At 52.3% G+C, this 57,671-nt stretch carries 35 protein-coding genes (2 of these 35 only partly in view); 31 read left to right on the forward strand and 4 right to left on the reverse strand.

Annotated elements, in window-relative coordinates; genetic code table 11:
- From B5D63_RS25645 to B5D63_RS25670, 6 genes are all read left to right on the forward strand, one after another.
- A protein-coding gene (locus tag B5D63_RS25645) for a non-ribosomal peptide synthetase (protein ID WP_078671710.1) crosses the window boundary here: on the forward strand, nt 1-5,684 show its 3' portion. Its footprint begins 10,009 nt before the window's first position; the window shows 5,684 of its 15,693 coding nt (coding positions 10,010-15,693); its start codon lies beyond the left edge, outside the window; the stop codon is at nt 5,682-5,684.
- Between the two features lie 45 nt (nt 5,685-5,729).
- Nucleotides 5,730-23,948, forward strand: a complete 18,219-nt coding sequence (locus tag B5D63_RS25650) for a non-ribosomal peptide synthetase (RefSeq protein WP_078671711.1) — start codon at nt 5,730-5,732, stop codon at nt 23,946-23,948.
- Between the two features lie 38 nt (nt 23,949-23,986).
- Complete coding sequence (locus B5D63_RS25655; protein ID WP_078671712.1) at nt 23,987-25,525, forward strand: S8 family serine peptidase; 1,539 nt, start codon at nt 23,987-23,989, stop codon at nt 25,523-25,525.
- Nucleotides 25,526-25,710: 185 nt separating this feature from the next.
- Nucleotides 25,711-26,538, forward strand: coding sequence for a universal stress protein (locus tag B5D63_RS25660; RefSeq protein ID WP_159456162.1), 828 nt, complete (start codon nt 25,711-25,713; stop codon nt 26,536-26,538).
- A gap of 165 nt (nt 26,539-26,703) precedes the next feature.
- Nucleotides 26,704-27,054 carry a helix-turn-helix domain-containing protein gene (locus B5D63_RS25665; protein WP_200817101.1) on the forward strand — a complete coding sequence of 117 codons (351 nt, stop codon included), beginning with the start codon at nt 26,704-26,706 and terminating at the stop codon, nt 27,052-27,054.
- Nucleotides 27,055-27,204: 150 nt separating this feature from the next.
- Nucleotides 27,205-27,960, forward strand: coding sequence for an SDR family oxidoreductase (locus B5D63_RS25670; RefSeq protein WP_078671715.1), 756 nt, complete (start codon nt 27,205-27,207; stop codon nt 27,958-27,960).
- 77 nt (nt 27,961-28,037) lie between these two features.
- On the opposite strand, the gene B5D63_RS25675 is transcribed toward B5D63_RS25670, so the two are convergent.
- Complete coding sequence (locus B5D63_RS25675; RefSeq protein WP_143313094.1) at nt 28,038-29,735, reverse strand: amidohydrolase; 1,698 nt, start codon at nt 29,733-29,735, stop codon at nt 28,038-28,040.
- Nucleotides 29,736-29,942: 207 nt separating this feature from the next.
- Here B5D63_RS25675 and B5D63_RS25680 point away from each other — a divergent pair, with 207 nt between their 5' ends.
- Both B5D63_RS25680 and B5D63_RS25685 read left to right on the forward strand, forming a co-directional pair.
- On the forward strand, nt 29,943-30,539 hold the full coding sequence (locus B5D63_RS25680; RefSeq protein ID WP_159456163.1) for a Crp/Fnr family transcriptional regulator: 597 nt from the start codon (nt 29,943-29,945) through the stop codon (nt 30,537-30,539).
- A 105-nt stretch (nt 30,540-30,644) separates the two neighbouring features.
- Nucleotides 30,645-31,463, forward strand: a complete 819-nt coding sequence (locus B5D63_RS25685) for a sterol desaturase family protein (RefSeq protein ID WP_078671718.1) — start codon at nt 30,645-30,647, stop codon at nt 31,461-31,463.
- On the opposite strand, the gene B5D63_RS25690 is transcribed toward B5D63_RS25685, so the two are convergent.
- Entirely contained in the window at nt 31,420-32,943 is a 1,524-nt protein-coding gene (locus B5D63_RS25690; protein ID WP_078671719.1) for a HEAT repeat domain-containing protein, read from the reverse strand. The two genes, B5D63_RS25685 and B5D63_RS25690, sit on opposite strands and share 44 nt — an antisense overlap.
- Nucleotides 32,944-32,976: 33 nt before the next feature.
- Nucleotides 32,977-33,834, reverse strand: a complete 858-nt coding sequence (locus B5D63_RS25695) for an MBL fold metallo-hydrolase (RefSeq protein WP_078671720.1) — start codon at nt 33,832-33,834, stop codon at nt 32,977-32,979.
- 144 nt (nt 33,835-33,978) lie between these two features.
- Between B5D63_RS25695 and B5D63_RS25700 the strand changes: the two genes are divergently transcribed.
- From B5D63_RS25700 to B5D63_RS25740, 10 genes are all read left to right on the forward strand, one after another.
- Complete coding sequence (locus tag B5D63_RS25700; RefSeq protein ID WP_078671721.1) at nt 33,979-34,350, forward strand: winged helix-turn-helix transcriptional regulator; 372 nt, start codon at nt 33,979-33,981, stop codon at nt 34,348-34,350.
- A gap of 177 nt (nt 34,351-34,527) precedes the next feature.
- A complete protein-coding gene (locus B5D63_RS25705; RefSeq protein WP_078671722.1) occupies nt 34,528-34,719 on the forward strand; it encodes a class I lanthipeptide in 192 nt (63 codons plus the stop codon).
- 48 nt (nt 34,720-34,767) lie between these two features.
- A complete protein-coding gene (locus B5D63_RS34765; RefSeq protein ID WP_143313095.1) occupies nt 34,768-34,965 on the forward strand; it encodes a class I lanthipeptide in 198 nt (65 codons plus the stop codon).
- Nucleotides 34,966-35,066: 101 nt separating this feature from the next.
- Nucleotides 35,067-35,258 (forward strand): class I lanthipeptide, encoded by a 192-nt coding sequence (locus B5D63_RS25710; RefSeq protein ID WP_143313096.1) that lies wholly within the window; start codon nt 35,067-35,069, stop codon nt 35,256-35,258.
- 32 nt (nt 35,259-35,290) lie between these two features.
- Complete coding sequence (locus tag B5D63_RS25715; RefSeq protein ID WP_078671724.1) at nt 35,291-35,488, forward strand: class I lanthipeptide; 198 nt, start codon at nt 35,291-35,293, stop codon at nt 35,486-35,488.
- Nucleotides 35,489-35,498: 10 nt separating this feature from the next.
- On the forward strand, nt 35,499-35,714 hold the full coding sequence (locus tag B5D63_RS25720; RefSeq protein ID WP_078671725.1) for a class I lanthipeptide: 216 nt from the start codon (nt 35,499-35,501) through the stop codon (nt 35,712-35,714).
- Nucleotides 35,715-35,728: 14 nt separating this feature from the next.
- Entirely contained in the window at nt 35,729-35,920 is a 192-nt protein-coding gene (locus B5D63_RS25725) for a class I lanthipeptide (RefSeq protein WP_078671726.1), read from the forward strand.
- A gap of 27 nt (nt 35,921-35,947) precedes the next feature.
- A complete protein-coding gene (locus tag B5D63_RS25730; protein WP_078671727.1) occupies nt 35,948-36,145 on the forward strand; it encodes a class I lanthipeptide in 198 nt (65 codons plus the stop codon).
- 176 nt (nt 36,146-36,321) lie between these two features.
- Nucleotides 36,322-36,501: a class I lanthipeptide gene (locus B5D63_RS35145; RefSeq protein ID WP_317044815.1), complete on the forward strand. Its 180-nt coding sequence runs from the start codon at nt 36,322-36,324 to the stop codon at nt 36,499-36,501.
- Between the two features lie 430 nt (nt 36,502-36,931).
- Entirely contained in the window at nt 36,932-38,497 is a 1,566-nt protein-coding gene (locus tag B5D63_RS25740; RefSeq protein ID WP_078671729.1) for a glycoside hydrolase family 43 protein, read from the forward strand.
- A 211-nt stretch (nt 38,498-38,708) separates the two neighbouring features.
- Here B5D63_RS25740 and B5D63_RS25745 read toward each other — a convergent pair whose 3' ends face one another.
- On the reverse strand, nt 38,709-39,842 hold the full coding sequence (locus B5D63_RS25745) for an alpha/beta fold hydrolase (protein ID WP_078671730.1): 1,134 nt from the start codon (nt 39,840-39,842) through the stop codon (nt 38,709-38,711).
- 188 nt (nt 39,843-40,030) lie between these two features.
- Between B5D63_RS25745 and B5D63_RS25750 the strand changes: the two genes are divergently transcribed.
- The 13 genes from B5D63_RS25750 to B5D63_RS25810 form a co-directional block, all read left to right on the forward strand.
- Entirely contained in the window at nt 40,031-40,609 is a 579-nt protein-coding gene (locus B5D63_RS25750) for an RNA polymerase sigma factor (protein ID WP_078671731.1), read from the forward strand.
- Nucleotides 40,610-40,672: 63 nt separating this feature from the next.
- On the forward strand, nt 40,673-41,848 hold the full coding sequence (locus tag B5D63_RS25755; protein ID WP_078671732.1) for a FecR domain-containing protein: 1,176 nt from the start codon (nt 40,673-40,675) through the stop codon (nt 41,846-41,848).
- 175 nt (nt 41,849-42,023) lie between these two features.
- Nucleotides 42,024-45,359: a SusC/RagA family TonB-linked outer membrane protein gene (locus B5D63_RS25760; RefSeq protein WP_078671733.1), complete on the forward strand. Its 3,336-nt coding sequence runs from the start codon at nt 42,024-42,026 to the stop codon at nt 45,357-45,359.
- A 10-nt stretch (nt 45,360-45,369) separates the two neighbouring features.
- A complete protein-coding gene (locus B5D63_RS25765; RefSeq protein ID WP_078671734.1) occupies nt 45,370-46,866 on the forward strand; it encodes a RagB/SusD family nutrient uptake outer membrane protein in 1,497 nt (498 codons plus the stop codon).
- A gap of 1 nt (nt 46,867) precedes the next feature.
- On the forward strand, nt 46,868-47,617 hold the full coding sequence (locus B5D63_RS25770; protein WP_078671735.1) for a DUF4397 domain-containing protein: 750 nt from the start codon (nt 46,868-46,870) through the stop codon (nt 47,615-47,617).
- A 40-nt stretch (nt 47,618-47,657) separates the two neighbouring features.
- A complete protein-coding gene (locus B5D63_RS25775) occupies nt 47,658-48,584 on the forward strand; it encodes an ABC transporter ATP-binding protein (RefSeq protein ID WP_078671736.1) in 927 nt (308 codons plus the stop codon).
- A gap of 9 nt (nt 48,585-48,593) precedes the next feature.
- The gene (locus tag B5D63_RS25780; RefSeq protein ID WP_078671737.1) at nt 48,594-50,921 is read left to right on the forward strand and encodes an ABC transporter permease subunit; all 2,328 of its coding nucleotides are present in this window, start codon (nt 48,594-48,596) and stop codon (nt 50,919-50,921) included.
- 11 nt (nt 50,922-50,932) lie between these two features.
- The gene (locus B5D63_RS25785; RefSeq protein WP_078671738.1) at nt 50,933-52,231 is read left to right on the forward strand and encodes a MutS-related protein; all 1,299 of its coding nucleotides are present in this window, start codon (nt 50,933-50,935) and stop codon (nt 52,229-52,231) included.
- Nucleotides 52,232-52,242: 11 nt separating this feature from the next.
- Entirely contained in the window at nt 52,243-53,568 is a 1,326-nt protein-coding gene (locus tag B5D63_RS25790; RefSeq protein ID WP_078671739.1) for a MutS-related protein, read from the forward strand.
- A 14-nt stretch (nt 53,569-53,582) separates the two neighbouring features.
- Nucleotides 53,583-55,064: a S41 family peptidase gene (locus tag B5D63_RS25795; protein ID WP_078671740.1), complete on the forward strand. Its 1,482-nt coding sequence runs from the start codon at nt 53,583-53,585 to the stop codon at nt 55,062-55,064.
- Between the two features lie 379 nt (nt 55,065-55,443).
- Nucleotides 55,444-55,767, forward strand: a complete 324-nt coding sequence (locus B5D63_RS25800) for a S24 family peptidase (protein WP_078671741.1) — start codon at nt 55,444-55,446, stop codon at nt 55,765-55,767.
- A gap of 241 nt (nt 55,768-56,008) precedes the next feature.
- On the forward strand, nt 56,009-57,538 hold the full coding sequence (locus B5D63_RS25805) for a hypothetical protein (protein ID WP_078671742.1): 1,530 nt from the start codon (nt 56,009-56,011) through the stop codon (nt 57,536-57,538).
- 1 nt (nt 57,539) lies between these two features.
- Nucleotides 57,540-57,671 carry the 5' portion of a hypothetical protein gene (locus B5D63_RS25810; protein ID WP_078671743.1) on the forward strand. Its footprint extends 66 nt past the window's final position, so 132 of the gene's 198 nt are visible here — the first part of the coding sequence; its start codon is at nt 57,540-57,542; its stop codon lies beyond the right edge, outside the window.

The following is a 57,671-nucleotide window of genomic DNA, read 5'->3' on the forward strand; positions in this document are numbered from 1 at the left end:
TTGAGCAACTGCTGGAGCAGGAACAGATTACACACCTGGACACAACACCCGGCTTCCTGGCGTCCATCACGCCGGGGAACTATGGCTCGTTACGCCGGGTCGTCTCCGGTGGTGAAGCATGCAGTCTGCCGCTGGCGGCAGCATGGGCGCCCCATGTTGATTTTTATAACGAATATGGCCCTACGGAAACAACAGTGGTAGCTACTGCCTGGCATTACCAGTCGCAGCAGCCGGCCGTCACAGACATGCTGCCTATCGGAAAACCACTGACTAACGTAACCGCCTATATCCTGGATAGCACCGGTAGCCCCGTACCTGTGGGCGTGCCCGGGGAGCTGTTTATCGGCGGGATACAGGTCGCTGAAGGATACCTGAACAACCCGGCGCTGACCGCTGAAAAATTTGTCGATGATCCGTTTGGTGGCGGTGGCGGAAGGTTATACCGTACCGGTGATCTGGCTTGCTGGCTGTCCGACGGTAACATCGCCTACCTCGGACGGATAGACGACCAGGTGAAACTACGTGGCTACCGGATAGAACTGGGGGAGATTGACAATGCCTTGTTACAGCATCCGTCCATCCGCGAGGCCGTAACAACCGTCAAAACCGATGGTGCTGGTCATAAAAGACTGGTGGCCTACCTCACCGGAGAGGAACTGCCGGCCCGTGAGCCATTATCCGCCTTCCTGCGGGAGCGGCTGCCGGAGTATATGGTGCCGGTACAGTTTATTCCACTGGAGGCCATCCCATTGACCCCTAATGGCAAGGTGGATAAAAAAGCACTGCCGGCGCCGGACACGGAAACACTGAGCGGCAGCGCTTTTGTGGCGCCCCGCAATGAAACCGAATCCCTGCTGGCCGGCATCTGGCAAAATTTGCTGAATCAGCAACAGGTAGGGATATACGATAACTTTTTTGAACTGGGCGGCGACTCGATCATTACCATACAAGCAGTGAGCCGCGCGAGAAAAGCAGGATTGAACCTGCATCCGGCGGACTTATTCAGGTATCAGACGATTGCCGGTCTTGCTGCAATGCTGGTTGCCAGGCAGGATACGCCGGACAATCAGGCAGAACAGGGTACGCTGGCCGGCGTCAGCGGGCTGCTACCCATACAGCATTGGTATTTTGCGCATACGGCGGAGGCAATGGGTGAGCATCATTTTAACCAGGCGCTCTTGCTGGAGGTAGATAAATCGGTGGCGTTCAACGTGCTGGAAGCGGCCATCGAAAAACTGATACAGCATCACGATGCGCTGCGCTTCAGCTATAGCAGGCAGCAACAATGGCAACAAACATACAGCGCCTATAAGGGGACGCTGGAGGTAATAGATCTGAGGGATAAAACAACGGACACCTTACCGGCGGAAATTACGGCGCAGGCGGAACATTATCAGCGCAGCCTGTATCCGGAGCAAGGTATTGTGGTCCGGACGGTGCTGATGATAACGCCGGACAATATTTCTCACCACCGCCTGTTGATCGTAGTACATCACCTGGCGATAGACGGCGTATCCTGGCGTATCCTGCTGGAAGACCTGGAGCAGTTGGTAAAACAACCAGCTTCCCCGCTTTCGCCGAAGAGTAATTCCTATCGGCAATGGCAGCAGACGCTGACTGCTTACGGTCAACGTAAAAAGGTACTGGGCCAGCTGGATTACTGGCAACAAGCCACAACCGGATTTAAACCGCTAAAAACGGATAAATCCTTTGACAGCGCCGTTACGATCAGGGACACCGCCAACCTGGTGGTACGGCTGAATGCCGGGCAAACGAAGCGGCTGCTGCAGGACGCCCCGAAAGCATATCATACAGAAATAAACGATCTGTTGTTATGTGCGCTGGCAATGACGTTGCAGGAGTGGAATGGTACAGACAGCGTGACTATCGGCCTGGAAGGCCATGGCCGCGAAACCATCGACAATGTAACGGATGTCAGCCATACCGTAGGATGGTTCACCAGCCTCTATCCCCTGAAGCTGGCGACGGGTAACGGCAGTATTGGATCGCAATTAAAAACAGTCAAAGAACAATTACGCAATGTGCCGGACAAAGGTCTTGGATACGGTGTGTTAAAATATTTGCAGCAGGAAGTGGCGCTTCAGGGTAGTGACCCCTGGGACGTGGTGTTCAACTACCTCGGTCAAACAGACAACATTGCGGCAGCAGACGGGTTGCTGCGGATGGCGGCGGAATCACCGGGAACTGCTATCGGAAAAGATTTTCCGTTGTCGGAGAAAATAGCGATAGATGGTATGGTGCAGGACGGTGAGCTGGTACTTCGCTGGAAATACAGTAGCCGGCATCTCAGTGCCGACGCCATGGAAAAAATGGCATCGATCTGTATGGCGCACCTGGAAGCACTGATTTCCCATTGCGTAGGTCGCAGGGAACCGGCGTTTACACCATCTGACTTTGGCTTGGGCAAAGAGATCTCCGTAGCGGAACTGGACACGTTCCTCGATGCCGCGCCCGACGGAATAACCCGCCGCGGCCGTATCAGCAGCCTTTATCGCTTAACCGGTCTGCAGGAGGCTATGTTATTCCATGCCTTGTTTGACGAACACGCTAACGCCTATATGGAACAGTTTACCTGCGATCTGTTTCACTTAAATGAGACGGCCTTTATCCAGAGCTGGAATCTGTTGCTGCAAAGGCATACAGCGTTGCGCAGCGGCTTCAGCGCCGATGAGTTCAGCATCCCGGTACAGTGGGTGTATCAGGATGTACAGCTGCCGGTGACTTTACTGGATGACCGCTCACTGACGCCGGAAGAACAACAGGAAAAGCTGGCGGACTACCTGGAAGCCGACCGTAACAAGGGTTTTGACTTCAGCCATGCACCGCTGATGCGGCTGGCGCTGATCCGTGTTGATGACAGTCGTCACCGTATGGTATGGACGTCCCACCATATTTTATTCGATGGATGGTCCCTGCCGCTGATACTGGAAAACCTGTTACGGATATACGAAGCTGTGGTGAAACAGTTGCCGTTGCCTGCATTTACAGAAGACCGGTATGAAGACTATGTACGGTACCTGGAACGCCAGGATAAAACGCAGGAGGAAACTTTCTGGCGTAGCTATCTGAAAAACGCTACAGACGCTACATTGTTGCCCTTCATTGGCGCTGCCGAGGCCCGTAATGCAGGAGTAGGCACCTACCGGCAGGAGTCACTGGAGCTGGATGAAGCAGCAACCAGGAATATTCAGCGTTTTGCACACCGTCATCGTATTACGCCTAACACAATTATACAGGGCGTATGGTCGTACCTGTTATATCGTTATACCGGGCGTAAGGAAGTGACTTATGGTATCACGGTGTCCGGCCGGCCGGAAGGACTGCCGGGAGTAGAACAGGCGGTGGGTATGTATATCAATACGCTGCCCTTGTGCGCAGTGATTGACCCTGCAAAGCCGGTAACAGTCTGGCTGCAGGAGTTACAGGCATCACAGCTGCAATGCCGGGAGTACCAGTATACACCGTTGGATGATATGCAGCGCTGGACCGGTATTACCGGCGATTGGTTCGATAGTTTGCTGGTATATGAAAACTATCCGGTGAGCAAGATGATGACGGCGCAACAAGGTATATTGACGGTGGAGAATGTGCATGTACATGAGCAGACCAACCTGCCACTGGAGATATTGGCTGCCGTATCGGATACCATCCGGGTGACGCTCCGCTATAACGCAGACCTCCTCGCTGATGCCTATATCGGCGCTATCCGCGGGCATTTCGAAGAGGTGCTGCTACAGATGACGGCGAACGATAACCTTCAACTGGCCGAACTCGATATATTAACGCCTGCTGAAAGAGTGATGCTGACGGAAAAGCTGAACAACCGAAAAGTCGCGTTTCCGCAAGATAAAACACTGGTGTCCCTTATCCGGGAAAAGGCGGCGGTGATGCCCGATGCCACCGCTATTATTTTTGGAGAGACGGCGCTGACATACCGTAACCTGGAAGAACGTTCCAACCAGGTAGCGCATTACCTGCAGGGCCTGGGCATAAAAAAAGACATGCCGGTGCCCATCTGCATTGAAAGGTCAACAGAAATGGTCATCGGTATATTGGGTGTCCTGAAGGCCGGCGGCGCCTACGTGCCGGTAGATACAGCCTACCCGCCGGAAAGGATCGCTTTCCTGCTGGAAGACGTGGCGGCATCCGTGGTACTGAGCAGCCGGTTATTGCAAGACAAGTTGACGGCCGTTACGACGGCGCGCGTAATTGCCCTGGATGATCGCCAGGAGGAAGTGTTCCGTCAGCCGGTATCAGGTTCTTTATTGGTACCGTCTCCCGGTGATCTGGCGTACATTATCTATACTTCCGGTTCCACCGGTAAGCCCAAAGGCGTGCTGATAGAACACCGGGGGATGCTGAACCATCTCTACGCAAAGGTCAACGATCTGAGACTTGACCACCGTACTATTGTTGCCTTTACAGCTTCCTATACTTTTGATATCTCCGTATGGCAGATGTTCGCCGCGCTGCTCTGTGGCGGCACGACGATCATCTATTCCGAAGAAACCATCCTGCAGCCGGAACAACTGATGCGCGCGGCAGACCGCCAGCAGGTGACCATCCTGGAACTGGTGCCCTCTTACCTGGCCACGGTATTACAGGAGGATATTCCGGTGAAACTGGAACATCTGGAGTTCCTGCTTGTCACCGGCGAGGCCGTCAGCCAGCAGGTACTGGTACAATGGTTCCGTCATCCGCATTACGGCCGTATCCCGGTGGTAAACGCTTACGGGCCTACGGAGGCATCTGATGACATCTGTCATTATACAATGTATGAGGCGCCGGTACAGTCTAATATTCCCCTGGGATATCCTGTTCAAAACCTCAACATCTACGTGGTGAACGAAGCGATGCAGCTGTGTCCGCCCGGTGTGCCCGGAGAGATCTGTGTTTCCGGCGTAGGAGTGGGCAGAGGATACCTCAACCGCCCGGAGCTGACAGCGGAAAAATTCATCACCGATCCGTTTATAACGGGAATGACTGTACGCATGTACCGTACCGGCGATCTCGGTCGCTGGCTCCCGGATGGTACCGTGGAATACCTTGGCCGCCTGGATGACCAGGTGAAGGTCCGTGGCTTCCGTGTGGAGCTGGGCGAGATTGAACACGCACTGCAACTGCATGAACAGGTACAGCAGGCAGTGGTGGTGGCCCGCGCTGACCGCAGAGGCAACAAGCAGCTGGCGGCATATGTGGTTACTACCGATGCCTATGATCGAGATGACGTATATGCGTTTCTGAAAGGCCGCCTGCCGGAATACATGATACCTTCCTGGCTGGTGCCGCTGGAGAAGCTGCCGCTCACGGCTAATGGTAAAATAGATCGTAAAGCGCTGCCGGCACCGGACGAGGTGGCGGGATGGTCATCACAGACATATGTAGCCCCCCGCAACGAAACAGAAGCGCTGTTGTCCGCCGTGTGGGAAGACCTGTTGGGTGTGACAGGCGTCGGTGTACAGGATAATTTCTTTGAACTGGGTGGCCACTCGCTGCAGGTGATCCGGCTGACTTCCACGGTCCGTAAGCAATTTGGCATAGAGGTCAATGTGCGGACCTTTTTCCAGCTGGCTACCATCGAACAGTTGGCGAGATATATCCATCTGAATCTAGACCAGCCTGCGGCAGATGATGATGACGATCTGGAGACCATTACCCTGTAAAAAGCAACCCCATTTAATTCTCTTCATTCATTCAAACAACTGTATATGTCAGATTTTAATTTAATTGACATCGTTGACTTACTGGGAAGGGCCCAGGATTCGGGAATAAAGATATCCTATGACGAAAACGACCTGGTGGTAAAGGTTAACAAAGAACAAAAAATCGACAGCAGCCTGCTGAAAGTGCTGAAGGACAACAAACAACATCTCATTACTTATTTCAGGCAATATCATCAGCGCACGGCGGCAGTTACGGGATCGGCTATAACGGCTGCTTCCGGCCGTTCGGCCGATACCGCGACACCACTGTCTTTCAGCCAGGAAAGACTCTGGATCATTGATCAGCTGGAAGGCAGTGTACAATATCACCTGTCTGCTGCACTCCGTATGGAGGGACCGCTGGACCGCGGAGCACTGGAAAATGCCCTGCGCGAAATCGTTAACCGGCATGAAGTCCTCCGCACGGTGATCCGCACCAGCGAAGATGGTGGCCGGCCGTCACAGTATGTGATGGAAAAAGACCAATGGCGGCTCCGTATCCGTGAAGATGCCGAAGTGTTCCACGATACTGCTGCTTTACAGGAAGTGCTGAGACAGGATATTGCCATTCCTTTTGATCTCGCCAATGACCATCTGCTGCGGGCGCAACTGATCGTGCTGGGGAAAGAGGAGCACATCCTGGTGTTAACACTGCATCATATCGTTTCCGATGGCTGGTCCACCGGTATCCTGGTAAGTGAATTGCAGGCGTTGTATGATGCTTACGCTAACGGTTATACGCCGGATCTGGCGCCGCTGGAAATACAATACGCCGACTATGCCCTTTGGCAACGCCGGCAGCTCGGTGACAACGGGCTGCAACAGCAGCTGGAATACTGGAAACAGCAGCTGGCTGGTGTGGCGCCCCTGGAATTGCCCCTGGATTATCCGCGGCCTGCCGTTCAGAGCACCCGTGGCGCTACCATTGATTTTGTCGTGGATGACAACATCGCTCACAAACTGAAACAGCTGTCCCGCCAGGAAGACGTGACGCTCTTTATGACATTGCTGGCCGCTTTTAAGGTGCTGTTATACCGTTACAGCGGCCAGGAGGATATCTGCGTAGGAAGTCCTGTCTCCGGCAGAACGAGGGCTGAGATGGAAACATTGATCGGCCTCTTTGTGAATACGCTGGCGTTACGTAGCGATCTGGGTGGTCATCCCTCTTTCCGGGCATTGCTTCAGCAGATTAAACAGACAACCCTGAGTGCCTACGATCACCAGGAAATACCGTTGGAGAAAGTGATCGAAACCGTGGTAAAGGGCCGTAACCCCGGCCGTAGCCCGCTGTTTCAGGTAGTCTTCGCCTTGCAGAATACACCGGTATCAAAAGCAGAGGCGCCCGGCAAACTGCGGTTATCAGAAGAAAAAATCATTACAGAAAGCGCTAAGTTCGATCTTACCCTGATCATGCAGGAGATAGACGGAGGATTAAAAGGGAGCGTGGAATATGGTGCTGATTTGTTCAGCGCTGCCACTATAGAGGCTTTGATCGGGCATTTCAAAGAGTTGCTGCAGTCCGTGACCACTACCCCGGATGCACGTATAGATGATCTCCTGCTGCTGAACAAAGCGGAAGAGCAACAATTACAGCTGACATTTAACGATACCTATACTGATTTTCCGACGGATAAAACGGTGCTGGACCTGTTTCGTGAACAGGTGATTACCAGGCCTGATACCGTGGCAGTGAAGAGCGCAGACGGAGCATTGTCATATCAGGCACTGGAAGAACGTTCCAACCGGCTGGCGCATTACCTGCAGCAACAAGGTGTTACCGCAGGCAGCCTGGTACCAATTTGCCTTGAGCGCTCCCATGATCTTGTGGTGGCCATGCTGGCGGTGATTAAGACCGGCGCTGCCTATGTGCCGGTAGATCCTTCTTATCCGGCAGCGCGCATAGGCTTTATGCTGGAAGATACCGGAGCAGCGATAGTTATTTGTAATGAAGTGATCACCGTCGGCATCGGGGAGAAAATACGGCCGGTTGTTCCGGAACGGGAGCAGGCATCTATCGATCGTTGCCCGGCTACCGCGCTGTCAGTGACGCCTGCAGCCGATCAGCTGGTATATGTTATTTATACTTCCGGCTCCACTGGTCAACCCAAAGGTGTAATGATTGAACACCGGGGGCTGGCCAACCTGGTACATTGGCACCAGCGGGCTTTCGGCGTAACCGCTGATAGCCGCGCTACTGCCGTTTCCGGCATCGGTTTCGATGCATTCGGATGGGAGCTTTGGCCATACCTTACCGCCGGCGCTTCTGTTTTCCTGGTAGACGATGATACCCGCATCTTCATCCCGGCACTGGTGGGCCTGCACGTAAAACAACAGATCACACACGCTTTTATATCCACCGCCCTGGTACCGGCATTTATCCAGGCTGGTGCAGGAAAGATACAAGATCTGCAGTACCTGCTCACCGGCGGCGATAAACTGCCCGCCACGCAGGTATCACAGCTGCCTTATCAATTGGTCAATAACTACGGGCCAACGGAAAATAGTGTAGTCACTACCAGTTATACGCTGTCATCTGTTAACGCGGTGATGACGCCTCCCATCGGTAGCCCTGTGAGCAATACCAGGATATACATACTCAGCCCGGCGGGCGCACTCAGTCCTGTCGGTGTAGCCGGAGAAATATGCATCGCGGGCACTGGTCTGGCTAAAGGGTATTTAAATCTGCCGGTACTGACAACAGAGAAATTCACCATCCATACAAACGGAGAAAGGATATATCATACCGGCGACCTGGGTCGCTGGCGTGCTGACGGAACTATCGAATACCTGGGACGTATAGATGAGCAGGTGAAGATACGTGGCTACCGTATTGAGCCCGGGGAAATTGAAAATGTGCTCGCTGCTGTGAAAGGTGCTAAACAGGCGCTGGTATTGGCTAAAGCTGACAGCGCCGGGCACAAACGGCTGGTAGCCTACGTGGCTGGTGATGAAAGTTTTGATAAGGCCGCTGCCCTGGCCGCGGTGAAAAGCCGCTTGCCGGAATACATGGTGCCGGCGGCTATTATCGTCATGGACCGTTTGCCACTAACGGCCAACGGCAAGATCGATAAAAATGCCCTGCCGGAACCTGCCCAGGAAAGCACGGCTACAGCTATTTACACGGCTCCGCGTAATACTACGGAAGAAGTCCTGGCTGCTATCTGGCAGGAGCTGCTGGGTGTGCAACAGGTAGGCATATACGACAATTTCTTTGAGCTGGGCGGCGATTCTATTATCACCATTCAGGCCGTAGGCCGCATAAGACGGGCGGGGTATGAGTTGCAGCCGAGAGACCTGTTCGTACATCAGCATATCGCAGCACTGGCAGCACATATACATGCACAGGCGGGCCGCAGCGTGACCGGCGAACAGGGAACGCTTACCGGGACCAGCGGACTATTACCTATCCAGCAATGGTTCCTTCAGCTGGATACCGCTGCTGTAAACCATTTTAATCAAAGTGTATTACTGGGGATCGATAAAAAAATAACAGCTGAGCGCTTGATGCCGGCTATTCAACAGCTGGTTAACTATCACGATGCTTTACGTTTTGTATATCACCAACAGGAAAACAAATGGCAGCAGGTGTATGGCGCTGGTGGGGGTGAGCTGGAAATAGCGGACCTGCGGAGCGTGCCGACGGAAGCACTGTCGGATGCTATTACCGCTACTGCTGACCGTTATCAGGCCAGCCTGGACATTCGCACGGGAACGGTAGCAAAAGTGGTGCTGATACAGACCCCAGATGCAGAAGAGGCCAACCGCCTCTTTATCGTGGTGCACCACCTCGCTGTAGATGCCGTTTCCTGGCGTATTCTCCTGGAAGACCTGCAGCAACTGTTGCAGGGTCAATCATTGCCGGAGCGGAAAGGTTCTTCTTACCGGCAATGGCAGCAAGCATTGGTCAATTACGGGGAGTCACAACGCGGACTGTCCCAGGCGCCTTACTGGGAAAGGGTGGTGCAACAACCGCTGCCCCTGAAGACCGACAAAAAATTTGAAGGGCAGGTAACGGTAGCGGATACCGGAAATTATACTTCGCAGCTGGATGCACAGCGCACCCGCCAGTTGTTGAAAGATGCTTCGCAGGCTTATCACACGGAGATTAATGATATCCTGCTGACGGCATTAGCCCTGACTTTGTCCGCATGGAATGGACATGCAGCCGTGATTGTAGGATTGGAAGGGCATGGCAGGGAAGACATCAATAAAAACATCGATACCAGTCGCACGGTGGGTTGGTTTACCAATCTGTTCCCGGTACTGCTGGAAACCGGCGGTAATAATGTGGGAGAGACGTTGAAGGCCGTCAAAGAACAGCTGCGGCGTACGCCGGATAAAGGGTTGGGATATGGCGTCCTGAAGTATCTGAACAAAATACCGACGTTGCAGGGTGTCAATCCCTGGAATGTGGTATTTAACTACCTGGGCCAGTCCGATAACCTGAAAGACGAGGCTGGCCTGTTCAGCGGGGCTCCGGAATCCTCCGGTGCTGACATCGCTGCCGGCTTTCCGTTGCAGGAACTGCTGAGCGTGACAGGCCTGGTGAAAGCCGGACAATTGCAGCTGGATTGGAATTATAGTTCACAACACTTTGAACCGGCTACCATTGCGCAACTGGCGCAGCACTATCTCTCTCACCTGGAAGCGCTGATTGCGCACTGTGTGGCGGTGCAAACTCCGGTGTTTACCCCCTCAGATTACGGGCTGGGCGCCTGGGTTTCGAACGAAGACCTGGACAGCTTCCTCGATGCGCCGTACAATGGCACACCGCGGCGGGAGCAAATAGACAGCCTTTACCGGTTGAGCGGTTTGCAGGAGGGCATGCTCTTTCATAGCCTGTACGCCGCAGAGGGAGGCACATACACGGAGCAGATGACCGTAGTGCTGGAAGACCTGCATGTAGACGCTTTTGTAAAAAGCTGGAACCTGCTGGTGGAAAAACACAGCATTCTGCGTACCGCTTTTTATTATGACCGCTTCAGCATCCCGGTGCAATGTGTTTACAAGAAGGTAGTGTTACCGGTAGAGATAATGGATTACACCTCCTTTAGCCCGGATGAACAGAACAGGTTATATAAAACCCTGGAAGAGGCGGACCTGCGCCGGGGATTTAATTTTACAGAAGCGCCGTTAATGCGTTTGACACTGGTACGGCTACACGATAATAACTTCCGGATGTTATGGACATCCCATCATATCCTGCTGGATGGCTGGTCATTGCCTATTCTCGTGGAAGGACTGCTGTCGGGATACGATGCTTTCCTGACCGGTGGTGCTCCGCCATCCCTGGGAGACGACCGTTTCGGGGAATACATTCAGTACCTGGACCGCCTCGACAAAGAGGCAGCAGAGCATTACTGGAAACAATATCTGCATAACCTGAATGAAGCGACCCTGTTGCCTTTCATTGGCAATACCACTGCACGCACCAAAGGGGTGGGGGCATACAGTAACCGGAAGGTGGTGCTGGACGCCGCTTTTACGCAGCAGCTGTCGCGTTTTGCACAAAGACATCATATTACCGTTAATACGCTGATGCAGGGCGTTTGGGCATACCTGTTGCACGCCTACACCGGTCACAGCAACGTAGCCTACGGTATCACGGTGTCTGGTCGACCGGACAACCTGCAGAGCGCAGAAAGGGGAGTAGGATTGTACATTAATACGTTGCCGCTGCATACGGCTGTAGACGAAAGCGACAATATCGTCAGCTGGTTGCAGCAACTGCAATCGGAGCAGCAGCAAAGCCGGGAACACCAGTATAATAATCTGCAGCAGGTGCAGCAATGGGCAGGCATCAATGGTGATCTGTTTGACAGCTCCATTACTTTCCAGAACTATCCTGTAGATGAAGTGGTGAACGCAAAGGAATGGCAACTGAAAGTGACAGGCGTGGAAACACATCCGCACACCAACTATCCGCTGACCATCATTATCAGCATTTCTGCTGAAACCAGCCTGATGTTTGCCTATAACACCGCTTTGCTGGAAGATCATTATCTCGAAGCGATCACCGGGCATTTTAAACAGGTGTTGCAGCAAATCACGGCCGGTACCGCAGAGATAGTCGGAGATATTGAGCTGTTGACGCCAACGGAAAAACAGCGGCTGCTGAATACCGCTACCGTAGCGTATCCCGCGCATACCACGCTCCTGGATATATTTGAAGAACAGGCGGACCGCGTGCCGGAACAGACAGCTGTACGGTGTGAAGACCGTGTGTTGACCTACCACCAGTTGGACAAACAGGCCACTCAGCTGGCGCATTATCTGCGCAGCAAAGGTGTAACAACCGGTTCACTCGTGCCCTTGTATTTCGAACGTTCTGCTGATATACTGATCGCCCTGCTGGGCATCCTCAAGGCCGGCGGCGCCTACGTGCCCATCGACCCGGATTTTCCGGCGGAACGTGTGGGGTACATGCTGGCGGATACGGCGGCGAAGGTCATCGTCACCAATAAGGCCTGTGCCGGCAAATTGCCGCTGACGGACCAGCACATCATTGCCCTTGATGGAGATGCTGCGTTGCTGGATACCATGCCGGCTACACGTATAACACGGGAATGGCTACACGGACAACCGGCTTACGTTATTTATACTTCCGGCAGTACCGGTAATCCGAAAGGAGTGATCGTTACCCATCAGAACCTGATGGATTATGTATATGGATTAAAGCATGCGCTGCCACTGGAAGAGAGCCGTTCTTTCGGCCTGATGTCCAGCATCGCCACTGATCTTGGTAATACCGTTGTCTTTGGGGCGCTGGCCACAGGCGGAGCATTGCATGTGTTCACCAAAGAAGCGGTGAATGACGCAGAGCGGATCGCTGCCTATTTTGCGGCGCATCCGGTGGACTGTATTAAGATCGTGCCATCCCACTGGAAAGCATTGTCGTTGCCAGGCAACTTATTGTTGCCCCGGAAGCTGCTGATTTTTGGAGGAGAAGCGCTGGATGCCGGCGTCATAGCGGCTATCCGGGCATCGGGCAACAACGTTACAGTGGTCAACCACTACGGGCCAACGGAAACGACTATCGGAAAACTGGTCCACGTGGTACAACCCGATAGGCTGTATGAAGAACAGGTCCCCGTCGGCAAACCGTTCTCCAATACCCGGATATACGTGGTGTCGCCGACAGGAAAGTTAAGCCCTGTAGGCGTTCCCGGGGAGCTGTATATCGGTGGTGATGGCGTGGCTGCCCGCTATCTCCATCAGGAAGCACTGACCAGCGAGAAGTTTGTGGCCGATCGTTTTCTGCCAGGCGTCGCTTCCAGGTTGTACCGTACCGGCGACCTGGTGAAATACCTGCCGGACGGCAATATCCTGTTCCTGGGGCGCGCCGATGACCAGGTGAAAATCCGTGGTTACCGGGTGGAATTAGGAGAGATCGAAAATGTACTGGTGAAGAGTGGTCTTACCGAACAGGCCGTAGTACTGGCAAAACCTGATAGTAGCGGCGATAAGCGCCTGGTAGCTTATATCCTGCGTGGTAACGGCACAGACATAGAGGCATTGCAGGCATACGTTAAAAATGAATTGCCTGATCATATGCATCCGGCGTTGTGGTCTTTCATAGATAGCTTCCCGCTGATGGCCAACGGCAAGGTAGACCGTAAGGCGTTACCTGATCCGGAGGAGGCTTCCGGGGAACAAAAGGGATATGCGGCGCCCGAAACATCCGTAGAGCAAAAGCTCGCAGCTATCTGGTCTGTATTGCTGGAAGTTGAGGAAGTCGGCCGTCATGATGATTTTTTTGCTTTGGGTGGTCATTCCCTGCTGGCCATCCGCCTTATTTCTGCCATCCGTAAACAAATGGAGGCGGAAGTGACGATCGGCGACGTATTCGATTATCCGACGGTAGCCGCATTGGCAGCGCAACTGGAACAACGGAAACCGCAACCGCCTGCACCGGCGCTGGTGCCTAAGGAGCGACCGGCGCGCATTCCGCTGTCTTTCAGCCAGGAAAGGCTCTGGTTTATTGACCGTATGGAAGGCAGTATACATTATCATGTACCAGCAGTGTTAAGCTTGAAAGGCAAGTTGGATAGCACCGCTCTGGCAACTGCACTGAAAACGATCGTGGAACGCCATGAGGTGCTCCGCACAGTCATCGAACATGAAGAGGGGCTGGCCTGGCAACGGATACTGCCGGCCGATGACTGGCAGTTACAGATCATTGCGGGCACTTCTCTCATAACGGAACCAGCCTTGCAGGATTATATCTCCCGCCTCATCAATGCTCCGTTTGATCTCGGTAACGACTATATGTTGCGCGCACACCTGATCGTAAGACAACAGGATGAATATGTGCTGGTGGTCACCCTGCATCACATCGCTTCTGATGCCTGGTCTACCGGTATTATCGTGGAAGAGCTGGCAGCATTGTATGACGCTTATGCCACCGGCCGCACACCATCGTTGCCGGAACGAAATATCCAGTATGCCGACTTTGCTGTCTGGCAGCGGGAATACCTCGCCGGCAGCGTATTGGAGGACAAACTTGGTTACTGGAAGAATAAGTTATCCGGTACGGCTACTTTACAACTGCCGACCGATTTCCCAAGACCGGCAGTGCAAAGCACCCGGGGCAGCCTGTATTCGTTCAGGCTTGACCGTAACCTCTCGGCCGCTTTGCAGACGCTGTCACAGCAACAGGGAGCCACATTGTTTATGACACTGCTCGCCGCCTTTAAAGTATTGTTATACCGCTACAGCGGACAGGAAGACATCTGCGTAGGCGTACCCACTGCCGGCAGGACCCTTCAGGAAACAGAAGGACTGATCGGTTTCTTTATCAATACGCTGGCGCTGCGCAGCGACCTGGCCAACGAACCGTCGTTTATCACTTTACTGCAGCAGGTAAAACAAACTACGCTTGGCGCTTATCAGCAGCAGGATGTACCTTTTGAGCAGGTGGTGGACGCTGTGGTCAGGGAAAGGGATATCAGCCGCACGCCGCTGTTCCAGGTGATGTTCGTATTACAGAACGCGCCGCAGGAAGCAACGCTGACGCTGGGTGACCTGAGGTTGTCACAGCAGGAAAACGCTCATGCTACTTCCCGCTTCGATCTCAGCTGGTCGGTGATAGAAGGCGCCGAGGGGCTGATGGGCAGTGTCGAATATTGCACAGACCTGTTCCGTGAGGCTACCATACAGCGTATGGTGGGGCATTTCGAACAGTTACTACGTACCATCGTGCAGACGCCGGATGCTGTCATCGATGAACTGACGTTGATTACACCACAGGAAACCACGCAGCTGCTGCATACGTTTAATCAAACGACTGCCGCCTATCCGGCAGAAGATACCCTGTTGTCCCTGTTTGCCTCACAGGTAACCATGCGGCCCAATTCCATTGCGCTGGCTTCGGCAACGGCTTCCCTTACTTATAAAACACTCAATGAAAGAGCCGTTCAACTGGCGCATTATCTTCAGGGGCTGGGCGTAAAGGCAGGGGACCGGGTACCGGTATATCTCGAACGTACGCCGGAAATAGTGCTGGCCATGTTGGCTGTTATGAAAGCCGGTGCGGCTTACGTGCCGGTAGATACCGCCTATCCGTCGGACCGTGTCCGTTATATGCTCGCCGATTGCGGCGCCGCCGCGCTGATCACGGACAGCCATCATGTGAATAGTGTACCCGATATTGACCAGTTAACGGTTATCCGGTTGGATGAAGACAAAGGAGCGATCAACCACTACGTTCCGGTCGCTGACCTGCCCGAAGTCGCCCCCGGACAGGTAGCCTACCTGATCTATACCTCGGGATCTACCGGTCAGCCGAAAGGCGTGATGATACCGCATCGTGGGTTAATGAACCTGGTGCACTGGCATCAGGCTGCATTCCGGGTGAATGCGCACAGCAAGGCCACGGCCGTTTCCGGCGTGGGCTTCGATGCCTTCGGCTGGGAAGTGTGGCCTTACCTTACGGCAGGAGCGTATGTGTACCTGCCAGACAACGATACCCGTGTGCTGATGCCTTCCCTCATTGCGTTGCATCGGCAGCAGGGCTTTACGCATGCTTTTATCTCCACTGCGCAGGTGCAGGAATTCATCCGGGCGGCAGCGGACAAAATACTGCCGTTGCAATATCTGCTGACTGGCGGCGATCAGCTGCCGGCGACGGATGTCAGTGGTCTGTCCTATAAAATCATTAACAACTACGGCCCTACGGAGAATAGCGTAGTGGCTACCTGGTATGAGCTGTCGGCAACGGATAAAGACCGTGCTCCGGTAATCGGCCGTCCGGTCAGCAATACCCGGATATATATCCTTAACCGCCGTGAAAAATTATGTCCTGCCGGTATCGCCGGTGAAATATGCCTGGCTGGTGACAGTCTGGCGCTGGGATATTGGGGCCGTCCTGATCTCACACAGGAAAAATTTGTGTCAGATCCGTTCCATGCCGGTACGCTGATGTACAAAACCGGAGACCTTGGCCGGTGGCTGCCGGACGGCACCATCGAATACCTTGGGCGTCTCGACGAGCAGGTGAAGGTGCGCGGCTACCGTATCGAGTTGGGTGAAATAGAAAGCGCGCTCACAGCGAGCGGGCGGGTACAGCAGGCGGTGGTACTGGCGCAGAAAGATCATGAGGGTAACCGGCAGCTGGTGGCGTACGTGGTACCGGCTGGCGACTTCCAAAAAACGGATACGGTGGCTTTCCTGAAAAAAAGGCTGCCGGACTATATGCTCCCCGCGCTATGGGTAACACTGGACAAGCTGCCGTTGACCGCTAACGGTAAGATCGATAAAAGCGCACTACCAGCGCCTGATATGACTAATATACTGACCAATGTATATGTGGCGCCACGCAGCGCCACAGAGGAAACACTGGCTGGTATCTGGCAGGAGGTGCTGGGCAGGCAACAGATAGGGATACACGACAATTTCTTCGAATGCGGTGGTAACTCGTTACAGGTGGTACGCCTTATTGCGCTGGTACGCAGCCAGCTGCAGGTGGAAATGCCTATCCGGGCCGTTTTTGCCAACCCGACGGTGGCGCAACTGGCGGTATGGCTGGCCACAGCGGAAGGAAAACCTGCGGCGGCAATCAGCGTACAGGCAAGAGGACCGCGTATCCCGCTATCTTTCAGCCAGGAGCGGCTGTGGTTTATCCATCAGCTGGAGGGAAGCATACAGTATCATATTCCGCAGCTGCTGCAGCTGCACGGCGATCTGAATATTCCGGCGCTGGAGCGTAGTTTCCAAACGCTGGTAAACAGGCATGAAGTGCTGCGTTCCGTAATGAAAGAAGAAGATGGCGTGGTGTATCAGCAGGTACTGCCGGCAGACACATGGTCGCTGGAGGTTATTGATAACGTGGACGGATATATGGAAGGAGGCTCCCGGGAAACGTACCTGGGCGTGCTGGTGCGTACACCGTTCGACTTATCGCATGACCATCCCATAAGAGCCCACCTGTTGCGCTTAGGGCACCACCAACATCTGTTGGTGCTGGTCATTCATCACATTGCGGCCGACGGCTGGTCCATGGGTGTTGCTACCCGTGAGTTAATGGCGTTGTATAACGCCTATGCCGGCGGGGAAGCCCTGCAATTACCGGAGCTGCCGCTGCAATATGCGGACTTCGCCATCTGGCAGCGGGCACAACTTTCTGCTGATGCGCTGGACCGAAAGCTGGGCTGGTGGAAAAATAAGATGGACGGGGTGGCGCCGCTGGAGCTGCCGACGGACTTCACACCGTCGTCTACCATCAGTATGCGGGGCGCAAGGGTAGGTATGCAGTTGCCCGCCTCACTTGGCCGGCAGCTGCATCAACTGGCGCTGCAACAGGACGCTACCCTCTATATGGTGCTGCTGACAGCCTTTAAAGTACTCCTGCATCGCTACAGCGGACAGGACGACATCAGCGTAGGCACGTCTGCCGCAGGCAGAACACAGCAGGAAACCCAACATCTGATAGGTTTCTTCATCAATACACTGGCGTTGCGCAGTGATCTGGGCAACAATCCGGCCTTCACGGAATTGCTGCAACAGGTGAAACAAACAACTCTCGATGCGTTTGATCATCAGGACGTGCCTTTTGAGAAAATCGTGGAAGCAGTGGTGAAAGACCGTGATCCTAACAGAAGGCCGTTGTTCCAGGTGATGTTTGTAATGGACAATACGCCGGCTTCACCGGACTTTAAATTGCACGGCCTGGCGCTGATGCCGGAAGAAATTACGCATACGACGGCACGTTTTAATATCATCCTCTCAATAACAGAAGACAGCGACGGCGGCCTGCATGCCGCGGTGGAGTATGCCATGGACCTCTTCCGTGAGGAGACGATATTACGTATGCTGGGCCACTTTGAAACATTGTTGGAAGCCATTGTGGCCGCACCGCAGGAGAAAGTTGATCTGCTGCCGTTAATGACCGGCAAACAACAGCAGGAACAGCTGGCCATACTGGAACAGACTATCCACTACCCGCGGCAACAAACATTCCTTCACTGGTTTGAAGCGGTGGCCCGCCATAACCCGGACGGCACCGCGCTGGCTTTTGAAGGGCAATTGCTGTCCTGGAAAGCGCTGGAACAACGTTCCGCCTTGCTCGCGCATTACCTGCGTAGTAAAGGGGTAGGAGCGAATGTACTGGTGCCTGTATGCATAGACCGCTCGCTGGACATGCTGGTGGCCGTATTAGGCATCCTGCGTGCAGGTGGGGCCTATGTGCCGGTAGAACCGGATTTCCCGGCAGAAAGAATAAAATACATGCTGGAAGACACCAGGGCTACCGTGATGGTCAGCATAGGAAAGCACCGCGATATCCTGCCGGACATACAAGGACTGGAGATTATTTTCCAGGACGAGCAACAGCATATCTTCAACGCCTATACGACAACAGGCAGACTGGAATTGCCGGCGCCTTCGGCTACTGCTTATGTGATCTATACTTCCGGCAGTACAGGCAAACCCAAAGGCGTGAAAATTACGCATCACAACCTGGCAGACTACATCGCCGGTTTGCGGGCGCAGCTGCCGGTGGATGCGTGTCATTCATTCGGGCTGCTCTCCAGCATTGCCACTGACCTGGGCAATACGGTGTTGTTTGCCGCGCTGTCTATCGGTGCTACACTGCATCTGTTCTCCAAAGACACGATCAATGACGCACAGAAGGTATTGGCTTACTTTGAAAGACACGAGATAGATTGTATCAAGATAGTTCCCTCGCACTGGAAAGCCCTGTCGGAGCCCGGGCAACCACTGCTGCCGGAAAAGCTGCTGATCTTCGGCGGGGAAGCCCTGGAATATAGCGTGACGGAGACTATCCGCGCTGCCGGGGCCAGCTGCGTTGTAGTGAACCACTACGGGCCTACGGAAACGACCATCGGGAAATTACTGCATATCGTTAACGCACATACGGAGTATGGCGCGTTTATCCCGGTAGGTAAACCGTTTTCCAATACCCGTGCCTATGTGCTCAACCCGCAACGGCAGCTATGCCCGGTGGGGGTTCCGGGTGAACTCTATATCGGTGGAGAAGGTGTGGCCGCGGGGTATCTTCACAATGAAACGCTGACGGCGGAGCGTTTTGTAAGTGAGCCCCTGGCAGCGGGTCCTGCAGAGCGGTTGTACCGTACCGGCGACCGGGTGAAATTATTGCCCGATGGCAATATCCTCTTCCTTGGCCGTATAGATGATCAGGTGAAGATACGCGGTTACCGCGTGGAGCCCGGGGAAATAGGGCGTATACTGGAACAGTGTCCGGGCGTGGCGCAGGCGGTGGTCATCGCCCGCGAAGACAATACCGGGAACAAGCGCCTGCTGGGATATGTAGTGCCTGCGGACGACTTTGACGCAACGGAAGTGTTTACGCTGTTGCGGGAACGGCTGCCCGATTACATGGTGCCTGCGGCTATCATCCCGCTGGAAACCTTCCCGCTGCTGGCCAACGGGAAAATTGATAAACGCAGTTTGCCGGATACGGAAACAATAACAACAGATACCCATGATTTTGCGGCGCCGGTTACCGCTATTCAACAAGGATTAGCGACTATCTGGGAGCGGTTGCTGGAAGTGGAAAACGTAGGATTGCACGACGATTTCTTCGCTCTCGGCGGACATTCCCTGCTGGCCATCCGTGTGATCTCCGCTATCAGAAAACAATTACAGCTGGAGGTGACCATCGGGGACGTATTTGATTATCCTACCGTTGGTGGATTGGCCGCCCTGCTGGAATCGCGTGAAGGGCATTCACAGCCGCCAGACCTCCTGCGGAAAGAAAGGCCAGCCCGTATTCCGCTGTCTTTCAGCCAGGAAAGGCTGTGGTTCATCGATCAGGTAGAAGGTAGCCTGCATTATCACCTGCCTACCGTATTACGGTTGAGAGGACGGCTGGATGCTGAGGCGCTGGCCCGTTCAGCACAGGCGATCGTCAACCGCCATGAAGCGCTGCGTACCGTGATCGCCTCCGGCGACGGAGAATCCTGGCAACAGATACTTCCCGAAAACCAGTGGCGCATGGATACCTACGAAGATCCGTCATTCAGGAAAGATAAGAACGCCCTGCATGCCTTTGTGGAAGAGCTGATCACCAAACCGTTTGATCTGTCGGCAGATCATATGTTGCGGATGCAACTGATTGTACTGGGCAAAGAAGAACATGTACTGGTGGCAACGTTGCATCACATTGCCTCTGACGGTTGGTCTACCGGTGTGCTGGTGAAGGAACTGGCTGCGTTTTATGAAGCATATGCCGGGGGCCGTGAACCGGAACTGGCGCCGCTGGAGCTTCAATACGCCGACTATGCCATCTGGCAGCGGGAACATCTCTCCGGAGAAGTGCTGGCCGGGCAGTTGGGTTACTGGGAGCAGAAGTTGTCCGGCGTGGCTGCGTTGCAGTTACCCCTGGACCATCCCCGTACAGCGCTGCAGAGCAACCGTGGCGCCACTACTACGTTTATACTGGACCGTGAATTGTCCGACCAGCTGCATGTCCTGGCCAAACAGGAAGGTGCTACCATCTTTATGACCCTGCTGGCGGCTTTCCAGGTGCTACTGTACCGTTATAGCGGACAGGAAGACATCTGCGTAGGCAGCCCGGTTGCCGGCCGTACGCGCCAGGAACTGGAAGGCCTTATCGGCTTCTTTATCAATACCCTCTCGCTGCGCGCTGATCTGAGTGGCAACCCTTCGTTTACCAGCCTGCTGCAACAGGTAAAACAAACGACCCTGGATGCTTATGCGCACCAGGAGGTACCTTTTGAAAAGATCGTGGATGTGGTGGCCAAAGACAGGGACCTTAGCCGCAATCCTATCTTCCAGGTAGCGCTCGTGCTGCAAAACCTGCCTGACGTGCCGGAGCTGGAGCTGGGCGACCTGGTGATGACAGAAGAGGGAGGGGAGCACACTACCGCCAAACTGGACCTGACCGTGTTGTTCCGCGAAGGGCCGGAAGGACTGGGCGCCAGCGTGGAATATTGTGCAGACCTGTTTGATGCGGACACCATCGAACGGATGATGTCGCAGTTCAAACAATTATTACAGGCCATCGTGGACGCACCCGGGACGCCGGTAGGAATGTTGCCGCTGCTGACGGCTGCGGATGAAAAAATGCTGCTGGAAGATTTTAACCATACGGCTGTGCCTTATCCGGCGGATAAAACGATTGTACAGCTGTTTACCGAACAGGCTCGTCAACGGCCCAACGAAACCGCGGTATTATTTCGGGACCAGGTGCTAACTTACCGTCAACTGGATGAATGGTCCGACAGATTGGCGATTTACCTGAGATCGCAGGGCGTGAAAGAAGAAATGAGGGTGCCGGTTTGTATTCCGCGGTCCCTGGAAATGATGGCCGCCATCCTGGCCATCCTGAAGGCAGGCGGTGCGTATGTGCCGCTGGACCCGGATTATCCGGCAGAGAGGCTGGCCTTTATGCTGTCGGAGAGCAATAGTCATATAACCGTGACAGTGCATACATATGCTGCCATCCTGGCTAAAGAAAGGCCGGATATGTTGCATCTCTGCGTGGATGAACTATACGATAGTCTGCCAGCTTACACGGGAGCCGTTATCCCTGATACGCTTAAAGCCGGCAGCCTGGCTTATGTGATGTATACCTCCGGTTCTACCGGCAGGCCTAAAGGCGTACTGGTGACCCATCGGAACGTTACCAGCCTGGTGAAGGAGCCCAACTATGTATCGTTGCGGCCCACGGATGCGATCCTGTCTGCCGGCTCGCTCTCCTTCGACGCCACTACATTTGAATATTGGGGCGCGCTGCTTAATGGCGGCCGGCTGGTACTCAGTCCGGAGAACAGCCTGCTGGACACCGAAGTGCTGAAACAGGAGTTATACGAAAAACAGGTAACGGTATTGTTTATTACCACCGGATGGTTCAACCAGTTGGTAGACACGGATGTCAGCGTATTTGCCCATTTACAGGCTATTCTCACCGGTGGGGAGAAGATGTCCGAAAAACATGTAATACGCTTCAGAGATGCTTATCCTGATATAAAGATCAGTAACATCTACGGCCCTACGGAGAACACCACCTTCTCCCTGAGTTATCCTATCCATGAGCGGGGACTGACGGTAAACACTCCGATTGGTATACCGCTGAACAACCGTACCGCTTATATTCTCGATGCTGCCTTGCAGCTGGTGCCGGTAGGTGTGGCCGGGGAACTTTACGTGGGTGGTGATGGCGTGGCCCGCGGATATCTCAACCGGGATGAACTCACGGCGGAACGTTTTATTCCGCATCCGTATGGTAAAACACCGGGGGACCGTCTTTATAAAACCGGTGATATGGCCCGTTGGCGCGCCGATGGCACAGTGGAGTATCTCGGTCGCCGGGATGACCAGGTGAAGGTCCGTGGCTTCCGCATCGAGCTGGGTGAAGTAGAAAGCGTATTACTGCAGCATCCGCAGGTAAGTCAAACGGTGGTCATCGCAAAAGCGGGAGAGAATGGCAGCAAACGCCTGTTAGGGTACATCGTGCCCAAAGGCGGGTTGGAAAGAGAGCAACTGGCGACATGGCTGAAAGAACGCCTGCCGGACTATATGGTGCCTTCTTACCTGGTGCAACTGGAAAAACTGCCGATGACCGCCAATGGTAAGATAGACAAAAAGGCGCTGCCTGATCCGGATACCATGACGCAGCCCGGTGGTGGTTACGTTGCACCAGCTACGCCCACGGAAAGGGCGCTGGCAGCTATCTGGCAGGATCAACTGGAAATAGCGCGGATAGGTGTTCATGATAATTACTTCGAAGCCGGTGGTAATTCCCTGCTGGCTATCCACCTGATAGCGGTAGTGCGCAAGGAACTGGCAGGGGAGATCGCCATCAGTGATATCTTCGATTTTCCGACGATTGCAGCGCTGGCTGATGTGCTGGACCAGCGAGCCATGGCTAAAGTCAATACGGCCGGGCAGGTGAAGGGATATAATGGCAACAGGCATATCCTGCCGCTGAACAGCGGTCCACAGGCATCGCCGCTCTTTTTCCTGCCCGGAGGCAATGGTATCTGTGAAGGCTATACGACGCTGGGAGCTGCACTGGAAGACACCGGGGCACTCTATGGATTGCAGATGATGGGCATCTTCGAGGGGGAAAAGCCGCTGGACAGCGTGCCCGCCATTGCCACGCAAAACATCGTATGGATGAGATCCGTGCAACCGACAGGCCCATATCGGCTGATCGGCCACTCGCTCGGCGGCCAGATCGCCTTTGAGATGGCCCGGCAGCTGGAAGCGCAGGGAGACAAAGTGGAAGCTCTCTTCGTGCTGGATACACATGTGGCGCCTAAACGCACCGTACTGGATAATGACACCCTTTATCATTCGCTGCTGGAAGCGTTTGACGTGTATAAGATCGCTGTCAAACCATACCCAGAATGGGTAAAAGCCCTGAAGCCGGCTATTGAAGGCCTGGAGCCCAGGGAGGTCATCCCGTTTGTACTGGAATACCTGAAAGCACATGTGCCGGGAGAAAAAGAGCATCTGGGCTTTGTAATGCGCATGTTCGACATGGCCACCCATAGTTTGTTTATGGAGTATGTTGTCAGTGGCCAGGTGGACACCGCATTGACGGTGATCCGTGCGGAAGAGCGGAAGGTCACTAACGGAGATGACAGCCTGGGATGGGCGTCTTTTGCTACCCGCTCCGCATCACTGACAGCGCCAGGCGATCATATCTCCATGACGAAGGAAACCGGCGCCGCCACTGTAGCTGATCATATCAAAACACAATTGAATCATATCTTTTAACCCAAACCCGAATCCTCATCTTTAAAGCAAACCCTCACATGAAAATTGTTAATGTATTTGCAGCATGTATGCTCTTCGCCACGTTTGTTTCCTGTAAAAGAACAGAGTCTGTCCTGCAGGGTGGCCAGCAGCCTTCGGCCACGGAAGGCGTCGTACCAAAATCTGTTATCAATGGACTGGTATTTGAAAATCTCCACAAAACCGGCCGCTTTGACTGGAAGATGGTAAGTGACAGTGTTGTCTGGAGCGCGCTGGTACAGGGCGACAGCATCCTGTCTGTCGGCTTCCAGCCTTCCGGCACTGCCGATATCAGCCGGGAGATCGACAAAATCAATGTTAACGCCGGCGACTGGCAGGATGCCCGTCAGAAAGTATTAAGCCTTATTACCGAGGCGGAACAATTCAAAGGAGATACCAAGCTGGAGAAAGGACTGGTGACCTATCAGTCGCCCAAGCTGCCGGTGTTCTACGTAAAAGCCAGCCGCTTTGCTACGGTGAAAGCGCTGCGCGCCTCCGCGCTGGTAAGGTATGCGGAACCGGTGGGGTATGCCCGCTACATGCAGGTACAACCTGCTTCCGGCGGCGCTACCAGCAGCTCCCTGCTCACCTTTGGCTGTGACTCCAACCTGGCCAATACATCGCTGGTTCCCGGTGTAGACTATACGAATATCACCCCCGGCGCCAAGCAGTCGTGGAATTATGCCAATCATAACATCCCGCAGGCATGGACACAGTCCACCGGCGCCAATGTCAAGATCATGCTGATAGATACCGGGGTGAGTCCTACACAGGATAACCTGGGCAGCAATTTCAACCAGGGCGCCTCTACCGGCCGCACCATCGAGAAAATCAACACTTTCCCGGGTGGCACGCCGGCAGACGTATGCGGCCACGGTACCAAAATGGCCGGTGTTATTGGCGCGCCCCGCGGCACCGGTGGCAACAGCGCCGGTATCGCCTATAACAGTAACCTGATCACCGTACACGCAGCGGAAAATGTGGTGATTCTCTCTCCGGAATCAGTACAGGGTATCGGTGACGCCTATGTGCTGGGTGGTGACAATGCCGCGGTGAAAATCATCAGCATGAGTATGGGGTCCCTGTTTTCTTTCGGTCACGTGACAGATGGTATCCGTTATGCTTATAACAAAGGTAAACTGATGTTCTGTGCCGCCGGTACCACCAACTCCACCTTCGGGCCTTTCCTCGGTGTGGTTTATCCTGCTACCATGCCGGAAGTACAGGCGGTGACAGGTGTGAAGGATAACGGCACTTCTCCCTGTGAAGATTGTCACTCCGGCCGTGAAGTGGCTTTTGATATTATCATGGAAAAATCCACTACCGGCAGAAATCCGCTGACTACCGCGGCTACCGGCAATCCGCCGTCTACCGTGGGTGGTTCTTCCGTGGCTACGGCCAGCTGTGCAGCCATCGCGGCGCTGGTATGGAGCAAATACCCGACATACTCCCGCGACAGCATCCTGGCCCGTATGCGTCGTGCATCCAGCTTCTATAACAATAAACATGGTCAGCTGGGCTGGGGCGTGGTAGATGCGCAGAAAGCAGTAGGTAATTGATTTTTTTAAGTGGTCAGTCAAAGGAACTGGTGCCTCCGGGCATCGGTTCCTTTTCTTTTTAACAGGGTTATAGCGCTATCCCTACCCACCTGCAGGTCCAATGATCACAATCAAATAAAAGCCTGACAGCTGTCAGTATCCTGTTCATGGTTTGTGGCTACCTTGGTGTAACAAAAAACAAGTATATGAAGACAATCATTGTTGCAACAGACTTTTCCGCAGCTGCCCTGAATGCTGCGTATTACGCAACAGATATGGCAAAGGCAACTGGTAAGCAGGTATTGTTATTACATGTATATACATTACCGGTGTCTTATGCAGAGGTGCCGGTGGCATTTAACCCTGACCGGTTGATGCAGGACATACAGCAGGAACTGGATAAGTGGCAGCAACTGATGACGGATCGGGTGGCAGGCGCAGTGGTGGTGAATACGTTGCTGAAGATGGGCGCTTTTTATACCGAGCTGAAGGCAGTTTGCGACCAGGAAAGGCCTTACCTGGTAGTAATGGGAAGCCAGGGTACGACCGCGACAGAACGGTTGCTGTTGGGCAGCCATGCGGTAGCGGCCATGAAAAACCTGCCATGGCCACTGATTACAGTACCGCCCGCCTGTGTGTTTAAAGGCATTAAAAAGATGGGCCTGGCCTGCGACCTGGACGATGTGACGACGACGGTTCCTGTAGATTTGCTGGAGTTGTTTGCCATCGATTTTCGCGCGGAGTTGCATGTATTGAACATAAAAGAGAAAAAGGAACATATTGCCACTATCCTGCAGGAGACCAGCGCTTTATACGATATGCTGGAGCCCTTGCGGCCGGAATATCATTACAGTGTTCACCCAAAAGTGGTGGAAAGTATTACCGATGCTGTGGAAGAGCTCGGGCTGGACCTGTTGATCATGCTGCCGAAGCGGCATGACTGGTTGTACCAGTTGACCCATACCAGCCATACCAAACAATTGACTTTGCGGAGCCCGGTGCCGTTGATGGCCCTGCAGGCCGGCGACAGATAAGGTTTCCTAACAGCCGATTTTAGCACAAAAAGCGGAAAATGCGGCGAAATAAGTAGCTTTGAGGACGAAGGGCCGGTGTAACCGCTGCAAACTTCACCCCGGACCGGCCCGGTGAAGTGTTGACCATTGCAGCCTGATTGTTCAATGAATGCAGTTAAAACGTCCATGAAGCAAAGTGAAAAAATTACGCAGTCATATTTCGCTTTTTTAGATAAACATATTGCTGAAGTTATCAGCGGCGAGGCGCCGCAGTTCCTGGAACTCAATCAGATCGCCAGCGCGCTGTTTGTGTCGCACGCCCATCTGACAGCCACTATACAACAAACAATGAAACATCATCCCTGTCATTTTTATGATCAGAAGATTGTTGATGCCGCCCGGAAAATGCTGGCGGAGACGGATAAGCCGGTGGCGGAAATAGCCAATGTGTTAACCTATGATCCCTCCAATTTCTCCAAGTTTTTTAAAAAAATGACAGGACAAACCCCCGGCCGATACCGGGCCTCTGTCCGCTGACAGCGCCTTATGCGGAAGCAGATGGCCGGTATCAGTAAACCTGGCCTGCTGTATCCTCCGCTTTTCAAAATTCCTGAAAGTTCACCATGTCCGCGGAAAGGATTTTTAGAACTTTATCCCATCGTTAAACATTCTTAAAAAAATGTCATCATGGGAAGAAACGACCTCAAAGGGAAAGTTGTGCTCATAGCAGGCGGAGCAAAGAATCTGGGCGGTCTGCTGAGCCGGGAACTGGCGAAAAAAGGCGCTAAAATAGCCATTCACTATAACAGTGATAGTACTAAGGCGGATGCGGACAAAACACTGGAAGATATTAAAGCTGGCGGTGGTGAGGCGATCTTGTTCCAGGCTGATCTCACCAACGTGGAAAACATCCGGGCACTCTTCAACGAAGTCCGTCAGCAATGGGGAGGGATAGATATTGCGATCAATACTGTTGGTAAAGTGCTGAAGAAACCTTTCTCCGACACGACGGAAGCGGAGTACGACAGTATGTTCGATATCAACTCCAAAGTGGCTTATTTCTTTATACAGGAAGCGGGTAAACAAATCAATGATAATGGTAAAATCTGCACCATTGTGACCTCATTGCTGGCAGCATTCACCGGTTTGTATTCTACCTACGCCGGTGGCAAGGCGCCGGTGGAACATTACACCCGTGCCGCCTCTAAGGAATATGGCGCCCGTGGCATCTCTGTAACAGCAGTAGCGCCCGGTCCGATGGACACGCCGTTCTTTTACGGCCAGGAGACGGATGATGCGGTGGCGTACCACAAATCCGCGTCAGCGTTGGGCGGACTGACGAAGATCGAAGATATAGCGCCGCTGGTGGAGTTCCTGGTAACGGACGGTTGGTGGATCACAGGGCAGACGATTTTTGCCAACGGTGGTTATACAACAAGATAAGGAACCGGTCATCCACAGTATAAAAAATCCCGCTTTGCCCAGTGGCGAAGCGGGATTCGTTTTATCCGGAAGATAATTTATTTTTCGGTTAAGCGCCTTTTATCAGGTCCGATGGGGTATACCTGTTGGCCGTCTTTGAAGGTGGATACTACCTGCACAGCATCCCGGATGGTTTCCGGTCTTACTTTAACAGGATCGTGGCTCAGCACGACGATGTCTGCCTTATAGTTGTGCAGCAGTTTTCCTTTGGTGGAATCTTCTCCCCATTGGAAGGCGGCTTCTGTGGTGATGGCCTTTAGCGCGTCGTATACGGATATCCGTTGGTCCGGCCCCAGGAGGATGCCGTTCAGGGTAAGCCTGTTTACAGCGGCATGGACCGCCGTCAGCAGATCTGGCGGGGTAATGGGAGAATCGGTATGAATGGTATATCGTAATCCTTTTTTCGTAGCCTCCTGCAGCGGAGCAATGCGCTGCGCCCTTGGCATCCCCAACACCTGGTTAACGTACCAGTCGCCCCACAGGTACACATGGGTGGGGAAGAAGCTTTCCATTACCGGTCCTGCCAGTGTCTTCATGCTGTCCAGCTGCTCCGGGCGCGTGATCTGGGTGTGGATGATGACGTTGGGTGTGGGGTGGTTGTCGAGGATTTTTCTTTCTTTTAATGTTTTGAAGATATTTAATACCATGTCGATGGCCGCATCGCCGTTGCAATGCACATGTACCGGCATTTTCAGGTTACGTGCCACGCTGTCTATTTTCCGCAGCGCATCGTTGTATGAATAGATCGGGTGGCCCCGGTAGCTCTTGTTTTCACCGATAGGAGGATTCATGTAAGGAAGGGAGAGATAGGCATCCCTGCCTTGCGGAGAGCCGTCGAAGGTGAATTTAACCGCGCCGATCTTGAAGTGTTTGTCATAGTTGGGGTAGTACTTAGCCAGTTCGCCGAGGTTGTGGTTCATGTCGTAGTCCGGAAGTACAATAAAATCGCCGGTCAGCAGGCCCTGGTCGTTGGCGCCTTTTATCAGTGAAATGGTATTGGCGTCGGCCCTGCCTTCGCAGATGGTGGTGATGCCGTAGCGGAACCAGGTTTCTTCCGCCTGCAGCAGGCGGGAAACAAGCCTTTCCAGCATTGCTTTTTTAGCCGCCGTTGTTGTATCGGCGCGCTGATTTAGTGCTATGGAGGTGTTGAGTGCGTTCACATTGGCATTTTCCAGTAACAGGCCTGTCAGAACGCCTTTTGTGTCTTTCACGATGGTGCCTCCGCTGATAGCGTTGCCGGGAGTGTTATTGGTAATGCCTAACATGGTCAGCAGCTTCGTGTTGCCCACGCCCATGTGGCCGCTGACGTGCATGATATAGATAGGGTGGGTAGTGGAGACGCGGTCCAGCAGGTACCGGGTAGGCTGCTGGTTGCCTGCCAGCTGGGCATCGTCGTAGTTGTTGCCCAGAATGACGGTGGTGGTATCATTGTCAGGAAGCTTAAGGCTGTCGAGATAGGCTTTCAGGGTGTTCTCCAGCGTCAGGGAGTCGTTAACATCTCCATAGGGACGTGCCGCAAGATCGGCCATGGAATGCGTCATAAGAAAAAGCCCTACATGCGCGTGTGCATCGATAAAAGCGGGCATGATCAGGGCGCTGTCTCCATATTCTGTGACCTGGGTGATGCCTTCTTTGAAGTGTAGCAGCTTTGCCTGGTCAAAGGCGCCCACGAAGATAATTTTACCGTCTTTGATAGCTACACATTCTTCCAGTTTAAGCGGGTCTTTGTCGTTCATGGTCCGGACGTGGCCTTTGAGTATCCTGTCCGCAATGTCAGTATTATCCTGACAACGGGAAAACAACAGCAGCGCCAATAGCGATAGTAACAGGCTTAAGGTTTTTTTTTCATGAATGGTTATTTTGTTTGCTGGTTAAACAATCCGTGTATGAATTTGTTCGGCGCTCGCGGGAAAAATGCTAATATTGGGTCTAAAATGAGTAGCATGGCGGTTTCTATTGACGCATTACAACAGCTGTTGCAACAACTGAATGGCATTGCAGCGGCAGATCTTACGCCGTTGTTTGCCATCACCCGGCAGGTGAAACTGGAGGCGGGAGAAACGTATATTCGTGAAGGTGATACCTCCCGAAAACTGGCCTGGCTGCAGCAAGGCATTATCCGGGCTTACGCGGTGCGGCATAACGGTGACGAGGCTACGTTGTTTCTTCGCTGGGAGGGGCAGTTTATTGCCTCACATGATACGATTATCCGGCAGCAGTCCTCCAGGTTTATTTACAGGGCGCTGGAAGATACCGTGATGGTAGAAATAGACTACAACCAGCTGGACGGGCTGCTGCGTGACAATACCCGGTTGGAGCCGTTGCGCAGTTATTTTTTGCAGATGATGCTGGCGGAAGCGCTGGACACCATTGAGGCGTTCGTGACATTGTCGCCCGAAGAGCGTTACCTGCAGTTGCTGGAAAGCCGCGGTGATATTGTAAACCGCGTGCCGGACAAATATATCGCTTCCATGCTGGGGGTGACGCCGGTGTCGCTCAGCCGCATCAGGAAAAGAATACACAGCCGGGGCAAGCAGTAATCCGGAAATTATCTTTTGTTAACGTCATTTCTTATCTTTTGTTAACCGGTGAAAGGGCATGTGGTAGCTAATTTTGGGTTGTTTAACATCAAAACGACCGGACTTATGCAAACACTGACCGAAGCGGTGGCCCGTATTTTCAGCCTGGAGGCGCTGCGTTATTTTTTATTGGCTGGCATCCCCTTTATCTTATTTTACCTGGTATATCCTACCCGGTTAAAACAACAGAAAATCCAGCGGCGGGAAGCCTCCCGGAAGGATTTTTTCCGGGAGATCCTGCACTCCATGCAAAGCACGCTCGTGTTCAGCACCATCTCTGTGGCGGTATTGTTTACTCCTTTGCGGCAGTATACGCAGGTGTACACGCAGATCGGCGATTTCCCGTTGTGGTACATTGGCGTAAGCCTGCTGCTCAGCCTCGTGCTGCACGATACCTACTTCTACTGGATGCACCGGTTGCTGCATCACCCGGCATTGTTTAAAGCCACGCATCTGGTACATCATAAAAGCACGAATCCCTCTCCCTGGACGTCCTACAGTTTTCACCTGCTGGAAGCGATCGCGGAAGGCGGCATACTGGTGGTGATCGTCTGCGTGATGCCGATGCATCCGTTGACAGTCCTGTTGTTTACCGTCTCCGGTTTTATTATCAACGTATACGGCCATCTTGGTTATGAGATCATGCCCCGTGGTTTCCGTCGCAGCTGGCTGTTTGAGGTACTCAATACCTCCGTGCATCACAATCTGCATCACAGCCGCTTCAAAGGCAACTACGGGCTGTATTTTCGTATATGGGACCGCGTGATGGGCACCGAGCATCCGGACTATGTCAAAGAATATGACCGACTGCAGGCACAGCGTTTTGGCGGTCAGCCGGTTGTCAGGGGAAATAAAACGCCAGTCCGCGTAGCGGATTTTCAGTAAAGTACTGGTGCTGGTCGTGCATTTCTGTGGCAAAGCGCAGGATCGTGCGTGTCCGGTCCCGGTCGGCGTCGGAAAGCGGAGAGAAGAGGTATACACTTCTTTGCTGCCAATGCCGGACCGCTGCAAGGCTATAGTCCCTGACAGCCACGTCCGGATCAATAGTGCCGAGCATCAGATCTGCGGCAACGTTCCAGCCGCCGGTATGAGAGAAGAACTGCAACATGGATAGTTTAAGGCCTGTCGTCCCTGCCGCATAGTGTGCTCTCGCTTTTTGAAGCACTGTATGATTGGCACGTCTTGACAGATAGTCTAAAATGATGTGCCGGAAACCAGGCACCGGATGGTCCATATGCGCCAGACAGTGTTCATAGAATGCGGTATCATCCAATTTTTTCAGGGCGATCAATGCCGCTTTCGCTACCCGCAAAACAGGATGGTGCAGGAACCGGGCCACAGTACCCGCATGCTGCCGGGCATCTGCTTCGGCGAGCCCAAGGAGAGAACCCGGTAACTGTTGTCCCTGTTGCAGCTGATCAAGATAAAAAGCGGTTATGTCAATGCCTTTATCTTTAAGATAGTATCGGGCGAAGTCCCGTATACCGGCGGCGGGATCTGCTGTAAAAGGCAGCAAAGAAAAATCCGGCCGCTGCTGGTGTAGCTTTCGAAGTACCGGCAGGCGGATATGGGGAGATTTGTCCTGCAACAACCGGATAATATCTTCCGGTTGCAGATGCTCCATGTGCGCAGCTGCTACCTGCCTTACCAGTGGGTAACGGTCTGCCATAAACGTAAGCAGTTCCTCTCTGTGAACATAACTGGCCACCAGATAACGGGCGAGAAGAACACGGTGTTTTACCGGCAGGCGGGGAAATTGGGCCATACAGACACTACGGGCTCTCCCGGTCAGGTAGTCGAGTATGGCGTCCCTGGTATCTGTGAGATCTACCCGCTCCACGCGCTGCAGCCAATCCAGCAGCGGAAGGTTCATGATGAAGGCCTTTGCCTTTCCTGCATGCAGATAAGCTATCACGGCGGCTTCAGCCGCCTGGCGGACAGGTGTGACCCAGTCGGCCAGGCGTTGAATCAAAAAGGGAAGTGCTTCGGTATCCTTGGTATCGGCCAGTTTGCGTACCGCTTTTTCTCTGACGTAGCCGTTTTCATTGAGTGAACTGATGATCAGCAGATAGGTCAGTCGCTGTTGATCAAAACTGACTTCAAAAAAATCAACATCAGCAAGGCTGATCTGACAACTGTTTAACGTCTGATATAATTGTCGCGGATACATATTCTTCCGGAACAGATGAATGATCGTATCTACAATAATATCTCTGACCGATGTATTGTGAGACTGTTGTAATGCATGCAACAGGCAGTAGATCAGGTCGCAACTTCCTTCTGTCTGCATTTCCGCCAGTGCGTGCAGCTTCTTCTCTTCATTGCCGGAATGGTACAGGGTATGTATCTGTGATGAGAAATTCATGTATATCGTCGTGGGTTAAACCACGCTAAGATATCATTTATTCCCCGGAATGCCGCGTACCGTCTCACCTTCCTGCGGCACCTTTATCCGATTTTGCAGTTTTTCACCGGCCACATACCGGCGCAGGTCCGCCTTGCTCAGGCTGCAGTGGTTGATGGCGTCCATATGTACTGCTATCACCGTGGTGGCGGGTAGTAGCCGGGTGATGGCTTTCAGCTCGCCGGTGGTCAGCGTCATGGTGATGCCGGGCGCCAGCACCGGGTTTTCACGGGTAAAGTGGCATTCGCCGGTGTTGGCGATCACGATGGGCGGCTTTGTGGTGATAAGAGACGCTTTTAATTTGTCATCAAGAATAGCGTCGCCGGTGATAAATACCGCGCCATCCGGGCTTTGCAGGTAGTAAGAGGAGGAGATGCCGAAAGGCGGTTCTCCGTTTGCGCCGGGGTAGTGGCTCGACAGGAACCGGTGGAAGGAGACGCCTTCCCAGGTGACCAAACTGTCGATCACGCGTGTGTTGGTAAATCCTTTTTCTTTCAGTTTGGCGTCATCTCCGGGTTGACAGAAGATCAGCATGTCTTTGGGGACATATTTTTCTGCTGCGCCGTCGAAGTGGTCGGGATGATAGTGGGTCAGTAGTATGGCATCGACGTCTTTCAGTATGCTGTCATGGTGAAACGGTAAATCAATGGTGGGATTTTTGCGTTCATCTGCAAAGAAAATGGGAGGTTCGGTCCCCTTATCGGCCAGTATCGGATCTGTTAAAAGGTGTCGGTGGTTGATGGTGATCTTTACCGTGGCGCTCCGGATCAACTGAACCTGTAATGGTTGGGCTACGCTGTCTGCTGCCAGGGCGCTGATACAGGCGAGTATCAGCGGGATTATTTTTTTCATATGGGAGCTGTTTAATTTTAATGGGACCAAAGGTATACCTTTACATCCTGCGGGATAAGGAGGCACTTTTCCGTGCCTTACTTACTTTTTTGTAGGTTTTGTTGATCATCGCCGCAAGGCGCGGACAAATTTTTTTAAAAAAATATGAGAGATCCAAGATTGCACTGTCCGCTGACAGTAGCGGTAAAAGCCATTAGCGGAAAATGGAAGCTGTACATATTAAGTATGCTGTCGGACGGTACGCCGAAAAGGTATACAGAATTGCTGAAAAGCACCTGTGAAAACCTCACGGAGAAAATGCTCACCAGCCAGTTGCGGGAGTTGGAGAAAGACGGTATTATCACCCGGAAAGTATACCCTGAGGTGCCGCCGCGGGTGGAGTATATGCTGACTGCGTCAGGGAAGAAGCTGTGCGCTATCTTTGAACCTTTGTATGAATGGGGCATGGAGTATATGAAAAACCAGCGACATGAGAAGTTGCCGTGGCTGGAGATGGGATTGCGGGAGCTTTCCTGATACGGATTGTTACGGATGTGTCCATGCAGGTTGACCCCGGCCTGCAAAAAAAATTTTTTTTCCTGCTCATTTTTATTATCTTCAGATATCTCAAAATAATCAACAACTCATGCCAATTAACCCAGTCTATATAAAGTAATTTCTCAACCCAAATTTGAACCTGTAAATCTCCTCCTTATGAAGAAAAAAACAACGATTGGAAAAAAAATGTCTTTTAACAAGACAACTATCGCCCAACTGAACGCATCCCAGCAAATTTTGATCGCTGGCGGTATGCCGCCTCTTACTTTGCAAGTTCAATGTATCGAAACAAGAGGAGCCAGCTGTAACACAATACCTTACACACAGCAAGCCTGCGTGCTTTGCTGATCCGTACTGTCATTCAACCGAAATTTTGAACCCGTAATTCTCCTCCTTATGAAGAAAAAGACAACGATTGGAAAAAAAATGTCTTTTAACAAGACAACTATTGCCCAGCTGAACCCGCAGCAACAGGCTGAGATCGCCGGCGGTATACCCACTACCACTATCACCATCTCTAAAGTATGCAAAGAAACCCGTTACGAAACCTGTAACACGTTCCCTTATACGCAGGAGATCTGTGTATTCTGCTAGTCTGATCTGATCTGATCTCTTTTTTTAACCCGGGATCAAACTGTCGTGGCGGCTGTATGCCTGCCAGCGGGAATGTTTTGTCCTGTAAATCCACTCCGTTTATGAAAAAGAAAAAAATGATCGCCGAAAAGAAACTGCAGTTCGGCAAATCTTCCGTAGCAGTACTCTCTGCCACCGAAAAAGAAATGTTGGCCGGTGGTTTTCGTCCGGTTACCTATGACGCGAAATGTATGACATACCAGGATACCTGTAGTACATTTCCCTACACACGCCCGGTATGCATAGCGTGTTAACGTTTATGGTTTAACCTGAACACTCATCATTTATGAAAAAGAAAAACATTGCCATGAGCAAAAAGCTTTCTTTCAGCAAAGAAACTATTGCGGCATTAAATAACTGTCAGCAACAACTGATTGCCGGCGGAGCAAGGCGGACCGAATTGTTTACCTGCATATCCCGTGTGGAAACATGCGGTACCTTCCCCGGTCCAACCCGTCCCTGCGAACTTTGTCCCACCAATTAAACTGTAACTCATGAAAAAGAAAAACATCGCTATCAGCAAAAAACTCTCCTTTAACAAGGAAACTATCGCAGCATTGAATGGTAACCAACAACAGCTCATCGCTGGTGGCGCCATTCCCATTACCCGCCTGGTGAACTGCACTTCCGGTATGGAAACCTGCGGTGGCGAAAGCTGCGCTACGATCCAACGTCCGGGCGGTCCCTGCGAACTGTGCCCCATCCTGTAATAAAATGATCGCTGATGAAAAAGAAAAACACAGCCATCAGAAAAAAGCTTTCCTTCAATAAGGAAACAGTCGCGTCTCTCAATAATGTTCAGCAACAAGTGCTGGCGGGAGGCTCGAGGACCGTTACTAAACTGATCACCTGCACCTCTAACGGCGTTACCTGTGTAACTACAACAGCTACCGGCGTTTGCGACGACTGCGCGTAATTTTTTTCACTGTCTGAATTTTTTCTCATGAAAAAGAAAAACATCACTATCGGAAAAAAGCTCTCCTTTAATAAGGAGACGATTGCAGCACTCAATGTAGGGCAACAGCAGCTGATCGCTGGCGGGGCTACTATCGTAACGAAGTTGGTCAACTGTACAACCGGACTGGATGAAACCTGTCCTACCATACCGTTTACCGGCCATGCGTGCATACGTTGCATGTAGTATCATCATCATTACCTGTCAAGCTGTACAAGCTCCGGGAGAAGCCTGCAGGGATTGCCAGGAGTAGACCCATCGGTAGAAAAGCATCTCTCAAAGCTGCACGGGCCCTTTGTGGCCCGTGTGGCTTTGGTGCGTTATCCTTTCATCATTTAAATATGTTGCTGTGAAAAAAGAAAATTTCCATCAGCAAAAAGTTGTCATTTAACAAAGACGCCATCGCTGTGCTCAACCCGGCGCAACAGCCTGGCCTCGCAGGCGGTAAAGCATTCGAGACCAGCCCCTATAACTGCGCCACCCTTTATATTACCTGTGAAACATCACCAGGTACCGGACAAACCTGCTGGCTGTGCGAGTAATGCGCCAACATTTAGTTAAGCCGCATAAACCAACAGTTTGTGCGGCTTTTCAGTTTTTGTTACTTTAGGAAGATGAATATACCCTGGGAGATATTGAACGACCTCGCTTTTGTACAACATGCTGCCAATGACCGTATCATTGTAGGTAGCTTGTATGAGTCAATGTATATAATGGATCGGGAAACTCAAACTGTGCAATTACTCGATTGGTTTTATGGTGATCCCACCTGTGCCATCATTGGAGAAAATGGGCAATGGGTATTAATGGGTGGATAGTAAGATCCTTTCCGGATTATATCGGTCATCCGTACACAGTGGATATCCGCTGGTAAAAAATCCCTGAAAGGATAAAAAAAAGTCCATATGTTCGCACATAGATACGTTATGACAATGGTGGTTGCAGACCACCGGGACTTTCAAAAGTGAACAAATGAGATACTTTTTTTTCCTGCCGGCATGGGCATGCCTCTGCCTGTTGCTTTTAACCGACAATTACCTGCAGGCGCAAACCAACACTTCCTGGACGCCGGACAACGGCGACGGTACCTTCAAAAACCCGCTGATGTGGGGAGACTGGCCCGATCCGGACATCATCCGGGTCGAGGACACATTTTATTTCGTTTCTACCAGTATGCACTACGTCCCCGGTTGCCCGGTGGCGGTTTCTCAGGACCTGGTCAACTGGAAAATGGCCGGTTATGCGGTGCCCCGCTATGAGGAAGATCCGCGTTACAACCTGGAAGGCGGCAATATGTACCTCAGCGGCTCCTGGGCGGCCACCATCCGGCATCATAACGGCCTGTTCTATGTAGGCTTCTGCACACCGGACATGGACGGCCGCAAAGGACATTTTTCCATGTGTACGGCTAAAAATATCGAAGGCCCCTGGACGCGGACCATCTTCCCGGAATATCTGTATGATCCGGGTTTATTCTTCGATGACGATGGTAAGGTGTATGTCGCGCACGGTCAGCAGAAACTATTTATCACCGAGCTGAACAGCGACGCGCTGTCCGTAAAAACACCACGGCGCGAAATTTATGATAACCGCGACTACCCGTACCTGGAAGGCTCGCACATGTATAAAATCAACGGTAAGTATTACATCCTTGGGAGCACCGGCGGCACGAAAGGCCGACAGGTATGCCTGCGGTCCGACAATGTGTACGGCCCTTATGAGTCGAAGGTGGTGATAAAGGACGATCATTCCTATCCGGGCAACGGCCTGCATCAGGGCGGGATGGTCCAGCTAAAGAATGGCGACTGGTGGTTTATCATCATGCAGGACCGTGGCCCTATCGGCCGGGTGCCCAACCTTGAGCCGGTGACATGGGTGGATGGCTGGCCTATGTTAGGCGTCAACGGAAAGGGCGTGGATACTTTTCCCAAACCAGGCATAGGTAAAAGCTACCCGGTAACGGTACCGGCCACTTCGGATGAGTTTAATACCGGCACCCTCGGGCTGCAATGGCAATGGAACCATAATCCCGACGATAGTAAATGGTCGCTCTCCCGTCGGCAGGGCTATCTCCGGCTGTATGCCGGCAAAGCACGCCAACTGGCAGATGCCCGCAACACACTAACGCAACGGGTGGAAGGCCCTTATTCGGAAGGCACGGTGTCTCTCGATCTTTCCGGCCTGAAACCGGGCGATGTAGCGGGGCTGGGCGTATTCCAGTCGCCATCTGCTTATGTAGGTGTCCGCTGCAAAGGAAAAAACAAAGAACTCATCATGGTGAATAATGACAGCACTGTTACCGTCTTACCCTATACTGCTTCCAAAATCTGGCTGAAAGCCATGGTACAGGAAAAAGACTTCACCGCTGCTTTTGCCTATAGCAAAGACGGTCAGCATTTCAGGACGATAGGCAATGCGCTGAAGATGGGCCTCGGACTGGATTGGACGGCCAACCGCTTTGCGCTGTTCCTTTTTAATACAGACATGACACGGCCCGAAAGCAAAGGGTATGCGGACTTCGACTGGTTTCGCCGTTAAACAGCGGTGGTCTGCTTTAAACGCATAAAACAAAACGGCTGCACCTCAAAGGATACAGCCGGTTGTTTTGGGGGGAACATTTACAAAGCAAAGATAGAACGCTTATTCCTATCAGACATGAGTAGTAATGCTCATAAAGCCGGTTACGTGGTACATAGATAAAAAGGGACGCCTGTCGACAGGCATCCCTTTTTATCTGTTGGCAGGAAGATTACTTTACAGCCATGGGCCTTACGTCCTGCACCAGCGTCAGTAAAAACTTGCCCGGTTCTTCCATCATCATCAGGTGGGAAGAATTTTCAAACCATACCCCTTTTTTATAGGGGGCCTTCACTTTTTTCAGCCAGGCGTCAGTAGGTTCGGAGGGGGTGGTATAGTCATGCCGTCCCATAAACATCAGTACAGGGATGGGAAACGTTGTTACGTTCTTGAAGTCCACTGCCAGGAATTCATCTATTACTCTGCCGAGGGTAAAGATGTTGCCTTCATCGATGGCGTCCACGTCTTTTTTATCATATTCCGGAGACAGCAGCGGAGCGTTGAAGAAATAGGAGGGCACAGGTCTGTACGCTGCCAGGCCGCCATATTCCTGGGGCCATTTGCGGGCAATGATGATCCTTTCGCGGGTGATAGGCTGATCACCCGGGTAAGGCGCGATGGATTGCAGTTCCCGGATAGCGGTGGTATCGTTGCGGCGAATGGCTTCTTTCAGGCCAAATTCAAAGCTTACCCGTTCGTTGTCTACCGTATTGATGTTCTGGCCTGCACCAATATATACATAGAACAGATCGGGGCGCTTCAGGGCGGCGCGCATGGCTATAATGGTGCCCCAGCTGTGGCCCATCAGGACCAGTTTCTTCTTGTGGTATTTCTGGCGGAGCTGTTCGGCCAGTTCAATGGCGTCGTCCACGTAACGGTCGATATGCAGGGTGGCGCCCAGGTTGGTGGTGTCGTTGGAGAGGAAGCTCTTGCCGGAGGCACGCTGGTCATATTGTACCATCGTGAAATATTCTTCCACGGGCCGCTGCCAGGTCCAGGCTACGGGCGCCATGGGGGAGGCCGGGCCGCCGTGAACGAAGAGGATGATGGGGTTGTTGCGGTCTTGTCCCCGTACAAATACCCATTGTTTGGTGCCGCCGAGGGTAGCCTCGAAATTTTCCTGGACACCATTGGGACTTAGGATCTTACTCAGCCCGGTGATCAGTTTTTTACCGCCGGCGTATTTGTCGGTCACATTATTGTTCTGTGCCTGGCTGGCAGGAAGGAAAGCCAGGGAGATGGTCATAAGTAACAGCAACGCTTTCAGGTGCTGACAAGTGTTGGCTCGCAGTCGATTTGTTAGCATGTAACGGATTTGTGGTATCAGATAGTAAATAAATAAGCAAAAACGTAAACGGTGGCAAACTATTGTTTTTTATGTTACCGGACAAATTCAGGTATGGCTGGTGGGAAAGGCTTCTTTTTTTGCCACATTTAATATTAAATTTACCGGTCTCCTGTAGGGGAGTTTGATTGTCTGATATCTTATATAGAATGAATGAACAGGAACTGCTAAAGCGGCTTGCCGCAGGCGACCAGGCGGCGTTTACAGCGATCTATCTGCAATACCACGGGGGGATTTATACCTACCTGTTGAAATTCACCAAAAATCCGCTGCTCACAGAAGATCTGGTGCACGACGTGTTCCTGAAGATATGGGAGGTCCGCGAACAGCTGGACATTAAGTCCTCTTTTGCAGGCTACCTGTACCGCCTTGCCCGCAATACCGCGCTTACACAGCTGAACAGGCTGACGCTCTTCGATACGGTAAGAGACGAGGTGATGCACCGTATGTCGCTGGGCATCCATGAGCAGTCGGTGCTGAATGCCGTGGAACAGAAGCAATACGAGGAGCTGTTGCAGCGTGCTATCGACAACCTGCCGCCACAGCGCCGGGAGGCGTTTATCCTCTGCCGTCAGCAGGGCAAAAGTTACGAAGAAGCCGCTGCGCTGATGAATATTTCCCGTAATACGTTTAAACAGCACCTGTCGCTGGCCGTAAAATCCATCCGGGACTACCTGCTGGAACATGGCCATATCTCCCTGCTGATGCTGCTGATAGCCATGAAATAAAAAAAAGCGGAATTTTTTTTCCGGACCATCCACCCATTTCTTTTACTCGTTAGTCTTAATAGTATGGAACCAAATAAATTTCCTGCGGACCTGTTGCAAAAGTACCTCGCCGGCGCCATTACAGAGCCGGAAAGTGAAGCGCTGTTTGCCTGGCTGAAGGAAAACCCGGCAGCAGCGGAGCAGAACGAGGCCCTGGAGAAAGTGCTGCAGGACAGCTATCATACGTCTTTTACCGCTGAAACACCTTTACCTGCCGGCGCCAGCCAGCGTATACTGGACCGGCTGATGGTGTCTGTAGCAGCAGAAGGTACCGGCATCGTACGCCCGATACCGTTGTGGCGCCGTCCCTGGGTACGATATGCGGCTGCGGCCATGCTCATAGCAGCACTGGCAGTTCCCGCCGCGAGGATGCTGACCAGCCGGAAAAAAATGCCCGCGCCCGCACCGGTAGCCATCGCCGGCGGTACCAGCCGCGCGATGCTGAAACTGGCCAACGGTAAGGAAATTATGCTGGACAGTACCCGTGGCAGCATCGTACAGGAACCGGGACTCACCGTACGAAATGACAGCGGCCGGCTCAATTATCAGGGAGCTACCGCAGCCGTGGAATATCATACATTAACAACGCCGCGCGGTGGGCAATACCGCATTGAACTGCCCGATGGTACTGCTGTTTGGCTCAATGCTGCATCCAGCATCACCTATCCGACAGCCTTTACGGACAAGGTCCGCGCAGTGATTATAACAGGGGAAGCATACTTTGAAGTGGCGGCTAATGCCCGCCAACCCTTCCGGGTGGATGTAAATGGAAAAGCGACTGTGGAAGTACTCGGCACCCGGTTTAACGTAAACGCCTATACGGATGAAGCAAATCTCCGTACCACGCTCCTGGATGGCAGCGTAAGAGTGAATCATCAGCAAACATCCGTGGTGCTGAAACCCGGTCAGCAGGCCGCCATATCGGGCGAAGGCCTTCAGCTGGTGGAACATCCGGACCTGGAAATAGCTATGGCATGGAAAAACGGCTCCTTCCAGTTTGACCATGCCCACCTGAAGGAAGTGCTGCGGCAGATGGCCCGGTGGTACGACGTGACGGTCGTATATGAACCCGGCAGCGCGGACATCGTCTTCAGCGGGGAAATAAAAAGAGACCTGGACCTGCCACAGGCACTGATAGTGCTGGAGAAGATGGGCGTCCGTTTCAGAATAGAAGGAAAGCAATTGATTGTCATGCCATAAAGCAACCATAATAAAAATTTAGGTCAACAAGCAACAACAGGTGAGGAGGTGAACATGCCGGCCTTAGTGGTCAGGGCCTGGTGTGTCCGGGAATGAAAAGCCCTTTGGGCTTAACGGCGGAGCTATGCCCGGCCACTTCTGACACCGGTTATTATTTATCAACCAAAAATACGTTATGCCAGAATTGAGACGTCCAAAGCGGTATATACCGTGGAAACAGCTAGGGCTGTTGCTGCTGATAGCAGCCATAGGACTGCCGCTGACGGGATTATCCCAGACTATGAATTACAGCAGCAAAAAAGTGACCCTGCAACAGGTGTTTGCAGAGATAAAGAAACAGACCGACCATGTTGTGGTATTCAATCCGGAGCAGGTAGACGTCACGCAAACTGTTCCGGTGAATGCCCGCAACCAGCCGTTGGAGGCGTTTATGAGGGCGCTGCTGGCCAAAACGCCGCTGAACTTCACGATCGTCGGCACTACCATTGTGATATTCCGCAAAGCGGACGTGGCGCCGGAATACAATATGCCGCCGCCACCCGTGGAGATCATGGGGATAGTGTATGACGAAAAAACAGTCCAGCCGATACCCGGTGTGAGCGTCTTTGCCAGCGTAAGCGGCAAAGGCGTCCAGACCAACGAAAAAGGTTTTTTTTCATTGAAGAATTTAAAAGACGCAGAAATGCTCACCTTCTCCAGTATCGGCTACGAGAAGGTGACCATGGCTGCCGGACAGCCGGGCGTGACCATGTACGTTAAAATGAAAGTGGCTACCAGTGAGCTGGACCAGGCCGTGGTACAGGGGTACGGCGTTACCAGCAAAAGGCTGGCCACCGGCAGTATCACCAAAGTGACGGGAACAGAGATCGCTTCACAACCGGTAATGAACCCGCTGCAGGCACTGCAGGGCAGAGTACCTGGTCTGCTGGTCACCCAAACTTCCGGCTATGCCAGTTCACCCCTTAAACTGGAAATCAGGGGACGGAACTCTCTCGGCAAGGGGTTCCTGTCAGACCCGCTATATATCATCGACGGCGTGCCGTTGACAGTGCTGAACCTGGTCAACGTCACAGAAGGGGTGTCCTCGGGATTTGTACAGGGTGGCTTTTCCGCTGCCGGAGGCCAGAGCCCTTTATTCGGACTGAATGCCAAAGATATTGAGAGCATCGAAGTCTTGAAAGATGCGGATGCAACAGCCATCTACGGCTCCCGCGGCGCCAATGGCGTTATCCTCATCACCACCAAAAGAGGAAAAACAGGAAAAACAGCGCTGTCTGTAGACGTGCGGGAAGGAATTGTAACTGTGCCCCGCCAGTGGCATCTGCTGGATACCAAAGAATACCTGCAGATGCGCCGCGACGCATTTAAAAACGAAGGCATCGCACCTACTATTGCTACGGCCCCAGACCTGATGCTGTGGGATACTACCCGCTATACCAACTGGCAGAAAGAAATCCTCGGCACAGGTAAAATGACCAACGTATCGGCCAGCCTCTCCGGCGGCGATAACCAGAATACTTTTTATGTAAGCGCCAATTATGGTCGTCAGGTAGAGCTGCTGAGCAAGAGCGGGGCCTCCCAAAAAGCGTCGGTAATGTCGCGTGTAAGGCATGCCTCCGCCAATCAGAAGTTCAGTATCATGGTGGGAACAACCATCGGCTATACGAAAGTGGACGCTATCGTTAACATGGGCGACGCTGCCTATCTGCCACCCAATGCACCACCGATCTACGACAGTAAAGGGAACCTCAACTTCGCGGAATGGACAGCCCATAACCCTGTAAGTCAGTTCCCCTTTGAAAGCCTGGGCAGGAAAAATATCAGCCAGGCCACCCAGCTCGATGGAAATATGGAGCTGCGGTATGAGATTGCCAAAGGTCTCACCTTCAGCACTACCGGCGGATATTCTTTCGTCAGCGGAACGAGCGACAATTTTGTGCCCATGGCATCGCAGAACCCCGCCCTGAACCCTACAGGCATGGCCATCTTCGGCACAACCCGCAACACCAACTGGATCGTAGAACCACAACTGGCCTACACCCGCTTTATCGGCAAAGGCGACCTGTCCATACAAGCCGGTACCAGCTATCAGTCCGCTGCTACCAATGGTACGACGGTCTTTGGTTTTGGCTACGGAGATGACGCACTGTTGGGCAGTATTTCCAACGCTCCACTACAACAGGCCACTGAAATGCTGAGCCGCTATAAATATGCCGCGGTATTTGGCCGTATCTCCTATAACTGGGACAATAAGTATATACTGAACCTGAACGCCAGGAGGGACGGGTCTTCCCGCTTCGCGCCAGGGCGCCAGTACGGCAACTTCGGCTCCGTGGGCATGGGATGGATTATGTCGGAAGAGCCCTGGGTGAAAGCTGTGCTTCCCAGTTGGGTTACTTTCCTGAAGCTGCGGGGCAGCTACGGCATCACCGGTGGGGATGGTTCCATCGGCGACTACCAGTACCTCTCACAATGGGGCACCCGCACTATCGGTGGGCTGCTTGGCAAGTACGACGGCGTACAGCCTTATGTGCCCATACATGCCATGAACCAGGACTACCACTGGGAGGCCAATAAAAAAATGGAAGGATCGCTGTCCGTCAGTTTTTTAAACGACCGCATTAACCTGGAGGTATTGCATTATCGCAACAGGACCGGCGACCAGGTGACAGGGCTGCCCACGCCACAGTATACAGGTTTTAGTTCCGTATTGGCCAACTGGGCGGCAGTGGTGCAAAACAGCGGCTGGGAAGGCATGATCAGGGCCAACCTGGTGCGACAGAAAGATTTTTCCTGGACGGTGTCTTTCAACATCTCCCGTAACCGTAATGTCCTGGTGGCATACCCCGACCTGGAATTTTCTCCTTATTACGGAACCTATAAAGTGGGGCAGTCGCTGTCTACCAGGTACTACCTGCATTACGTCGGCATAGATCCGCAGACAGGCAAACATGCTTTTGACGATTACAATAAAGACGGACAAGCGACGGTAAACCTCGGGATACCGGACGGCACAGGCATGGACGACCGTTATGTCCCTATCGACGACGCACCCAAATACTATGGTGGTTTCGGCTCCCAGTTCACCTGGAAAGGCGTACGGCTGGACCTCTTTTTTGACTATAAAAAACAGCTGGGCCCGGACCCCTTTGCCAACATATTGCCAGGAGCAATGACCAATCTGCCCAGGGAGGCGCTGGCCAACCACTGGACCAAACCAGGAGACAATGCGAAATATGCAGGTTTTGCTCCTATTGGTTACACCCTGTTCAACGCGTCTGACGGCGCTTTTATGGATGCTTCCTACGTCAGGCTTCGCAGCCTCGCTGTCAGCTACGACTTCCCGGAGAAGCTGGTGAAAAAAGCACGTATGGAGAGCTTCCGGCTGTATATACAGACAGAGAACATATTTAACATCACCCGTTACACAGGACTGGACCCCGATACGAGGAGCCTGACGGCGCTGCCTTCCCCGAGGACCATTACCGGTGGTGTAATGCTTAATTTTTAAATGATGATTTATGCAGACCTATCATAAAATAATTGCGCTTTCCGGTGGATGGTTATTGTGGGCCAGTCTTCTCTCATCCTGTAAAAAACTGGTGTCTGTGCCGGACCCTGTCAGCACTATTTCCACCAGCCAGGTTTTTAATTCTGAAAAGCAGGCCAATGGTGCGATGGCTGGTGTATACTCCCGGTTGATCAATGGGGATGATCCGGTAGGCGCCCCGCCGGTGGGAGAGAGTTCTTTTGCCGCAGGGCTCTCCACGATGCTGGGGGGACTTTCTTCGGATGAGCTGTATTTTTTCCGCTCCGTTACGGAAAAATCCTGGTACCTCGTGAATACCAACAAGCTGACCGCACAGGAGGCGAGTCGTACCAGTAGTGTATGGACCTCGGCCTACGGCGCGATATATGGTGCTAATTCCGTCATAGAAGGCCTGGCAGCATCCACCTCGCCTGATCTCAAAGACAGCGTGAAGCAGGCTATGACCGGTGAAGCAAAATTTGTGAGAGCTTTTTCCTATTTCTATCTCACCAACTTTTTTGGAGATATACCGTTGGTACTAACCATCGATTTTAATAAGACGCGGAACATGCCACGGGCCTCACAGGCACAGATATACGGACAAATGGAGATGGACCTCAGAGAAGCGGCAGCCGCTATGCCGGAAGCTTATCCCACCAGCATGGGGGAGCGGATACGGCCCAACCGGTACGCCGCCAGCGCGCTGCTGGCCAGGGTGTATCTCTACCAACAGAACTATGCAGGCGCTGTGGAGGCGGCAACAACCGTTATTAATCAGGCAGGATTGTATCAACTGGAGCCCGATCCCAACAATGCATTCGTTATCGCCAGCCGGGAAGCTATCTGGCAGCTAAAACAAAATGATGTTTCTGTTTTGTTGCGCAACGCTACGCCGGAAGGGTATGTCTTTATACCCATCTACCTGAAGACAGGTGTTGCCTCCTATGTGTTTACAGATACGCAGATGAAGGCTTTTGAGACCGGAGATAAACGGCTTTGCTGGATAGACAGTACCAAAGCCGCCCCGCAGCCTGGTATGCCCGCGGTTGTATCCTATTATCCGAATAAATACCATATTGGTCAGCCCAATGGCGAGCTAATGACGCCACCCCGTGAGTACTATGTGATGCTGCGTCTCGCTGAACAGTACCTGATACGCGCGGAAGCGGCTGCCAACGGCGGTCCGGGGGGCCTTGCCTCCGCTATTGCCGATTTGAACGTGGTCCGTTCCCGTGCCGGGCTGCCTGCATTGGCCGCGTCGCTCAATAAAGAGCAGGTGCTGACAGCCGTGGCCAAAGAGCGGCAGACGGAGCTATTTGCCGAATGGGGCCACCGCTGGCTGGACCTGAAACGCACCGGTAAGGCAGCCGCGCTGTTGTCTGCTATTCCGCTCAAACAACCGTGGGCGGGTAATCATCAGCTGCTATATCCCATTCCCAATACGGAAATCAGCGTAAACCATTTCCTGACCCAAAATCCCGGTTATTAATATGCAACGGTTAACATACTTCGCTGCTTCACTGCTATTGCTGTTGCTGGGCGCCTGTACCAAAGAAAAAACAGCGCCCGGAACAGCTTCGCTGACGATCATCAATGCGATACCCGGCAGCAGGTCTCTGATCACTAATTTCAATGACGGCCGTCCGATTAATTATTACCTGGCCAACGAGATCCGGTACAATACTTTTTTGCTGAGCAACCGTATCAGTTCCTACTCCGGCAGAACGCCGCTGGCACTTTATCATTATCCTGACACAACAGATAAAAGTAAACCGATGTTCAACCTCGTGGTGGACCTGCCCATAGGTTCCATGCATACGTTGTTCCTGGCCGGTACCCTTACCCAACCGGATACGCTGTTCGTCAGGGATGTTATCCCTTATCATCCGCTGGGCGACAGCAGCTGCGGCTTTCGTTTCGTTAACCTTTCTCCCGGCAGCGCACCGGTGAAAGTAACGATCGCACGGAAGAACGGCCCTCCGGTGGTGAGCACCCTGCCGTTTAAAAGGGTGACCGGTTTCCTCAACTATCCTGTTAATGCCGCGCAGGAAGACATGGCCTTTGAGTTCAGGGACGTGGCCACGGACCGCCTCATCGCTACATTCCCGGTAGAAGGGATACATAATCCGGTACCGGGAACGAACAGCCCGTGGGCATATAAGAACTATACCCTCGCTTTGGTCGGCCTGCCAGACGGTACTAACGGACAGGAACAAACGATACTGTCTATCAGCTACTAACGAAAGTGGGCATCAAACTATCAAACATTCAAAACGTATTATGAGCACTATCTTGAAAATTGACCGGCTCTCCCACAGGTACAGCAGTGCCTGGGCTGTCCGCGATATTAACCTGGAAATAGGCCATGCCGGCGTCATAGGCCTGTTGGGCTCCAACGGTGCCGGTAAGTCTACCACCATGAACATTATCTGCGGGGTGCTGAACCAAACAGAAGGGACGGTATATATCAACGGACTGGATATCCGTCAGCAACCGGAACAGGCAAAAAGACAGATCGGTTTCCTGCCGCAAAACCCGCCGGTATATACCGACCTGACGGTAGATGAATACCTGCACTATGCAGCGCAACTGCGGCATATCGAAAAGGGAAAAGTGCGTAAAGCCGTGGAGGAAGCGAAGGAACGCGTAGGTATTTCCCACTTCAGCAGCCGCCTGATCGGCAATCTCTCCGGCGGTTACCGCCAGCGTGTAGGCATCGCGCAGGCCATTATCCATAAACCCAAACTGGTGGTGATGGACGAACCTACCAACGGGCTCGATCCCAATCAGCTCATTGAAGCCAGAAAACTGATCCGCGAAATAGGACAGGACCACACCGTCCTGTTATCATCCCACATCCTTTCCGAAGTACACCTGCTCTGCCGCGAGATAGTGATGATAGAAGGAGGGCGCGTTATATTCTCCGATACCATGGAGGCGTTCAATAACTACGTACAGCCGCACAGCGTGCTCGCAAGAATGGAACAACCGCCCGCCGCCGCAGAACTGCAACAGATCAGCGGAGTATCCAATGTGGAATTCCTCAGCGACCGCCAGGTCCGCATCTATTTCGATGGTGATGAAAGTATCACGGAAAGGATCGTTGCGGCCAGCGTACAACACGGATGGCGCCTGCGTGAGATCAACCTCGACAAAGGATTGCTGGATGACATTTTCAAACAATTATCTATTCAATCGCTCCAATAATTTTTATACATGAAGATGATATTCAGGATTGCTAAAACAGAGCTTCGGAACCTGTTCTTTTCACCGGTGGCCTGGTTCTTAACAATCGCTTTTATGATACAGTGCGGAGTATACTATACCTACCCGCTGTATGGCCTGGCCAACTGGCAGGATGTGATTGGAAGGAATAATCCGGCATTTAAAAGCTTTGGCATTTCATTGACCAGCGCACTCTTTTTAGCACAGGATGGTATTTTCTATAATGTGCTGCAGAACCTCTACCTGTTTGTTCCGTTGCTCACAATGGGACTGATCAGCCGCGAGGTCAACAGCGGCACGATCAAGCTGTTGTATTCTTCCCCTATCCGTACCAGTGAGATCGTGCTGGGGAAGTATCTCGCTATCATGATCTACAACCTCTTGCTGGTAAGCATTGTAGGCGTGTTGATGATTGCAGGTTTTTTCAACATCTACGCGGCGGATTATGGCGTGCTGCTTTCTGCTGCGCTGGCCTTCTATCTGCTGGTTTGTACCTACACGGCCATCGGGCTGTTTATGTCCAGTCTTACTAACTACCAGATCGTTTCCGCTATCGGCAGCTTCATCATTATTTTTGTGCTGAGCCATATCAGTGGCCTGTGGCAGAAATATGACATCGTGCGGGACCTGACCTATTTCCTGTCTATCTCCGGGCGTACGGTCAAAATGCTGAAAGGGCTGATCACCACAAAAGACGTGATTTACTTCGTGATGATCGTGTATATGTTTGTCTCTTTCACACTCATCAAAATGAAAGCAGGAAGAGAGTCGAAACCATGGTGGGCGCAGGCCGCCCGTTACACGGCCGTATTTGCTTCCGTGCTGGTGATCGGGTACGTCAGCTCCCGCCCATCGATGATCGGCTACTGGGATACAACAAAGGGCAATACCAACACACTGCATCCCAATACACAGGCGGTACTGAAAGAGATGGGCAAAGAGCCTATGGAGATCACGCTGTACACCAATCTGCTGGGAGCAGGTGTTAACCGTGGTCTGCCGGAGAACCGGAACGATTATCTGACGGCCCTCTGGGAACCTTACCTGCGTTTTAAGCCGGACATCAAATTCAACTACGTTTATTATTATGACAACGATGACAGGGACAGTACGCTGTACAGGACGTGGAAAGGCAAGTCACTTGCTGAGATAGCCGCCCAGACAGCAGAAGGGCAGGAGGTGGACGTCAAAAAATTCCTGCCACCGGCGGCAGTGCGTAAAATGATCAACCTGCAACCGGAAGGCTACCGGCTGGTAATGCAGCTGAAATATAAAGGAAAGACCACTTTCCTGCGTACCTTCGACGATGCCGTGTTCTGGCCGGAAGAGCAACAAGTCGCGGCTTCCCTCAAACGGCTGTTGCAGGACCGCATGCCGAAAAACCTGTTCCTCACCGGCAACCTTGAACGTAGTATTTATAAAAATGGAGAGCGGGAGTATTCCGGTCATACCCTTGCCAAGGAAGGCCGTCTGGCGCTCATCAACCTTGGTTTTGATTCTGACAGCCTTTGTCTGGATACCCAGGAGATCCCTGCTGACATTGCCACCCTGGTGCTGGCCGATCCCAAGACCGCGATCAGCGCCGCCGGTATGGAGAAGCTCCGCCGCTATATCGACAACGGTGGTAACATGCTGATATTCGGGGAGCCTGGCAAACAGCAGATGCTCAATCCTTTGCTGCAACAGCTGGGTGTGCAGCTTATGGGGGGCACGCTGATAGAAGTGTCCAAAGACGAGATGCCGCATATGGTGAAACCCATTGCTACCACCGCTACGATGCACCTCTCGGAAGACCCCGCCCTGATTGTATTACGTGAGATGCAGACAGAAGGAAAAAGTATGGGGCTGCTGATGCCTGGCGTAACCGGCATCACCTTCAGCGACAGCAGCGCTTTCAGGGCTGCTCCGCTGCTGACGACCGTGCCCGGCAATGTATGGCTGAAAGCTGGTACCGTGGTGACAGACTCCACAGCGCCGGTGTTCAATCCGCAGGACGGAGATACCCGTCAGCCCTATTACGCTACGGCTATCGCGCTGACGCGTAAAATCAACAATAAGGAACAGCGTATCGTGATAAGCGCCGATGCTGATATTATGAGCAACCTCCGGCAGGGCGGCGGCTTTCTGGGCAGAAACCTCTACGCCTGGATGGTCAACGGGGCCTTTCCCATCTATACGCCGAAGCCGGCCCCTGTCGATACAAAGCTGACGATAAGCGCCACTACGGCCAGTATAGAAAAGTACCTGTTCGTATGGATATTGCCAGGCCTGGTACTGCTGACCGGAACAATATTGCTGGTGCGTCGTAAAAGACAATAAAACGGGAAACAATGTATTTACAAACGGATGAACAAACCATAGAGGACCTCCGGATATTCGGCAAACGGGACGTGAGCGGTATCTATGAGCTGTATAACCACACGCATACACGGGGCGGCGAAGCCCTGCTGCAGGACATGTTCCGGCAGCCGCTGTCCGACAAGGAGGAAATCAACCGCAGAAGCAGTATCATTGCTCATTTTGCGCAACAACGCACAACTTTCCCGTTTGAAGCGGCCATGTTTGATATGGCGGAAAAGTATCTGAAAAACGGGGACGAACATACGAAAAGCGGCGGCCGCAGTGTGCCGCTCGGAGAGAAAGATATTTACAACGGGGTCACTGCCGTGATCGGGCTGGTGCAGCAGCTGCACCGTTTCGTCGAAGGCCTGGCCATTGCCGGTATAGCCGCCTATGCCGGCGAGCGTGCTGCCATCGCCTTGTTGCTATCGGAACCTGCGCTGGAGCCGGTCCTCAACGAACCAATGAAAGGAAAACTGTCCTACGGCGCGGTAACAGCCTTTGACCTGCTGCTCAGGACGCGGGAGCGCCAGCGTATTACCCGGCTGCTGGAGCATGTATATACGCTGGACGTATATCTTTCCGTGGCGGCCGTGGCGGCGGAACGGCAGTTTGTGTTCCCGGTGGCGCTGGACAAGGGCGCCGCGGTGCTGGAACTGGAAGGGGTTTATCATCCGTCCGTAAAACATGCGGTGAGCAACAATGTATCCATGGGGCCCGACAGTAACGTGATTTTCCTTACGGGCGCCAATATGGCGGGCAAATCTACCTTCCTGCGTTCGCTCAGCACGGCGCTGTATGTGGCGCATATGGGTTTTCCGGTCGCAGCTGGCAGGATGTCGTTTTCTGTGCTGGACGGGATCTATACCACCATCAACCTGCCGGATAACCTGGGTATTGGGGCCAGCCACTTCTATGCAGAGGTGCTGCGGGTGAAAAAAGTCGCCACGGCGCTGGGCAACGGACAGTCGCTGCTGGTCATCTTCGATGAGCTTTTCAGGGGAACCAACGTAAAAGATGCGCATGAAGCCACCGTGGCTGTTACCCGTGCATTCGCCCGTCGCAAAAACAGCCTGTTCGTTATCTCTTCCCATATCGTGGAAGCGGGCGATGAGCTGAAAGAGTCCGGCAGCGTGGATTTTCGGTATCTGCCCACCCGTATGAACGGCCATCAGCCCGAGTATACGTATACGTTAGAAAAGGGTATTACAGACGATCGCCATGGTATGATCATCATCCGCAATGAAGGCATACTGGATATTCTCAGGAATGGTCGCAGGACCAAATAAAAATTGCATGTATGAGCTTTAGTATAGACAGGCAAACGATGGATGAACTGAACCTGCTGGGCAAGTTCCGGCAGGGCTCAGTATATCACCTGTTTAACCAGGTGAAGACCAGGGGAGGAGAGCGTTTGCTGGACATCATGTTTCAATCGCCATTGGAAGAGATGGCAGCCATCAATGAGCGGAGCAGTATTTTCCGGTTCTTCCAGGAGGCACAGCTGGTATTTCCTTTCGATGTGCAGCAACTGGCGGAAATGCGGGAATACCTCGACACCGGCGGCAGTAAAAATGTGCTGCTCTCCATGGCCGGCACCCTGCTGAAAAAGGGATTGTCCTCCGTAGCCAGGGATGAACGTTACCGGAAGAGTGTACAGGGTTTACAGGCCACCATCGTGACGGTGAAAAAATGCGCCGCTTTCCTGGCTTCCATAGAATCGTTGTCAGGCCCCTATGATCGCCGCATCGATGCTATGCGGCTGCTGCTGCGCACCCCTGAACTGGAGCAGCTGGCAGATATGGACATCTACCAGGCGTTACCGGTAAAAACACTGGCGACCTACGATCACCTGCTGAAAAACAGGCTGCGGCAGCCCATGGAGGACCTGATGGCATTTATCGACGAGCTGGATGTATATATCGCTGTGAGTGACGTGGCGCGGGCCAGGGGCTTTCACTATGCAGAAGCCTTCCCGCCGGAAAAAAATATGCTGACAGCTACCGGCCTGCATCATCCCTGCATTAGCAATGCCACCGGCAACGATATACGGATGCAGCAGGACAGTAATGTGTTGTTTCTCACCGGCGCCAACATGGCCGGCAAATCTACCCTGATGAAATCGGTCGGCATCGCCCTCTACCTGTCCCACATGGGCTTCCCGGTGGCGGCTTCCAGTCTGGCGTTCTCTGTTCGGGAAGGACTGTATTCCTCTATCAACGTGTCGGACAATATTCACCTCGGCTATAGCCATTTTTATGCAGAAGTGGTGCGGGTGAAACAGGCGGCGGAGGCTACAGCCAGTGGGAAACGCCTGCTGCTGATGTTCGACGAACTCTTTAAAGGGACCAATGTAAAAGATGCTTACGACGGCACGCTCGCTGTAACGGCCGCTTTTGCGGAATACACCGGTTGCCTGTTCATCGTGTCTACCCATATTATCGAAGTGGGAGAAGCATTGAAAGACCTGTCTAATATACAATTCAGATACCTGCCCACGGTGATGGAGGGTAGCCGTCCCCGTTATACCTACCGGTTGGAGGAAGGAATTACGGAAGACCGACAGGGAATGATGATCATCCGCAACGAAGGTATCCTGGAACTGATGAATGCCAATAACCTGTAAAATTTACCAAACATATGAAGAAGCTGTTGACATATGGCGCCGGCGCCATACTGGCCTGCGCATGCCTGCAAGCGGCGGCCCAGGAGAAAAAACTGGCCAGCCTTACCAAAGAGGATTTTATCGCCGACTTCAGACTGGCGGTCGATATCCTGAAAAAACAACATCCTAATCCGTATAAGTTTATCGATTCTGCTACTTTCATGCGCCGGGTGGATTCCCTGATGGACCGGATGGGCAAAGAGCAGGATATGATGACCAGCCTGCAGTATTCGCCCATCTACCTGGTAAGGGATGTGCATACGAGCCTGCGGCTCTCCAACGACAATTCCCGGGAGCTGTACGGTAATCTCCGCTTTTTCCCCTACCCGGTGATCATCGAACGGGGACGGATATTCGTTAATATCAAAGGCGCCACCATTCCCTACGGCGCAGAGATCCTCAGCATCAACAACAAACCGGTAAAAGACATTCTGCAAAGCCTCTCCACTTCCGCCTATAGTGATGGATTTATTCCTACCGGTATGGACCGGTTATACCCTGATTTTCAGGTGACCTTTAGCCTGCTGTCGCCGCACCAGGCCTCCTATCCGGTGACCTGGACGGCGCCCGGCAGCAAAGAAACGCGTAAAACGACGCTGGAAGCAGCCAACCCTACGGATGCTTTCCATGCCACGCGGCAGTCGGTCTTCCCATTCAACCTCTTGCAACGGGCCTACTATATCTACAATGACTACGACGACGCCACGAAGACTGGCCGTCTGACTGTCAATACCTTTGCGCTCAACGAGCAGGATGCCTACAAGGAGTTTAGCGAGTTTTTCCGTGAAGTAAAAAAACGAAACTACCAACAGGTGATCATCGACGTGCGTAGCAATGGCGGTGGCGATCCTGCTATCTCCGCCCTGTTGTATTCCTTTATGGCAGAAGCGCCTTTCCGGAACGTATACAACTACCGTACCCGTAACATCGATGTAGCTTACCCGGAATATGCAGTGGCAGATAATGGCCGACGTCTTTCTGATGAGGATATACAAGGACAGAAAAATTTCTTCTATCAGCGTTTTGATAAAGACAGCTCCGGCTTCTACGTGGGCAACGCCCGCCTGAAAGATGGACTGATGGAGAACTTCCCGCCGGACAAAGATGCGTTTCACGGTAAAGTATTTGTGCTCACCGGCGGCGGTACCGTGTCGGCGGCGACTTACTTCGCTACGCTGGTGCAGAAAAACAAAAGGGGAGTGATCATCGGTAAGGAGACCGGTAGCGGTGAAGCAGCTACCACGGCTGCCTGGTTCCTGCGTTACCTGTTACCCCGTACCAAATGTGTGCTGACAGTACCGCGGTCAGAGCTCAATTTCTTTAACGCTACTAAAGACAACGGCCGGGGTATCATGCCGGATAAGGAAGTGCCTATGGATAAGTTCATGGGATATGTGCAGGCCGATAAAGATCCTGAAATATCGTATACGATGGAGCTGATTCGCGGTGGTCATTGATATAAAAGCCGGACTCGTTTTGGGTCCGGCTTTTTTTTATTGGTTATCTAAAAATAAATTTCCATCTTTGCACCGGAAACAAGGTTCCCGACATAAAGAACTTTTTGATTCAGATCGTTATGAGATTGTAGTATATCGTGCAGAAACGGCTTTCTGCCATGTCAACCCGAAGTATTGTACGCCTGAAACCCCGGTTAAATCCTTCCACATTGTAATACTGCCCTTATCCCTTTTCTGGTATTTTATCAATAAGTTTTAAAGTCATTTTTACCGGTATTGCCGTGTCGTTGATACATGTCATCAACGGTCGGATGTTTGTTGCCCGTTGACGTGCGACCCGGTTGACCTATGCCCTTACCATGCACTCAATTTTTATGTTATGAATAAATATGAAAGACTAAAGAACGAACTGGAAACAGTTGGAACCGGGAAAATGAAGGCCTTTGGCGCTTCTATGTTGCCCATCCTTAAAAGTGGCACCCTGCTGACCTTCCGGCGGGAACCGGCATATACGGTGGGCGACATCGTATTTTGTAAAGTGAAGGGGCGTTATATCGACGCGCATAAAATCACGAAAACGGATGCGAACAAAGGTTACCTGATCGCTAACAACCACGGATTTGAAAATGGTTGGACAAAGGTAATCTACGGCAGGGTGATCTTAGGGGAATACGACAACCGTGTTATTTACCGGAAGGTATGACCGGTTCCCATTCTAACCAACAGCCCCTTTTTTTATCCTTCCTAAACCAGGCCATGGCAAATGATAAGTCATGGTCATCCTCGTCTTCTTCACTTCTTCCAGCAGCCGCGTAAAAAGAAGTAAGATGAAAATTGTTAATCATCTGCTTTTAATAAAATCATGAGAATGCCCGGTAATACAAGGCGTACTTTTGACGGAAAGTAATAACCCTCATTTTATTTTTTTGCCAAAACATATCTTTATGAGTATTACAACAATTGTTTGTTCACCACATGAACTACGGGGTGAGTTAACCCAAATCATGAAAGAGGAGTTTGCTGTTTCTCCACGAGTGGCGGAAGAAGCCTACGACGACCGCTTGGATGAATATTTCAGACGCTTAAAGAATGAGGTGCAATTTGTAGTCGAATATCCTTACGTGGACAAAGTATATCGTGACAGCTACTACGCTTACTTTTCCTCCAAACGGCGCCCCTATCAAAAAGACTGTATCCGGATTTCAATGTTTGATGGCGAAGTACTCCCGGAACACTTCAGAAATGCGGCCGGTGTTGCCGGTCTGCAGGAACGGTACCGTGGGTTTGTAGTGCTGCGGCCTACCATACCGAATATCATTGGCAGGAGTGTCGTATCTCCTTATGCACTGCAGGAGCATCGTTTCCTCAGCCTCGCCGGAAAATATCAGACAACGGTAAATTCCGTTAAGCTGGTGGCGACGGGCTTCCCGCATGCTTCCCAGGACACGGAAATGCTGACCTGTGCCGAAACATCCCTATGGGCCCTGATGGAGTATTTTGCGGGGCGATACCCTGAGTATAAGCCAGTGACGCCTTCTGTGATTATCGATACGCTAAGAAGCAGATCCAGTTTCAGGCAGATTCCTTCGGAGGGATTGGGTATCGAGCAGATGGGGTTTGCGTTAAGGGAGTTTGGGTTTGGTACAAAGGCTTATGATACCGCCGAGCTTTCAGTGGCGACTTTTGCTAACGTATTTTCTGTTTATGTGGAGAGCGGTATTCCTTTGATAGTGGCTGTTTCTGACAGGCATCATGGCGGCCGGATCGGTCATGCGGTTGTTGTTATGGGCCGTTCCGAGACAACTGATGCCGATATCGATCAGCTAAAAGCGGAGGAGGAAGAAGATGACGTATTGGCGACAATGATGAAAAGAAAACGGATTCGTATCTCAGACAATGCAAACATAAAACGCAGTTTTGTTATAGCCGATGATAACTATCCTGTTTACCAGATGGCACCCTTTGCTATGCCTGCAGCATACTATGGAGACGCAGATTGGCAAAGATGTGAAATAGTACAGTTTCTGGTGCCGCTCTACCCTAAAGTTTATATGGATGCACTTGCTGCCATAAAATATGTAAAAACAGTATTGTTAGATGACTCGTTTTGTATTCCAGCTGATACTGAATTATTTGTCCGTATTTTTTTGGCATCCAGCAGATCGTATAAAGACTATCTGACAATAGAGGAGAGTTTTGGTGAAGACTTGAAAGAAATTATATTAGCAATACCAATGCCTAAGTTTATCTGGGTGGGAGAGGTGTCTTCAAAGAATTTAATAAAGAAACGAAAAGCAAATGGCCTTATTATTTTAGATGCAACGGAACCTCAGACAACTGATGACTGGAATTTGGTGTTTGGTGGATATGATCAAAAACTGTATTGCAGGTATCCGGAGGGAAAGCGATTATTACAGAATTCCCTATCTTTAGAAGCGTTTAATATTTTTACTAATAATCTAAAAGGATTTTGATATGGCAATTAAATTAAACAGAGCCCAGGAAATTATGGACAGGTTAGAGCGAGAAGGGAAAGTGCGGGTAATGGACGATTGTCCGGAATTCAGAAAAAGACAAAAAGAGAGAAATAAATATATGGAAGAAGTG

This window comes from Chitinophaga eiseniae (assembly GCF_900167135.1).
Taxonomy (GTDB): domain Bacteria; phylum Bacteroidota; class Bacteroidia; order Chitinophagales; family Chitinophagaceae; genus Chitinophaga; species Chitinophaga eiseniae.

Bases quoted from the DNA above. Each gene is read 5' to 3' on its own strand.
- B5D63_RS25650 (WP_078671711.1), top strand. From the start codon at position 5,730: ATGTCAGATTTTAATTTAATTGACATCGTTGACTTACTGGGAAGGGCC.
- B5D63_RS25655 (WP_078671712.1), top strand. From the start codon at position 23,987: ATGAAAATTGTTAATGTATTTGCAGCATGTATGCTCTTCGCCACGTTT.
- B5D63_RS25660 (WP_159456162.1), top strand. From the start codon at position 25,711: ATGAAGACAATCATTGTTGCAACAGACTTTTCCGCAGCTGCCCTGAAT.
- B5D63_RS25665 (WP_200817101.1), top strand. From the start codon at position 26,704: ATGAAGCAAAGTGAAAAAATTACGCAGTCATATTTCGCTTTTTTAGAT.
- B5D63_RS25670 (WP_078671715.1), top strand. From the start codon at position 27,205: ATGGGAAGAAACGACCTCAAAGGGAAAGTTGTGCTCATAGCAGGCGGA.
- B5D63_RS25675 (WP_143313094.1), bottom strand. From the start codon at position 29,735: ATGAACGACAAAGACCCGCTTAAACTGGAAGAATGTGTAGCTATCAAA.
- B5D63_RS25680 (WP_159456163.1), top strand. From the start codon at position 29,943: ATGGCGGTTTCTATTGACGCATTACAACAGCTGTTGCAACAACTGAAT.
- B5D63_RS25685 (WP_078671718.1), top strand. From the start codon at position 30,645: ATGCAAACACTGACCGAAGCGGTGGCCCGTATTTTCAGCCTGGAGGCG.
- B5D63_RS25690 (WP_078671719.1), bottom strand. From the start codon at position 32,943: ATGAATTTCTCATCACAGATACATACCCTGTACCATTCCGGCAATGAA.
- B5D63_RS25695 (WP_078671720.1), bottom strand. From the start codon at position 33,834: ATGAAAAAAATAATCCCGCTGATACTCGCCTGTATCAGCGCCCTGGCA.
- B5D63_RS25700 (WP_078671721.1), top strand. From the start codon at position 33,979: ATGAGAGATCCAAGATTGCACTGTCCGCTGACAGTAGCGGTAAAAGCC.
- B5D63_RS25705 (WP_078671722.1), top strand. From the start codon at position 34,528: ATGAAGAAAAAAACAACGATTGGAAAAAAAATGTCTTTTAACAAGACA.
- B5D63_RS34765 (WP_143313095.1), top strand. From the start codon at position 34,768: ATGAAGAAAAAGACAACGATTGGAAAAAAAATGTCTTTTAACAAGACA.
- B5D63_RS25710 (WP_143313096.1), top strand. From the start codon at position 35,067: ATGAAAAAGAAAAAAATGATCGCCGAAAAGAAACTGCAGTTCGGCAAA.
- B5D63_RS25715 (WP_078671724.1), top strand. From the start codon at position 35,291: ATGAAAAAGAAAAACATTGCCATGAGCAAAAAGCTTTCTTTCAGCAAA.
- B5D63_RS25720 (WP_078671725.1), top strand. From the start codon at position 35,499: ATGAAAAAGAAAAACATCGCTATCAGCAAAAAACTCTCCTTTAACAAG.
- B5D63_RS25725 (WP_078671726.1), top strand. From the start codon at position 35,729: ATGAAAAAGAAAAACACAGCCATCAGAAAAAAGCTTTCCTTCAATAAG.
- B5D63_RS25730 (WP_078671727.1), top strand. From the start codon at position 35,948: ATGAAAAAGAAAAACATCACTATCGGAAAAAAGCTCTCCTTTAATAAG.
- B5D63_RS25740 (WP_078671729.1), top strand. From the start codon at position 36,932: ATGAGATACTTTTTTTTCCTGCCGGCATGGGCATGCCTCTGCCTGTTG.
- B5D63_RS25745 (WP_078671730.1), bottom strand. From the start codon at position 39,842: ATGCTAACAAATCGACTGCGAGCCAACACTTGTCAGCACCTGAAAGCG.
- B5D63_RS25750 (WP_078671731.1), top strand. From the start codon at position 40,031: ATGAATGAACAGGAACTGCTAAAGCGGCTTGCCGCAGGCGACCAGGCG.
- B5D63_RS25755 (WP_078671732.1), top strand. From the start codon at position 40,673: ATGGAACCAAATAAATTTCCTGCGGACCTGTTGCAAAAGTACCTCGCC.
- B5D63_RS25760 (WP_078671733.1), top strand. From the start codon at position 42,024: ATGCCAGAATTGAGACGTCCAAAGCGGTATATACCGTGGAAACAGCTA.
- B5D63_RS25765 (WP_078671734.1), top strand. From the start codon at position 45,370: ATGCAGACCTATCATAAAATAATTGCGCTTTCCGGTGGATGGTTATTG.
- B5D63_RS25770 (WP_078671735.1), top strand. From the start codon at position 46,868: ATGCAACGGTTAACATACTTCGCTGCTTCACTGCTATTGCTGTTGCTG.
- B5D63_RS25775 (WP_078671736.1), top strand. From the start codon at position 47,658: ATGAGCACTATCTTGAAAATTGACCGGCTCTCCCACAGGTACAGCAGT.
- B5D63_RS25780 (WP_078671737.1), top strand. From the start codon at position 48,594: ATGAAGATGATATTCAGGATTGCTAAAACAGAGCTTCGGAACCTGTTC.
- B5D63_RS25785 (WP_078671738.1), top strand. From the start codon at position 50,933: ATGTATTTACAAACGGATGAACAAACCATAGAGGACCTCCGGATATTC.
- B5D63_RS25790 (WP_078671739.1), top strand. From the start codon at position 52,243: ATGAGCTTTAGTATAGACAGGCAAACGATGGATGAACTGAACCTGCTG.
- B5D63_RS25795 (WP_078671740.1), top strand. From the start codon at position 53,583: ATGAAGAAGCTGTTGACATATGGCGCCGGCGCCATACTGGCCTGCGCA.
- B5D63_RS25800 (WP_078671741.1), top strand. From the start codon at position 55,444: ATGAATAAATATGAAAGACTAAAGAACGAACTGGAAACAGTTGGAACC.
- B5D63_RS25805 (WP_078671742.1), top strand. From the start codon at position 56,009: ATGAGTATTACAACAATTGTTTGTTCACCACATGAACTACGGGGTGAG.